This window comes from Bacillus sp. DNRA2, assembly GCF_012843265.1.
In the GTDB taxonomy this organism is placed as follows: Bacteria; Bacillota; Bacilli; order Bacillales; family Cytobacillaceae; genus Bacillus_BU.
Genome location: NZ_JABAIT010000016.1, coordinates 57,672 through 110,378, shown reverse-complemented (window position 1 = coordinate 110,378; position 52,707 = coordinate 57,672). Strand labels below are relative to the sequence as shown.

The 52,707-nt window shown below is 38.2% G+C and carries 57 protein-coding genes and 1 tRNA gene (1 of these 58 cut by a window edge); 39 read left to right on the top strand and 19 right to left on the bottom strand.

The features are described from left to right. The first annotated feature begins 232 nt into the window (after positions 1-232). Positions 233-1,420 carry a competence protein CoiA gene (locus HHO41_RS14515; RefSeq protein ID WP_169099867.1) on the top strand — a complete coding sequence of 396 codons (1,188 nt, stop codon included), beginning with the start codon at positions 233-235 and terminating at the stop codon, positions 1,418-1,420. Positions 1,421-1,546: 126 nt separating this feature from the next. Continuing rightward, positions 1,547-3,370, top strand: a complete 1,824-nt coding sequence (gene pepF, locus HHO41_RS14510) for an oligoendopeptidase F (RefSeq protein ID WP_169099865.1) — start codon at positions 1,547-1,549, stop codon at positions 3,368-3,370. Between the two features lie 73 nt (positions 3,371-3,443). Here pepF and HHO41_RS14505 read toward each other — a convergent pair whose 3' ends face one another. The 5 genes from HHO41_RS14505 to HHO41_RS14485 form a co-directional block, all read right to left on the bottom strand. Next, positions 3,444-3,626: a hypothetical protein gene (locus HHO41_RS14505; RefSeq protein WP_169099663.1), complete on the bottom strand. Its 183-nt coding sequence runs from the start codon at positions 3,624-3,626 to the stop codon at positions 3,444-3,446. A 322-nt stretch (positions 3,627-3,948) separates the two neighbouring features. Then, on the bottom strand, positions 3,949-4,845 hold the full coding sequence (locus tag HHO41_RS14500; RefSeq protein ID WP_348981284.1) for a ClpXP adapter SpxH family protein: 897 nt from the start codon (positions 4,843-4,845) through the stop codon (positions 3,949-3,951). Beyond that, a complete protein-coding gene (locus HHO41_RS14495) occupies positions 4,842-5,249 on the bottom strand; it encodes a globin domain-containing protein (protein WP_169099863.1) in 408 nt (135 codons plus the stop codon). Before HHO41_RS14495 ends, HHO41_RS14500 begins: the two co-directional genes overlap by 4 nt. Before the next feature lie 188 nt (positions 5,250-5,437). After that, positions 5,438-5,581: a hypothetical protein gene (locus tag HHO41_RS14490; RefSeq protein ID WP_169099661.1), complete on the bottom strand. Its 144-nt coding sequence runs from the start codon at positions 5,579-5,581 to the stop codon at positions 5,438-5,440. Positions 5,582-5,644: 63 nt separating this feature from the next. Continuing rightward, positions 5,645-6,223: a CYTH domain-containing protein gene (locus tag HHO41_RS14485; protein ID WP_211171172.1), complete on the bottom strand. Its 579-nt coding sequence runs from the start codon at positions 6,221-6,223 to the stop codon at positions 5,645-5,647. Between the two features lie 146 nt (positions 6,224-6,369). Here HHO41_RS14485 and yjbM point away from each other — a divergent pair, with 146 nt between their 5' ends. From yjbM to HHO41_RS14470, 3 genes are read left to right on the top strand one after another with little or no spacing between them, the layout of a single operon-like run. Then, positions 6,370-7,011: a GTP diphosphokinase gene (yjbM, locus tag HHO41_RS14480; protein WP_169099861.1), complete on the top strand. Its 642-nt coding sequence runs from the start codon at positions 6,370-6,372 to the stop codon at positions 7,009-7,011. Positions 7,012-7,058: 47 nt separating this feature from the next. Further along, entirely contained in the window at positions 7,059-7,856 is a 798-nt protein-coding gene (locus HHO41_RS14475; RefSeq protein WP_169099859.1) for an NAD kinase, read from the top strand. A gap of 29 nt (positions 7,857-7,885) precedes the next feature. Then, the gene (locus HHO41_RS14470) at positions 7,886-8,782 is read left to right on the top strand and encodes an RluA family pseudouridine synthase (protein ID WP_169099857.1); all 897 of its coding nucleotides are present in this window, start codon (positions 7,886-7,888) and stop codon (positions 8,780-8,782) included. A gap of 64 nt (positions 8,783-8,846) precedes the next feature. Here HHO41_RS14470 and prpE read toward each other — a convergent pair whose 3' ends face one another. Beyond that, complete coding sequence (prpE, locus tag HHO41_RS14465; protein ID WP_169099855.1) at positions 8,847-9,587, bottom strand: bis(5'-nucleosyl)-tetraphosphatase PrpE; 741 nt, start codon at positions 9,585-9,587, stop codon at positions 8,847-8,849. Positions 9,588-9,664: 77 nt separating this feature from the next. Here prpE and HHO41_RS14460 point away from each other — a divergent pair, with 77 nt between their 5' ends. The 8 genes from HHO41_RS14460 to spoVIF all read left to right on the top strand — a co-directional run bounded on the left by HHO41_RS14460 (position 9,665) and on the right by spoVIF (position 15,775). Next, entirely contained in the window at positions 9,665-11,536 is a 1,872-nt protein-coding gene (locus tag HHO41_RS14460; protein WP_169099853.1) for a monovalent cation:proton antiporter family protein, read from the top strand. 110 nt (positions 11,537-11,646) lie between these two features. Further along, positions 11,647-12,423, top strand: coding sequence for an enoyl-ACP reductase FabI (gene fabI / locus HHO41_RS14455; protein ID WP_169099851.1), 777 nt, complete (start codon positions 11,647-11,649; stop codon positions 12,421-12,423). 167 nt (positions 12,424-12,590) lie between these two features. After that, positions 12,591-13,079, top strand: a complete 489-nt coding sequence (locus tag HHO41_RS14450; protein WP_169099849.1) for a sporulation protein — start codon at positions 12,591-12,593, stop codon at positions 13,077-13,079. Between the two features lie 16 nt (positions 13,080-13,095). Further along, on the top strand, positions 13,096-13,578 hold the full coding sequence (gene spoVAC, locus HHO41_RS14445; protein WP_169099847.1) for a stage V sporulation protein AC: 483 nt from the start codon (positions 13,096-13,098) through the stop codon (positions 13,576-13,578). Then, entirely contained in the window at positions 13,579-14,592 is a 1,014-nt protein-coding gene (gene spoVAD, locus HHO41_RS14440) for a stage V sporulation protein AD (RefSeq protein WP_169099845.1), read from the top strand. Positions 14,593-14,689: 97 nt separating this feature from the next. Next, on the top strand, positions 14,690-15,046 hold the full coding sequence (gene spoVAE, locus HHO41_RS14435) for a stage V sporulation protein AE (RefSeq protein WP_169099843.1): 357 nt from the start codon (positions 14,690-14,692) through the stop codon (positions 15,044-15,046). Positions 15,047-15,186: 140 nt separating this feature from the next. Next, complete coding sequence (locus HHO41_RS14430; RefSeq protein WP_169099841.1) at positions 15,187-15,321, top strand: YjcZ family sporulation protein; 135 nt, start codon at positions 15,187-15,189, stop codon at positions 15,319-15,321. A gap of 199 nt (positions 15,322-15,520) precedes the next feature. Beyond that, positions 15,521-15,775, top strand: coding sequence for a sporulation-specific transcription regulator SpoVIF (gene spoVIF / locus HHO41_RS14425; RefSeq protein WP_169099882.1), 255 nt, complete (start codon positions 15,521-15,523; stop codon positions 15,773-15,775). 79 nt (positions 15,776-15,854) lie between these two features. Here spoVIF and HHO41_RS14420 read toward each other — a convergent pair whose 3' ends face one another. The 4 genes from HHO41_RS14420 to HHO41_RS14405 all read right to left on the bottom strand — a co-directional run bounded on the left by HHO41_RS14420 (position 15,855) and on the right by HHO41_RS14405 (position 20,205). Further along, positions 15,855-18,179 (bottom strand): UvrD-helicase domain-containing protein, encoded by a 2,325-nt coding sequence (locus tag HHO41_RS14420; RefSeq protein ID WP_169099839.1) that lies wholly within the window; start codon positions 18,177-18,179, stop codon positions 15,855-15,857. 205 nt (positions 18,180-18,384) lie between these two features. After that, complete coding sequence (locus HHO41_RS14415; protein WP_169099837.1) at positions 18,385-18,813, bottom strand: GNAT family N-acetyltransferase; 429 nt, start codon at positions 18,811-18,813, stop codon at positions 18,385-18,387. Between the two features lie 5 nt (positions 18,814-18,818). Then, a complete protein-coding gene (locus tag HHO41_RS14410) occupies positions 18,819-19,331 on the bottom strand; it encodes a YjcG family protein (RefSeq protein WP_169099835.1) in 513 nt (170 codons plus the stop codon). Positions 19,332-19,470: 139 nt separating this feature from the next. Further along, complete coding sequence (locus HHO41_RS14405) at positions 19,471-20,205, bottom strand: alpha/beta hydrolase (protein ID WP_169099833.1); 735 nt, start codon at positions 20,203-20,205, stop codon at positions 19,471-19,473. 209 nt (positions 20,206-20,414) lie between these two features. On the opposite strand from HHO41_RS14405, the gene HHO41_RS14400 reads away from it, so the two are divergent. The 3 genes from HHO41_RS14400 (at position 20,415) to HHO41_RS14390 (ending at position 23,939) form a co-directional block, all read left to right on the top strand. After that, positions 20,415-20,486: transfer RNA gene (locus HHO41_RS14400), tRNA-Val, on the top strand. Positions 20,487-20,631: 145 nt separating this feature from the next. Continuing rightward, positions 20,632-22,149, top strand: coding sequence for a recombinase family protein (locus HHO41_RS14395; protein WP_169099831.1), 1,518 nt, complete (start codon positions 20,632-20,634; stop codon positions 22,147-22,149). Between the two features lie 200 nt (positions 22,150-22,349). Then, entirely contained in the window at positions 22,350-23,939 is a 1,590-nt protein-coding gene (locus HHO41_RS14390) for an NAD(P)/FAD-dependent oxidoreductase (RefSeq protein WP_169099829.1), read from the top strand. Positions 23,940-24,061: 122 nt separating this feature from the next. On the opposite strand, the gene HHO41_RS14385 is transcribed toward HHO41_RS14390, so the two are convergent. After that, complete coding sequence (locus tag HHO41_RS14385) at positions 24,062-24,682, bottom strand: DUF2238 domain-containing protein (RefSeq protein WP_169099827.1); 621 nt, start codon at positions 24,680-24,682, stop codon at positions 24,062-24,064. 119 nt (positions 24,683-24,801) lie between these two features. Here HHO41_RS14385 and vanR point away from each other — a divergent pair, with 119 nt between their 5' ends. The 7 genes from vanR (at position 24,802) to HHO41_RS14350 (ending at position 31,263) form a co-directional block, all read left to right on the top strand. Continuing rightward, positions 24,802-25,497 (top strand): vancomycin resistance response regulator transcription factor, VanR-F/VanR-M family, encoded by a 696-nt coding sequence (gene vanR / locus HHO41_RS14380; RefSeq protein ID WP_169099825.1) that lies wholly within the window; start codon positions 24,802-24,804, stop codon positions 25,495-25,497. Further along, the gene (locus tag HHO41_RS14375) at positions 25,490-26,602 is read left to right on the top strand and encodes a sensor histidine kinase (RefSeq protein ID WP_169099823.1); all 1,113 of its coding nucleotides are present in this window, start codon (positions 25,490-25,492) and stop codon (positions 26,600-26,602) included. Before vanR ends, HHO41_RS14375 begins: the two co-directional genes overlap by 8 nt. Before the next feature lie 105 nt (positions 26,603-26,707). Beyond that, entirely contained in the window at positions 26,708-27,625 is a 918-nt protein-coding gene (vanY, locus tag HHO41_RS14370; RefSeq protein WP_169099821.1) for a VanY-A/VanY-F/VanY-M family D-Ala-D-Ala carboxypeptidase, read from the top strand. Further along, positions 27,622-28,128, top strand: coding sequence for a VanZ family protein (locus HHO41_RS14365; RefSeq protein WP_248278473.1), 507 nt, complete (start codon positions 27,622-27,624; stop codon positions 28,126-28,128). Before vanY ends, HHO41_RS14365 begins: the two co-directional genes overlap by 4 nt. A gap of 131 nt (positions 28,129-28,259) precedes the next feature. Then, positions 28,260-29,531, top strand: a complete 1,272-nt coding sequence (locus tag HHO41_RS14360) for a cation:dicarboxylate symporter family transporter (RefSeq protein ID WP_169099819.1) — start codon at positions 28,260-28,262, stop codon at positions 29,529-29,531. 112 nt (positions 29,532-29,643) lie between these two features. Then, the gene (locus tag HHO41_RS14355) at positions 29,644-30,090 is read left to right on the top strand and encodes an SgcJ/EcaC family oxidoreductase (RefSeq protein WP_169099817.1); all 447 of its coding nucleotides are present in this window, start codon (positions 29,644-29,646) and stop codon (positions 30,088-30,090) included. A gap of 174 nt (positions 30,091-30,264) precedes the next feature. Further along, the gene (locus HHO41_RS14350) at positions 30,265-31,263 is read left to right on the top strand and encodes an inorganic phosphate transporter (protein ID WP_169099815.1); all 999 of its coding nucleotides are present in this window, start codon (positions 30,265-30,267) and stop codon (positions 31,261-31,263) included. 68 nt (positions 31,264-31,331) lie between these two features. Here HHO41_RS14350 and HHO41_RS14345 read toward each other — a convergent pair whose 3' ends face one another. Further along, positions 31,332-32,777 (bottom strand): L,D-transpeptidase family protein, encoded by a 1,446-nt coding sequence (locus tag HHO41_RS14345; RefSeq protein WP_169099813.1) that lies wholly within the window; start codon positions 32,775-32,777, stop codon positions 31,332-31,334. Between the two features lie 265 nt (positions 32,778-33,042). On the opposite strand from HHO41_RS14345, the gene brnQ reads away from it, so the two are divergent. The 5 genes from brnQ (at position 33,043) to HHO41_RS14320 (ending at position 38,620) form a co-directional block, all read left to right on the top strand. Then, positions 33,043-34,383, top strand: coding sequence for a branched-chain amino acid transport system II carrier protein (gene brnQ, locus HHO41_RS14340; RefSeq protein ID WP_169099811.1), 1,341 nt, complete (start codon positions 33,043-33,045; stop codon positions 34,381-34,383). Positions 34,384-34,461: 78 nt separating this feature from the next. Further along, on the top strand, positions 34,462-35,745 hold the full coding sequence (locus HHO41_RS14335; protein WP_169099809.1) for a hypothetical protein: 1,284 nt from the start codon (positions 34,462-34,464) through the stop codon (positions 35,743-35,745). After that, positions 35,742-36,041 carry an EscU/YscU/HrcU family type III secretion system export apparatus switch protein gene (locus HHO41_RS14330; RefSeq protein WP_169099807.1) on the top strand — a complete coding sequence of 100 codons (300 nt, stop codon included), beginning with the start codon at positions 35,742-35,744 and terminating at the stop codon, positions 36,039-36,041. Before HHO41_RS14335 ends, HHO41_RS14330 begins: the two co-directional genes overlap by 4 nt. A 165-nt stretch (positions 36,042-36,206) precedes the next feature. Beyond that, the gene (locus HHO41_RS14325) at positions 36,207-37,373 is read left to right on the top strand and encodes a sulfite reductase subunit alpha (protein WP_169099805.1); all 1,167 of its coding nucleotides are present in this window, start codon (positions 36,207-36,209) and stop codon (positions 37,371-37,373) included. A gap of 104 nt (positions 37,374-37,477) precedes the next feature. Continuing rightward, positions 37,478-38,620: a glycerate kinase gene (locus HHO41_RS14320; RefSeq protein ID WP_169099803.1), complete on the top strand. Its 1,143-nt coding sequence runs from the start codon at positions 37,478-37,480 to the stop codon at positions 38,618-38,620. A gap of 105 nt (positions 38,621-38,725) precedes the next feature. Here HHO41_RS14320 and HHO41_RS14315 read toward each other — a convergent pair whose 3' ends face one another. After that, positions 38,726-39,094, bottom strand: coding sequence for a recombinase zinc ribbon domain-containing protein (locus tag HHO41_RS14315; protein ID WP_169099800.1), 369 nt, complete (start codon positions 39,092-39,094; stop codon positions 38,726-38,728). A gap of 237 nt (positions 39,095-39,331) precedes the next feature. Here HHO41_RS14315 and HHO41_RS14310 point away from each other — a divergent pair, with 237 nt between their 5' ends. From HHO41_RS14310 to HHO41_RS14295, 4 genes are all read left to right on the top strand, one after another. Further along, positions 39,332-39,658 (top strand): helix-turn-helix transcriptional regulator, encoded by a 327-nt coding sequence (locus tag HHO41_RS14310; protein WP_169099798.1) that lies wholly within the window; start codon positions 39,332-39,334, stop codon positions 39,656-39,658. After that, a complete protein-coding gene (locus HHO41_RS14305) occupies positions 39,651-40,211 on the top strand; it encodes a DUF1700 domain-containing protein (protein ID WP_169099796.1) in 561 nt (186 codons plus the stop codon). Before HHO41_RS14310 ends, HHO41_RS14305 begins: the two co-directional genes overlap by 8 nt. After that, complete coding sequence (locus HHO41_RS14300; RefSeq protein ID WP_169099794.1) at positions 40,204-41,055, top strand: DUF4097 family beta strand repeat-containing protein; 852 nt, start codon at positions 40,204-40,206, stop codon at positions 41,053-41,055. The genes HHO41_RS14305 and HHO41_RS14300 overlap by 8 nt, the downstream gene beginning before the upstream one ends. Positions 41,056-41,136: 81 nt before the next feature. Further along, positions 41,137-41,922, top strand: coding sequence for an EcsC family protein (locus HHO41_RS14295; RefSeq protein ID WP_169099792.1), 786 nt, complete (start codon positions 41,137-41,139; stop codon positions 41,920-41,922). Between the two features lie 187 nt (positions 41,923-42,109). Here HHO41_RS14295 and HHO41_RS14290 read toward each other — a convergent pair whose 3' ends face one another. Further along, a complete protein-coding gene (locus HHO41_RS14290; RefSeq protein ID WP_169099790.1) occupies positions 42,110-42,406 on the bottom strand; it encodes a hypothetical protein in 297 nt (98 codons plus the stop codon). Between the two features lie 193 nt (positions 42,407-42,599). Between HHO41_RS14290 and HHO41_RS14285 the strand changes: the two genes are divergently transcribed. Then, complete coding sequence (locus HHO41_RS14285) at positions 42,600-43,145, top strand: DUF1697 domain-containing protein (RefSeq protein WP_169099788.1); 546 nt, start codon at positions 42,600-42,602, stop codon at positions 43,143-43,145. 115 nt (positions 43,146-43,260) lie between these two features. Here HHO41_RS14285 and HHO41_RS14280 read toward each other — a convergent pair whose 3' ends face one another. Beyond that, a complete protein-coding gene (locus HHO41_RS14280) occupies positions 43,261-43,563 on the bottom strand; it encodes a winged helix-turn-helix transcriptional regulator (protein ID WP_282434286.1) in 303 nt (100 codons plus the stop codon). Between the two features lie 184 nt (positions 43,564-43,747). On the opposite strand from HHO41_RS14280, the gene HHO41_RS14275 reads away from it, so the two are divergent. Then, on the top strand, positions 43,748-44,527 hold the full coding sequence (locus HHO41_RS14275) for a DODA-type extradiol aromatic ring-opening family dioxygenase (RefSeq protein ID WP_169099784.1): 780 nt from the start codon (positions 43,748-43,750) through the stop codon (positions 44,525-44,527). A gap of 154 nt (positions 44,528-44,681) precedes the next feature. Continuing rightward, complete coding sequence (locus HHO41_RS14270) at positions 44,682-45,284, top strand: NADPH-dependent FMN reductase (protein ID WP_169099782.1); 603 nt, start codon at positions 44,682-44,684, stop codon at positions 45,282-45,284. A gap of 82 nt (positions 45,285-45,366) precedes the next feature. Here HHO41_RS14270 and HHO41_RS14265 read toward each other — a convergent pair whose 3' ends face one another. Next, positions 45,367-46,122 (bottom strand): tRNA lysidine(34) synthetase, encoded by a 756-nt coding sequence (locus tag HHO41_RS14265; RefSeq protein WP_169099780.1) that lies wholly within the window; start codon positions 46,120-46,122, stop codon positions 45,367-45,369. A 267-nt stretch (positions 46,123-46,389) separates the two neighbouring features. Here HHO41_RS14265 and HHO41_RS14260 point away from each other — a divergent pair, with 267 nt between their 5' ends. Beyond that, complete coding sequence (locus HHO41_RS14260; protein ID WP_169099778.1) at positions 46,390-46,821, top strand: VOC family protein; 432 nt, start codon at positions 46,390-46,392, stop codon at positions 46,819-46,821. A 143-nt stretch (positions 46,822-46,964) separates the two neighbouring features. On the opposite strand, the gene HHO41_RS14255 is transcribed toward HHO41_RS14260, so the two are convergent. Further along, a complete protein-coding gene (locus HHO41_RS14255) occupies positions 46,965-47,483 on the bottom strand; it encodes a hypothetical protein (protein ID WP_481747099.1) in 519 nt (172 codons plus the stop codon). Positions 47,484-47,988: 505 nt separating this feature from the next. Here HHO41_RS14255 and HHO41_RS14250 point away from each other — a divergent pair. Continuing rightward, positions 47,989-48,777 (top strand): sulfite exporter TauE/SafE family protein, encoded by a 789-nt coding sequence (locus tag HHO41_RS14250; protein ID WP_169099774.1) that lies wholly within the window; start codon positions 47,989-47,991, stop codon positions 48,775-48,777. A gap of 37 nt (positions 48,778-48,814) precedes the next feature. On the opposite strand, the gene HHO41_RS14245 is transcribed toward HHO41_RS14250, so the two are convergent. Next, positions 48,815-49,510, bottom strand: a complete 696-nt coding sequence (locus tag HHO41_RS14245) for a YczE/YyaS/YitT family protein (protein ID WP_169099772.1) — start codon at positions 49,508-49,510, stop codon at positions 48,815-48,817. A gap of 364 nt (positions 49,511-49,874) precedes the next feature. Between HHO41_RS14245 and bioD the strand changes: the two genes are divergently transcribed. After that, complete coding sequence (gene bioD / locus HHO41_RS14240; RefSeq protein ID WP_169099878.1) at positions 49,875-50,564, top strand: dethiobiotin synthase; 690 nt, start codon at positions 49,875-49,877, stop codon at positions 50,562-50,564. Continuing rightward, positions 50,561-51,922: an adenosylmethionine--8-amino-7-oxononanoate transaminase gene (gene bioA / locus HHO41_RS14235; protein WP_169099770.1), complete on the top strand. Its 1,362-nt coding sequence runs from the start codon at positions 50,561-50,563 to the stop codon at positions 51,920-51,922. Before bioD ends, bioA begins: the two co-directional genes overlap by 4 nt. A 66-nt stretch (positions 51,923-51,988) precedes the next feature. On the opposite strand, the gene modA is transcribed toward bioA, so the two are convergent. Continuing rightward, positions 51,989-52,707, bottom strand: the 3' portion of a protein-coding gene (modA, locus tag HHO41_RS14230) for a molybdate ABC transporter substrate-binding protein (protein ID WP_169099768.1). It continues 82 nt past the right edge of the window; the window shows 719 of its 801 coding nt (coding positions 83-801); its start codon lies beyond the right edge, outside the window — the gene reads right to left on this strand; its stop codon occupies positions 51,989-51,991.

Genomic DNA, 52,707 nt, shown 5'->3' with positions numbered 1-52,707 from the left:
CCTTTTTGTAATGGAACAATGCGCCAGGCGAGAAAAGACCCAAGTGAATAACCTTCACTTGGGTCGTGGGTATTAAGTCGCGTTAGCGATTTTGTTCTTAAGTGCCTGCAGCGGAAATCAACATTCATGTTAACACAGACTTTGGCTAAAAAATGAATCAAAATTGTTATCTTAATAAAGGAATATGTTAGTTGGTGTCGAACTAGTTAGTGTAAGAAAGGAGGACGATTCATTGTTAACCGCGATAACTGAAGATGGCAGACGTATTTGCTTAGCCGATTTTGCCAAAGATTCACAATCCTTACGAGCCCTTAAGCAAACGATGACGTTTTTTTGCCCGGGCTGCAAGGAGAAAATGATTTTAAAAATTGGAACAAAAAAAATTACCCATTTTGCACATTTCAGGGTCAGCAGCTGTAGTGAGCACTTTGAAAAGGAATCAGCCTATCATCTTGCAGGAAAACAAAAGCTCTATTTATGGCTGAGGGACCAGGGGCTTAAACCCGAACTTGAAGTTTTTGACCACAACATAAGGCAACGGCCCGACATACGTTTCACCTATCAAAATGTTTGCTTTGCTCTGGAGTTCCAATGCTCTGTCATTCCAGATGAACTATTTAAGAAAAGAACCCGCAGCTATTTAGAGAATGGTTACGTACCGCTCTGGATTTTGGGAGGAAACTTTGTTTCGCGAAAAGGTAATTCCGTATCATCTCTTTCAGATTTTCAATATCTCTGCATGACAGCACATCACCAACAAGCTTCAATCACCTACTTCTGCCCGAATTCCAATCAATTTATTTTCATTCAAAAAATCTTCCCAATCTCAACCCGAAATGCTTTGACCACGCTAGCCTGTGAGCCGCTTACCACAATAACCATTGATAGGTTCCTTCATCCTTTATTAAATAAACCACCAAATCTACAAACATGGCAAAAGGAAATAGGGTCTTTTAAACAATTATTTTCGCAAAATCCTCAAAGCTATCGTGATCCATTCCTAAAAATGCTCTATAGCCATCATCTCCATCTAATCTATTTACCGCCGGAGGTTGGCCTGCCGGTGGCCAATAGCATCTTTATTAGAACACCACCGGCAGTTTGGCAGGGATTCCTTTATCTTGATTGCTTTTTAAAACGAAATCCAGGAGAAACCATTTCGATTTCATCTATATATCAAGCCTTCCAAAAACGTGTGAATCAAAAACAGATTTTGTTAAGAGAGCTCCCGTTGTTAACAGGGAATGCGACTAGGGCTATCAATGAATATTTATTTTTACTGGAGAGATGTGGGTATTTAACGGCCTGGGACGAAACTATCTATCAGATTAATCGGCAATTGAAGGTTGCACGGAATATGATGGAACAGGAACAAGCATTGCGAGATTTTTATCAAAGACATCAGACAATTTTTCAGTAAAATGATGACTTTTCCTAAAAATACATACAATAATGGGGAGTAATTTTGATTGTGGGAAGGAAATAAACAACGGAAATCGAATTAAACAAAAGATGGTATGGAGACGACAAGAATGGAGGTATTTGCATGGAACAAGAACCTAAACGTAAAGGATTGCCAGTACGAAGCGAAATTGCGATGGAGGATACATGGAGACTTGAGGATATTTTTGCAACCGATGAAGCATGGAATCAAGAATTTGAAGAGGTAAAACAACTCATTCCTGGCGTACGCGAATTTGCTGGAAAGCTTCATGAAAGTGCTGATACTTTATACAAAACGTTATCTTTACAGGATCAGTTATTGGAACGGATTAGTAAATTGTATACTTATGCGCATATGCGATATGACCAAGATACAACCAACTCATATTATCAAGGGCTGGATGATCGAATCAAGGCATTATATTCCCAGGTGGGTAGTGCATTGGCATACATCGTACCCGAAATATTATCGATTGAGGAAGCAAAGGTGGCAAGCTTTTTAACCGAAAAGCCTGAGCTAAAACTATATGAACATGCCTTAGCTGAAATTAATCTGCAGCGCCCACATGTGTTATCAGCAGAACAAGAGGCGTTATTAGCAGAAGCTGGTGAGGTCCTAAGTGCTTCGAGTACGACATTTGGCATTTTAAATAATGCTGATTTGCAATTTCCGCACATTAAGGATGAGAACGGTGAAGAGGTAGAAGTAACTCACGGTCGCTACATTCGCTTCCTTGAAAGCGAAAATCGTCAGGTTCGCGAGGACGCCTTTAAAGCGGTATACAGCACATACGGAAAATTTCAAAATACATTTGCGAGTACATTATCCGGACAAGTTAAAAATGATAATTTTAATGCTCGTGTCCGCAAGTATGAATCAGCTCGTCACGCTGCATTAGCAGACAACAATATTCCGGAATCGGTTTACGAGAATCTTGTTGCTACCATTAATGAGCATTTGCCAATTTTGCATCGCTACATTAAGCTTCGCAAAGAAGTGTTGGCCGTTGATGAATTGCATATGTATGACCTATTTGTGCCGTTAGTGAAAAATGTGAAAATGGAGATTCCTTATGGGGAAGCGAAGGAATTAATCCTGAAAGGTTTAGCACCGTTAGGCGAGGAATATTTGAATGTTTTAAAAGAAGGCTTTGATAACCGCTGGGTCGATGTTCATGAAAATAAAGGGAAGCGTAGCGGGGCATACTCATCAGGCACATATGGCACGAATCCATATATCCTGATGAACTGGCAGGATAATGTCAACAATCTATTTACATTGGTTCATGAGTTTGGGCATTCAGTGCATAGCTACTATACACGCAAAACTCAACCTTATCCATATGGAAGTTATTCTATTTTTGTAGCTGAAGTAGCGTCTACGTGTAATGAAGCGCTGTTAAATGATTACTTAATCAGAACAACTGAAGATGAAGATAAACGTTTATATTTGTTAAATCACTATTTAGAGGGTTTTAGAGGTACGGTATTTCGCCAAACGATGTTCGCAGAGTTCGAGCATCTCATTCATCAAAAGGCACAAAACAACGAGCCAATTACCGCTGAAATGTTAACGAAGGAATACTATGCTTTAAACAAGAAATATTTTGGTGATGATCACATCGTCATTGATGAGGAAATAGGTTTAGAGTGGGCGAGGATTCCACATTTCTATTATAATTATTATGTTTACCAATACGCGACAGGTTTTAGTGCGGCAACAGCACTCTCAAAGCAGATTCTCACGGAGGGTGAGCCAGCGGTAACACGCTATATTGATTTCTTAAAATCAGGAAGCTCTGATTACCCAATCGAGGTTCTGAAAAAAGCAGGAGTAGATATGACAAGTAAACAGCCAATTGCTGATGCTTGTAAAGTATTTGAAGAAAAGTTAAATGAAATGGAAAGCTTATTATTGAAACGTTAAATAATCTGCGAGTCTGGTGGAAGTTAGGCACAATAAAAAGAAGGGATGAGCAATGGTTAGCTGCTCATCCCTGTTAAAATCCTTTAAATTTTTTACGGTTATTCAGGTAGGTTACAATTAAAAATAATGTAATAAATAAGAGCGGCGATGTTACATATAGCGGCACGAGATTTAATAATGCAAGTAGATGATAACCAAACACTACTGCGAAGGCGATAACCATGCTTGGGAAAATGAACTTATGCTTGGTTGACAAAGGGATGCTCCTTTCTTGGTGATTCAATACGGATATAACCCTATCATTTTTGTGCACTCTTATTGAATCCTATGCAAATGTGTCGAAAATATGCATGGTATTTGACAATCCTGTGAATTGCGCTGGAGATTTATTGCGACTGCTATTTGATCCGTGATATATTTTAGACGTGAAGTTGATCACAAGCAAACATATACCCCTTTGTTTGACCGTGAAAAATTTCTCCCATCCCCTTTGTTCGTAAAATAACAGAAAAAACCTTGTAGCCCAAGACTACAAGGTTTTTTTCTATTCACTTTTAAATAGTGACTGAGAATAGCCACTATTTACATTCAGGCACATCAATTGCTCTCCAAAATACGCCATATTTTGCTGGAACCTGTTCTACTACTTGCTTTAGCTGAAGCTTTTTCATCTCGCGATTTACTTCACTCAAAGTCATATCGTATACAACAGCAATTTCTTTGTCAGCGACAAGTTTAAAATAATTTAAAAAGCTTTCTAGTGATGGTGGAGCTGCTGGAACAGGCTTATACTGCAACATTTCTTCAAGAATTTGAACGTAAATTTCATACGAATAATGACCAGTTATTTTGATGCCTTCCTCTTCAATATTTTCATTAAAAAATACGAGTGTCGGGATCTCATGAACTTCCATTTCATTCATAATTTTTAAATCACACTGAAACGCTTTTGAGGCCATATCAGAATGAATATCGTTCACAAACTCTTCCACATCAAGCTGGATACTTTTTGCACATTCAATTAACACATCAAAATTTGATACGTTCTGTTTTTCTAAAAATAATACTTCTTGGATTTTGCGTAAAAACCGAATCCCAAATTTTCTTCCCTGTAGTTCTGCAGCTTTAATTGCAATTGACGTTAAATAAGGGGAAGAAATAGGGTTTTCAAGCCAAAGGTTTCCGTCACAAGACATTCCGAACCGACTTGCGGTTTTTTCCCAAAGATCGGCTTTTGTTTGATAGTTACTCTTTTTTCCTAAATTTAAGGTGTTTAAGCGACCACTTAAAACATGCTTTATCGAAAAGTATCGTCCATATTCAATTTGCAGTTTTTTTGTAATAGGTTCTAATGCCCAGCACTCAGGATTAAGAGGATCAACAAACATATAAATCTCGATTGGCTTCTTTTCCCCGCTCTGAAAGCAGTGGTGAGAAGAACCGAATGGATTTTGGAATGGACCTTGTTTGTTCACATTTTCTCACCTTTCAAACTTTCAGAATCGGGTGTATTAACCATATGCTCTGCAGTTAATACGAGCCTAGCATAATATTCATCGCGGAGCGGACCATCTAGTCCAACTTCATCCATGGCATCACTCATACATGCTAACCATGCACGTGCACGAGTAGGCGTTATTTCAAATGGTAGATGACGGGCACGCATCATAGGGTGCCCGTGTTCATTCGTATATAAAGGTGGACCACCCAGATACTGGGTTTGGAACTGTTTTTGCTTTCGAGCAGTTTCGGTTAAGTCCTCAGGGAAAATTGGCGATAGGTCAGGATGTTTTCCAACCCGGCGATAGAAAGCGTCAATTAATCGGTGTAGCGTATTTTCACCGATTGCCTCAAAAGGTGTAGGCATTTTTTCGACCATAGTGCAGGGCTCCTTTACCTAGATAATTCTGTCTATATTGTAGCAACGCTTTTTTTATATCACAAATATATTGCTTTTGTGCGCTATTCCACATTTTAAACAGCCCTTATTAATTTACACAAAAACAAAACCAGTTTCCAGTAATCTACCTACAGAATTGAAATTAATGTTTATTTTTTTTTGAGCTGTTAATCAGGAATGTTGATTTCCGCTGCAGGCACTTCGCTTTCCGCAGGGCTAGTTGGGAGCCTCCTCGGCGCATTCGCGCTTGTGGGGTCTCCCATACCAGCTACTCCTGCAGGAGTCTTCGTGCCTTCCGCTCCAATCAACATGCAAAAATCAATCCTCAGCTTTATCATAATTTTTTTAAAAATATAAAATATAATTGCGCAATTTTATGCCTGGTATTTTTGGTTATAGAACCGTTGAATCTTATTGTCGGTTTTTCTGAGTGGGATATTCATGGTTTCTAACAATTGCCGAAAAACAGCTTTGCCTTCCCCAGGATCGGTTACTTCGTATTCGAGCTCAAAATCTTCCGCATTCAAATAGCGACTAGAATCAAATACAAGTAGGCCCCCCATATATTCTAGTTCAGCTCTTAAGGTCGTGAGTGTTCCGAAGAACTCGATAGATTCGATGTCTACACCTACAGTCTCCAATGCTACTTTCACAGCGCCTTCAGGGAAACGAGCATTATTAAACATATTCTCTGCATCATCCTTTGTTAACGACTGATTTGTTTCAAGCAATCCCACCTCAGCAGGCTGTTTTAAAGTTAATTCATAGCATCCTTCTTTTTCACGAATGCGTAATGCTGAACGTAGATTTTTTAAGGCAAACTCTGCGGTATCAAAATAATGATTGATTTGTTGTTTAATTTGGTGGGTCTCGATTTTAAAATGATTCAGAAGTGCCTCGTATTCAAGCTTGGTTAATAGATTTTTATATTCGATTTCGATTTGCTGTGCCAAAATGGTCATCCTTTCCTCGTTTCTTCTAGTTCATATTATCCCTTTCTTTCAAAGAGACATCAATTTTGGGAATCATCGCACAAATATGATAAAATATTTATTAAATCCCTAGATTTACTTTAGGGTATCGGATGAGGTGAGATTTGTTGGAACAATGGGAACATTTTTTAGCTCCATACAAACAAGCGGTTGAAGAATTAAAGGTAAAATTAAGAGGGATGCGCAGCCAGTTTGAACTAGATGGCTCCCCTTCACCAATAGAGTTTGTAACCGGTCGGGTCAAACCGATTGCCAGTATCTTGGACAAGGCGATCCAAAAGCAGATCCCTTTAAATAAATTAGAATTGGAAATGCAGGATATTGCTGGACTGCGGATGATGTGCCAATTTGTCGATGATATTAAGACTGTGGTCAAATTATTAAGAGAAAGAAAAGATTTCGAAATCGTCGAGGAAAGAAATTATATATCGAACAAGAAAGCAAGTGGATATCGGTCTTATCATGTTGTGATTCGTTATCCTGTCCAGACTATCAATGGTGAGAAAAAGATATTAGTAGAAATTCAAATTCGGACGCTAGCGATGAATTTCTGGGCTACGATTGAGCACTCTTTGAATTACAAATACAAAGGCCAATTTCCAAAGGATATCCAAACGCGCTTGCAACGCGCCGCCGAAGCAGCCTTTCGTCTTGATGAGGAAATGTCGCTAATCAGAGGTGAAATCCAGGAAGCGCAAGCATTTTTCACGTTAAAAAAAGAAACTAGTCAAGAGGGAAAAAGCAGTTAATAGGAGAATAACAAATAGTCTAAGTAAATATAAATGAGGGGTAAAAAATGAAATTTGCAATCACGTCAAAAGGGGATTCTAGGTCAGATACACTAAAGCATAAAATGAGAACCTATTTGTTGGACTTTGATTTGATTTATGATGAAGACCAACCAGATATTGTTGTCTCAATTGGTGGAGATGGTACGCTCTTATATGCCTTCCATCGCTACAGTAGTCGCCTTGATAAGACAGCCTTTGTCGGAATCCATACCGGCCACTTAGGATTTTATGCCGATTGGGTCCCAGAAGAAATAGAAAAGCTCGTGATTGCGATTGCGAGAACACCATATCAAGTCGTTGAATATCCCCTATTGGAAACAATTATTCGATATCAACATGGTGGCCGCGAAACGCGCTATTTAGCCCTAAACGAAGCAACGGTAAAAAGTGTAGAAGGTACACTGGTAATGGACGTCGAAATCCGTGGCCAACACTTTGAACGTTTCCGTGGTGACGGACTTTGTGTATCAACGCCTTCAGGCAGTACTGCTTATAATAAAGCGCTAGGTGGGGCAATTTTGCATCCTTCGATACCAGCTCTACAGTTGACTGAAATGGCATCTATCAATAATCGCGTGTTCAGAACCATAGGTTCACCACTGATTTTGCCGGATCACCACACCTGTCGATTAAAGCCAGTCAACGGTCCTGATTTTCAAATTACCATTGATCATTTAACCTTGTTACATAAGGACGTTAAATCGATTCAATATCGGGTTGCAGACGAGAAAATCCGCTTCGCGAGATTCCGGCCATTCCCGTTCTGGAAGCGAGTCCATGATTCATTCGTCTCCGAGGATTAATTTTATTTTTACATAAAGGAATGTGCACCATGGACGAAAGGTTTTTTATTACTTGGGAAATAAAAATGTCTGCTGCGGGTAAGCTCATTCGAGAGTTCCTCAAAGAGCAGGGTATTTCGAAAACCGCTTTAACTGATATTAAATTCAGAGGTGGAGACATCTTAATCAATGGCGAAACCGTCAATGTTCGTTACCGTTTGCAAGATAGTGATGTGTTAACGCTGATTTTTCCAAAGGAAGAGCCCAGTGAAGGGATTATTCCAGAGCATTTGCCACTATCAATTGTTTATGAAGATCCATATGTGTTAATTATAAATAAACCAAGCGGGATGAGTACGATACCATCCCGCGAGCATCCGTCGGGCAGTCTTGCGAATGGACTACTTGGCTATTATGAGCAAATTGGTTTGTCAGCAACTGCGCATATAGTTACGAGACTTGACCGAGACACTTCCGGTCTTGTGCTAGTTGCCAAGCATCGCCACGTTCATCATTTGTTAAGCGAATTGCAGAAACAGGGGCGTGTAAAAAGGATATATGAGGCACTTGCATCGGGTTTGTTTGAGGATGATTTTGGTAAAATTGTTCAGCCGATTGCCCGCAAACAGACTAGCATCATTGAGCGGGAAGTGCACCCATCTGGACAATACGCATGCACCAATTATTGGGTGTTGTCTCGGAAGGAGAGTAAAGGGTTTACACATGTAAAGCTACAGCTGGAAACGGGAAGAACCCATCAAATCAGAGTTCATCTTAGTTTTTTAGGTCATCCATTATTAGGTGATGATATGTACGGTGGGCCGCTTCAGTTGATAAGTAGGCAGGCGCTTCATTGTCGCGAGGTTTCATTTTATCATCCATTTTTGGAGGAGGAGTGTTTCTTTACTACTCCGTTACCTGAGGATATGCAGCAAGTGTTGTTGTAGTAATAATTGATTGTTAATTTTTGAAAAATGGTCACATGAATTTTCATGTGACCAAAACATCCGTTCACAGCTCACGAAACTTCTCGGCCACAAACGGCATAGTTGAATCAACTGAAACAATTTCCTTTTCTGGATAACGCAAGGCAGTCAACATGCCACCAAACACAGCACCCGTATCAATATTATAAGTATTATTTACAACTCTAACTTGCTTTACCGGAGTGTGACCATATACAATACATGCTTTTCCAGAATAATGCTTTGCCCAATCGAGCCTTACAGGAGAGCCATCAGGATGCGCTTCACCAGTAATATCACCATACAAGACAAATGTTTTCACCTTTGAACCTGATTTTCCGATATAATCCTGGCGAATTCCAGCATGTGCGATGACAAGCTTGCCCTTGTCTAATTGCCGGTACAGTGGTGCTTTTTCATAGAGCTCAATAAACATGTGCCGAACTTTTTGCTGTTCCTGGCTATTGAGCGCATCGTACTCCGCAACGGTTGTTTCTAAGCCATGAGTAATTTGGACTTTGTTGCCAAGCAAATAGCGATATAGCTTGTTGCAATGGTTTCCAGGAACGTAATAAGCACTACCGTTTGCAACAACTAGCTTCCACACAATTTCAACTATTTTCAAAGAAGCTGGCCCCCGATCAGTCAAATCACCGACAAAGGCTAGCCTTCGACCTTGCGGGTGAACTGGAACGCCTTCAACAGTCCATTCATAACCTAGCATCTCTGTTAATGCTTTAAACTCCTGATAACAGCCGTGAATATCTCCGATAATATCTATCTTCATTGTCCCTTCGCTCCCTTGGTATAAATGAATTCAAAAAAAACCATCTTACAAATATCTCAAAAAGGGGGTAATCAATAATGGAGCCACAAGCATCCGTCATGTCACTATTTATCGTGATTATTGTTGCATTTTTAACCCCAATCATGCAACATCGTTTAAAACTTACGATCATCCCAGTTGTAGTAGCCGAAATTTTAATGGGTCTTATCATTGGAAAAAGTGGGCTTAACCTTGTACATGAGGACGTTTGGCTTGAGACATTGTCGACGCTCGGTTTTATTTTCTTAATGTTCTTAAGTGGATTGGAGATTGATTTTACAGCTTTTTCACGTAAAAAATCAAGCAAGACCAATATCCTGCCTAGTGGGAAAGCAGAACCGAACAGCTTCATTGTCGCAATGGTTATTTTCATGGGGATTTTTATCGCTTCGTTTGTATTGTCATATTTATTTGTGTTAGCCGACTTAATCGAGAATGCCTTTTTAATGACTTTAATTATTTCAACAATCTCATTAGGAGTCGTGGTGCCAACCCTAAAAGAGGGGCACCTCATGAAAACCGTGATTGGCCAAATCATTCTTCTTGTTGCCGTAATTGCAGACCTGGTAACGATGATTTTGCTTGCTGTATTTGCCTCACTTTATGATGAGGGTGGAGGTAACACTTGGTTGTTACTTGTGTTATTCGCTGTGGGTGTCCTTTTATTCTTTATTGGTAAAAGGTTTAAAAATCGTGCTTTTCTAGAGGTGCTATCAAAAGGAACAACACAAATTGGCACACGGGCTGTTTTTGCGTTAATTATTTTTCTTGTTGCTTTATCAGAGTCGGTTGGTGCTGAAAATATTCTTGGGGCGTTTTTGGCCGGGGTGTTAGTATCGTTGCTCTCTCCAAACCAGGAGTTGATTCATAAACTCGACTCATTTGGCTACGGATTTTTAATTCCGATTTTCTTTGTTATGGTGGGAGTGAAGCTTGATATTGGTTCATTACTGAGCGATCCGAAATTGCTCTTGCTTGTGCCGTTGCTATTAATCGCATTACTAATCTCAAAGCTTCTCCCAGTTTATATGTTGAAAAAATGGTATGACAGAAAGACAGTTGTTGCCTCTGGGTTTCTGCTCACGTCAACGCTGTCCTTGGTCATTGCAGCGGCAACAATTGGTGAGCGTTTAGGTGCGATTACAACAGAAATGAGTGGAACGTTAATTTTCGTTGCCGTCATCACTTCGATTTTCACGCCGATAGTGTTTAAAAAGTTGTTCCCGAAAGAGCAGTTGGCCACCAAAAAAATCAAAATTGTCTTTATCGGCGCTAACCAACTATCGCTGCAGGTTTCACGAGAACTGGAACCAACACTTTACGAAACAGTAGTCTATACGACCAAACAAGAAAAATCAGAAAAACAGATTGCAGGGTCTGTTTTTGATATGGTTGAGATTCCTGACTATTCAATTGATACATTAAAAAATACCGAAAGCTTCGCTGCTGATACGGATACAGTCGTAATTTTAACTGGAAATCAGGATACAAATGCCAGTCTTGCTCGAAATATTAAAGAAAATGTCGCTTGTCGGGTAATCGCCAGAATTGAGGGCCAAGCTCTTCAGGAACAGTTAGGGGAAATGGGAATAGAATTCTTTTCTGGATTTTTGGCACAACATACGCTGCTACGGGCTTCGATTGTATCCCCGAGCATGATAAGCATTTTAACTAATCAGGAAACAGCCTTGTTTGAAATTACGATGCTTAATGAAGAATTTGCGGGAATGAAGCTGAGAGAGTTTCCGTTTACGGGTGATGTTATCTTTGTTCGGATTTTCAGGAAGCGTGATTCGATAATTCCACATGGGGATACTGAGCTTCACATCAATGATCGCCTGATTGTGACGGGATCAAAGGAATATGTTGAGCAACTGAAGCGGGAGCTGGAATTTTGTCAGTGGTGTTAATTTTTCGGTTTTTGGAAAAGATGGATATGAATTTTTGCTTTTCTTTTATAGATCAATATAGTAAGATTAGTACTAGGTACTAATATCATGTATTAATAGGAGGGTAATTGATGACTCTTTCTTTAGCTGGAAAAACTTATGTAGTTATGGGTGTAGCAAATAAACGTAGTATTGCCTGGGGTATCGCTCGTTCACTTCATACGGCGGGAGCCAGAATTGTATTTACATATGCAGGTGATAGATTAGAAAAGGGCGTAAGAGAATTAGCTGAAACATTAGAAGGTAATGATTCGCTAGTTTTACCATGTGATATTACAAATGATGAAGAAATCGCAAAATGCTTTGCTGATATTAAAGAAAAAATTGGTGTGATTCATGGTGTAGCACACTGTATTGCTTTTGCTAAAAAAGAAGAGCTTGAAGGCGACTATATGAACACAACTCGTGACGGTTTCCTTTTAGCGCATAATATCAGCGCTTATTCTTTAACTGCAGTTTGTAAGGAAGCGAAAGGCCTTATGACAGAAGGCGGCAGTATCGTTACGCTTACTTACCTTGGTGGAGAGCGCGTCTTACCAAACTACAATGTTATGGGTGTCGCAAAAGCATCACTTGAAGCAAGTGTTCGTTATTTAGCTAGTGATTTAGGTCCGCACGGAATCCGCATCAACTCTATCTCTGCTGGTCCGATTCGTACGCTTTCTGCTAAGGGTATCGGTGATTTTAACGAAATCTTAAAGCACATTGAAAAACGCGCTCCGCTTCGTCGTGGGACAGATACTGAAGAGGTTGGCGACACTGCAGTATTCCTATTCAGTAATATGTCTCGTGGTATTACAGGAGAGAACATTCATGTTGACTCTGGTTACCATACCATTGCTCTATAATATGATTAGACTAAAAAACCAAGCTTCGGCTTGGTTTTTTTTTTTATAATGGAATTTATTTTACAAAAAAAGAAAAAATTTTTCAGTACATTCATAAAATCCCTGCAGAAGTAGAAAATAAACAGGTATCTTCACCCCATCATTTAAAGAATTAGGAAGGGACTTTTATGAAAACAAACCTCATAACTCCACCCAAACTGAAATGGATCCTTGCTTTTATCATTGTAGTATTAGGAGGATGTACCAATTACTCAGGTTCTGAGACAAAAGTAGCTCTACTTAAAAAAGTTGACCCGCGCCCGACAGTATTTGGAACAAATGAATCAGAGGACATGGAAACACTTAAAAAAGTGCGCAAAGAGGTTATGGCGATTGAACCAGTATATGATGTTGCCATCGTAAAAGGGAAAAAGGATACGGTTGTAGCCTACAAGGTAAAACACATGCACCGTTTCCGAATGAAACAAATTGAAAAAGAAATCAATGAAAAGCTTGAAAAGAAATTCCCTAAGGAGGATTTCATCATTTCAAGTGACTATAAAATTTTTTTAGATGTAATTGAACTCATTAATGATGAAAATGACCCAAAACATTCCGATAAAGAGGCAGAGAAAAAGTTGAATGAAATCATTGAACTGAAAAAAGAGCTTACGTGAAAGGAAGGGAATTTTCTTGGGAAAAAAAGAACAACTGCAAAAACTAACCCCTGAACAATTGGAATACCAAGAATTGCAGAAAAAACATGAGACTCAACGACCTGTACTTAAAAATTGCCTGAAGGCATTTTTGGTTGGTGGCACAATATGTTTAATTGGCCAAGCAGTCAGTTATTTTTATATTTATTTTTTTCGGTTCACTGAACAAACTACCGGTAATCCAACCGTGGCAACGATGGTTTTCTTTGCCATGCTACTGACAGGATTTGGCGTTTATGATCACATTGGCCAGATTGGCGGTGCTGGAAGTGCTGTACCTGTAACCGGATTTGGCAATGCGGTAATTTCTGCGGCGATTGAACACCGTACAGAAGGTTATGTCCTTGGTGTCGGTGGTAACATGTTTAAGCTTGCTGGCTCAGTGATTTTGTTTGGTGTTTTTTCGGCATTTGTAGTTGCACTGATTAAAACGCTATTGACAATTTGGGGGGTCATTTAATTGCTAAAAGGCAAGCAAAGTTGGCTGTTTGAAAGCCAGCCCTCCATTATATCTACCGGTGTTTCAGGCGGTCCGTTTGAAGCTAACGGCAATCTCGCTAACGACTTTGATATTTTACATGAGGATTTATGGATGGGGCAGGATTCGTATGAAAAAGCCCATCGTGTCTTAATAGAAGAAGCAGCGCAGACTGCAATTCAAAAAGGAAATCTGCAAAAGGATCAATTTCAGTTTTTTATCGCTGGAGATTTAATTAACCAAATTACCCCGACCAGCTTTGCGGCTCGGACATTACAGTTACCTTATATGGGCTTATTTGGGGCTTGTTCAACCTCAATGGAGGGACTTGCACTGGCATCTTTTTTAATCAATTATCAAGGGGCAAATTATATTTTAACTGGAGCAGCCAGCCACAATGCTGCAGCGGAAAAGCAATTCCGCTATCCAACCGAATACGGTGGTCAAAAGCCACCCACTGCACAATGGACAGTAACAGGTGCTGGAGTGGCTGTCTTGGCGAAGAACTCAGGGAATGCAGCTGATCCAGTGACTACATCTGCGACTATCGGCAAAGTAATCGACATGGGTATCACCGATCCGTTCAATATGGGAGGAGCGATGGCCCCGGCAGCGGCTGATACGATTACCGCTCATTTTAACGATTTGGGGCGCAATGCCGATTATTATGACCTCATCGTGACCGGCGACTTAGGACGAATCGGGCATGAAACAGCAATGGAATTGTTGGGTAAGAGCAACATTAATCTGACTGAGGAAAAGTTTAAGGATTGCGGAATGTTGATTTATAAAAGTGATCAACCTGTCCAAGCTGGTGCAAGCGGAGCGGGCTGTTCAGCATCCGTAGTATACGGTCATTTACTGAACGAAATGAAAAAGGGGACCTACAAGAAAATACTTGTCGTAGCAACAGGTGCGCTATTATCACCTTTATCGTTCCAACAGGGTGAAAGTATTCCGTGCATCGCTCATGCTGTGTCAATAGAGATGCCGTAGAATCATTATGACGAATCAGAAATGAAAAGGTAATCTATAGTCAAATCAAACTCCTCAGTCAATTTTTAGCAAATCATGGGTAAAAGGAGGGATTGTTATGTTGCCGATGTTTTTCTGGGCTTTTGTCGTTGGGGGGCTGATATGCGTATTAGGCCAACTCCTCTTTGATGTAGCCAAATTAACACCAGGACATACGTTGAGTCTACTTGTTGTCATCGGAGCGGTTATGGATGGCTTTGGTCTATACGAGCCATTAGTGGATTTTGCTGGTGCGGGTGCGACCATTCCTATTACAAGCTTCGGGAATTCATTAGTTCACGGCGCGTTGCAGGAGGCTGACCAGCATGGCTTGGTGGGCGTATTAACCGGAATGTTCGAAGTAACGAGCTCGGGGATTTCTGCAGCTATTATTTTTGGTTTCATTGGAGCGTTAATGTTTAAACCAAAAGGCTGATTTTTCGCGGATAACCATTAGCAATCAAACCAACCAGTGGAAACGTTTATCGTATTTAGAATTTTTTGGACTGTGCCCATAACACTTTTTCCGCTTTTACATATCTTATATTGAGCAAAGGAAAAGTGAGGTGACAAATTATGGGCTTCTTTGGCGGCGGCTGCGGTTACGGATATGGATACGGCGGCGGTTACGGTTACGGCGGTTCAACATTCGTTCTTATCGTCGTATTGTTCATCTTGTTAATTATTGTTGGAGCTAGCTTCTATAACTAATACAGGATGCTTATCAGGGGATTGACTCCTTCCCTGTTGATTCCCAATACCCTTTTTCAAAACAAGCAAGTTGAGATTGATCCAACATCTAGGGTCAATCTCTTTCTTTTTGTGGACTCCAAACCTATCTAGACAATTCACCAAACCTGCCCTTTTTTCATAGGATACATAAGTTAAAGAAGGAGGCGTGGTGTTACACATGGATAACGGGTTCTTTAAAAACGTTGAAAAGAAAACTGGCGTGAACATGAATGATATCTTTGCGCTAGCTAACTCATTACAAAATGCGAATTTCAAGGACGAAAAAACAGTGCGAGGTGTAATCCGTCAAGTATCCCAAATAGCTGGTAAGCCAGTATCAAGGGAAATGGAAGACAAAATTGTCTCGTCAATCATCAAAGATGGCAAGTCATTAGACTTCAATTCGATTTCAAAAATGATTAATAAAAAATAACTTTAGGGTACGAAAAAACGCATGGACTATTTGAGGTCCATGCGTTTTTATTTATATGTCCACTTGAATCCATACCTAACTATTTTAATATTGATAAAAATCGCGATGGATTGGCCTTTTTGCCACGAATTCGCTCTGGAATTGATAAATACAATTCATCCTGAGCACGCGTTACTGCTACATATAGTAACCGTCGTTCTTCTTCAAGTGGAGCCTGATCTCCGCCACGCAGCGATTCCAACGAATAATCATGGGGGATCGTTCCGTCGACTGTCCCCAACACATAAACAGTATTATACTCAAGCCCTTTTGAACGATGAATCGTACTTAACGTAACCGCATCCTGAACATTTTTAGAAATGACCTTCATTTCTTTATTCATCGCCTTCATGTGGTCGGTATGCTCAAGAAACTCGGCCACATTCGTAAAGTTCTTCGCTGCAACCTTTAAATCACGCACATCGTCTGAGCCTTTATCAAGCATATTACCTTCATTGCCGCGTTTCTTGACAAAATCAGCAAATCCAAGCTCCTTTTCCACTGTTTCAATCGCAACAGCTGGGGACAATGTCCCTAAGCCCCGCAATATAGGAACCAGTTTTTTTAACTTCCGAGCTTGAAAAGCATACGACGTTTTCAGCCGTGACAGTGATTCAAGCATTGTGCAGTCTGATAAAATACTATCAGCTTTAATGTCTTGAAGTGCATTTTGCCGAATAAACATAGCAGGCAACACCGCCTGAATAGCATGTTGGTCATCCTCGTTCACACTCAAACGTAAAAAAGCGAGCATCCCTTTAACGATGAAGCGATCATAAAAGGACTCGATATCCTGATCAATTTTAAACGGAATGCTGGAATGAACAAGCCGTTCAAACACGGCTCGGCTCCCCGTATTGGTCCGAAACAATATCGCAAAATCGCTTGGACGCTTACCCTGTCCGATTTTTTCCAACAAGTCAGTTAAAATCATCGTTGCTTCTTCTTCTTCATCATAAGGATAGAAAGCAATCGGCGCCTGATGATAACTGGATTGGGCATTCATCGATTTAGTACGACGGCGCTTATTTTGGCTGATAATCTTATTGGCAACAGAGACGATTTCATGGCTTGAACGGTAGTTTTGATCGAGTACAACCGTTTGCGCATTTGGAAAATCATACTCAAAATCAAGCAAGTATGACGGATCACTTCCACGGAACGCGTAGATGGATTGATCATCATCGCCAACCCCGCATACATTTTTCGATCTCGCCGACAGCAATTTAATCAATTCATACTGCACCTTGTTAATATCCTGCAGCTCGTCGATTAAAAAATATTGAAAGCGATTTTGATAGGTTACAAGCAGAGCTGGGTCATCAAGGAACAGCTGATAACAGCCAATCAACATATCGTCAAAATCAAACAAATGGTTGTTGCGCAAGGATTCCTCGTAATGCTTGTACAAAATCGCAACCTTTTCCTCCCAAGCATCAGCCGGTTTAACGGTATCTGGCCATTCAAGGTTGTTTTTCCAGTAGCTGATTTTTTGTAAGGCTAGGTCATAGGAAAATTCCTTTTCGTCCAACTCCAGCCCTTTGCCAGCCTCTTTTAAAATTTGTTCCTTCTGCCAATCTTTTTTCAACAGATTGCGAGAATCCCATTTTTCACGGGCATGGAAAGCTAGTATCCGGTAGAAAATACTGTGAAATGTGCCTGTGACAAGTCCATTAATTAGGCTTGGCGAAAGCTTCGGGTATCGAGTTAGTCGCTCCTTCATTTCCGCTGCAGCTTTCGCAGTAAACGTCACAAGCATAATTGAATTTGGCGCGATTCGTTTTTCAACAAGCATGAATGCTGTCCGTGCCGTTAATACTCGCGTTTTTCCACTACCGGCTCCGGCGAGAACGAGAAGTGGACCTTCAGTGTTCGTTACAGCAGCAGCCTGGCTTGCATCAAGCATAAACCCTGCTTGGGCCAACTCCGCTAAATAAGGATGCGTTGCATCACTTTGATAGGCAGCTGCTTTCGCAAACGGTCGATCAACCTTTAACTGCTTTGGGCGTTTCTTGGCAGCTTGCCGAGTTGCCGTTGCAGAAGAAGATGTCGCTGTAGCTGAACCAACTGAGCGGGATACGGGGATGCGGAAGCCGTTTCGTTCAATATAGCCGTCATCACTCGTGGTAGCTATAACTTTTGGTTCCTCAAATAATTGCTCAGGAAGATCATCACAAACGTCACTAGACGCAACAACATGAAAGAAATGCGGTTCTTCCATAATCCCCAAATACAAGCGAACCGCAGCGCCACAGCTAGGGCAGGCTAGTTCACCTTTTTTACCAGCTTCATAGATTCGTTGATATTGCTCGCGATTAAGCTTTTCTAAATGGATTTTATCATCAAGGAAAATAGCAGTTTTCATAGGAGGGTACCTCTTTTTAATTATATTGGAGGCATTTTTGCAAAATCAATATACAAAAGCCTATGGTTTATCTGTGAAAAATAATACAAAAATAATCATATCAAAATTTTACCCCAAGCTAAAGACAGAAAAGTTACCAAACAAAAACATGCAGAGGTGTAATGTCCCCTGCATGTGCTATCATCTTCAACGTATATGTCCTTGTTTATCCTAAAGCTTTTTTCATAGTCCGATGCGGAATTCCAGCATCTAAAAATTCTTCAGAAACGATTTCATAGCCTAGTTTTGAATAAAAAGGGATGGCTTGTGTTTGCGCATTGAGCTTCAATTGGGAAATTCCTAGCTCATGTGCATACTCTTCGATTCGTTCCATTAGTACTTTACCAACACCTGTGCCACGCTGCTCCTTCACTACACAAATCCGCTCGACTTTGCCGATTCCTTCAAGTACCCGGAAGCGTCCAGCAGCAATGGCTGCACATGATGCATCATACAGGACAAAATGGGCAGCACTTGTTTCATGCTCATCGATTTCTTCTTCTGCCGGTACGTTTTGTTCTTCAATGAAAACCTTGCTGCGTATGCTATAGGCGTCTTGTAATTCTTGGTCGTTTGTTACGATTTTAACCTGCATTTTCACTATTCCTTTCCAAATCGAAATGTTTCATAAACAGTCCAAGCTCCGTTTTCAAGCTGATACAATAAATGGAAGCGGTCACAGAGTTCTTCATGCTCAATTTTCATCATGCGTAGTTGCCCGTAGACATCGGAATGTTCATCATTTGAAAGCTGCTGCCCGATGGTAATATGCGGTACAAAGCTATATTCCGGGGCATCACCGATTATATCCGTGTGTAGCGCCAGCTGTAGCTTTGCCAATGGTTCAATCGGATCGATTTTAAAATAAATCACATTGTTCACAGGTTTAAACGAACTGACCTTTAACACTCTCAAAGGGAACGGTCTTGTAGCGCTAGCGATTTGCGTAAGTCTTTGGCTAAGATCCTTAAATTGGTCCTCAGCGGCCTCAAATGGCCCCTTCAAGGTTATATGCGGTGATATCAAGGCGTAATGCGGGTCGTACCGTTTTCGGTAGGAATTCGCGAGATCCTGCAGCTTTTTTGAGGGGAAAATCGCAACACCAAATTTCATATCATTACCTCCCAGATCATTCCAATTGATATGTGGTCATTTATATTCATTTGAAAAATATGGTTATCATTTAAGTTTATGATGAGTATTATAGCAAAATTTCATTATCAAACCTATTATTTGGCATTACAGCTAATCTTTATGATTTTTGGAAAAATAAAGATTGTAATACGCTTCGTAAATCTGGTTGCCAGTAGGTCCAGGTGTGATCACCTTCGAATTCTTGATAGGTGTACGGGAAGCCTTTGGCACTGAGCAAAACCGAGAGGCGGCGATTTGGTTCGATAAAATTCTCAAGTTTGCCGCGGGTAGTTTTCACAGAAGTCTCCTCGGTGCCGACAACATGATAAATTTCGAGTAAAGCGGGATGATTAAATGCTTTAATAGTGGAAATCAAGCTTGAATGAGCATAAGGTGACTGCAAGGCGACTTTTCCAAATGTGTGTGGATAAGTGAGGGCAGCTTTGAAGGCGGTATAGCCAGCTAGAGAATCACCGATTAACGCGCGCCCCATTCCGATTTGGTAAGTGGGAAAGGCATGATCCAAATAAGGAACAAGCTCCTGAGCCAAAAATTGCAGAAATGCTTGCGACTGTTCGCCCTCTGGATGATATTTATCGTGGCGATCCTTACCACTCTTATAGGGAACTCCGACAATAATCAAGCGCTCGATTTCGTTTCGCTCGAGCAGTTCATCGGCTAGTTTAGCAATTCCACCGAGCTGAAAATAGTCCACTCCATCTAGTGCAATTAAAACATGGTATTTATAAAGGGGCGAGAATGTCGCTGGTAAATAAACCAGCAAATCCACCGTTTCACCTAGCTTGTGACTGTAGAGATTGTGATCCTGGATAGTTCCGCGAGGGAAAACCATCGGCGACTACTCCTTTCATTTTGGGGTGGTTACGGATTGTTTAGGAAAAATTTTAACATATAACCATGGTGAAATTGAAGAAACCAATGCACTATTTATATGAAGATTTAAGGATGCGGAATTGGTTGACATTTTTTTGATTATGAATATAATAATAAATATGCCTTTAAAACTGAATTTTACTTTGCTCTGATTGCTTAGTATATTACGATCCGATAGTTCAGTGGGAGAATACATCCTTGACAGGGATGGGGTCGGGGGTTCGAATCCCTCTCGGATCATCAAAAAAAGTCCTAACATTAATTAAAATGTTAGGACTTTTTTATGTTTTTGTTTAGTTTGTGAATTACATTCTTCAAAATAGATTTATGCGAACGTATGTGCTATGATTATTATAGAGCCAATCTAATAAAGGGGTTGATTTTAGTGAAAAGGGTATGGGCTTACTACCGTGTCTCAACTAAAAGTCAGGTCCTACAACATGATATTACTTTACAGAGAAAAGCCTGTTTAGAATATGTATCAAATTTACAAAATTGTATCATCGAGCGTGAAATAGAAGAGTTGGCTGTTTCTGGATATAGTAAAACAATAGAAAAACGTGAAGGTTTAAATAGAATTCTACTAGGTGCAAAGCAAAAAGAATTTGATGTTCTATTGGTTTTTATGCTGGATAGGATTGGAAGAAAAAAAGAGGAAATGGAATTTTTCTTTGATACTTTCAAGGCTGCTGAAGTTGAGATTTGGTCTGTAATTGATGGAAAGTTTTCAGGCTTTTCAAATGATGAAATGAAGTACTTTGACCAATCTTCAAAAGAAGTTGAAAAGACATCCCAGAGAGTAAAAAAACGTTTTGCTCAATTGAAAGAGGAAGGTTCATTTACTGGAGGGTCTGCACCCTACGGGTATAAATTAGTTAAGGTAAACGGCATATCAGAACTTGTAATTAATCCAACCGAAGCTGATGTTGTTAACAAAATATTTAATTTAGCGTGTATAAATCAATTTGGTTCATGCAAGATTACACAAGTGCTAAACAATCAAAAAATAAAAACACGCCATGGCAAGCAATGGATTTATACTACTATTACCAGAATATTGAGAAACCCAGTTTACATCGGTTTCCCAGCCTTTAATAAATATTCAAATTTGAACGGGAGACATAAGCGTTCTGAATGGAAACCGCAACCTAAAAATGAGAAGTTAATTATTGTTGATGAAAAAATATTTAGTGAAACTCAAAAATTAATGGATAAGAGGATACCACATAACAATTATTCGGGGGTGACACCAAAGGAAGAATTCTTACTAAATGATCTATGTTTCTGTGGTTATTGTGGAAAAAAGCTAAAATCCGAAATTAATAGGGGAAGACCAAAATCATTAAATAGAAATAATATTGATGCCAAAATATACCGGCGTTATGTATGTGATTATTCAAAAAATCACCATATTCTACATAATCAAAGAGATTTTGGAGCTGAAAAGCACGAGGAATTAGTTATTTCATCATTACAAAAATTAATTGAAAGCAATAATATCATAATAGATAATACAAATCTCATTAGAGACAAAGGATTCATTACGGAGAAAATAGATAAATTGAAAGAAGAATTAAAACTCATGTATTCCTTGTACTTTATGATGAAAAATGCAAAAGAGTTGTCTAAAATTAATAAGGTTGAAAATGACATACATGATTTGAACATAGAACTTTTTCACCTTGATAATCGTCTTTGTAACCTGTTAAGTAAAGAACAGTCTTTCAATTTTTTAAAATACGAATTAATTAATTGGAATAAAAGGTTTGAGGAATGCAATATTATTGAAAAATGGGTAATGATTGAAAGAATCGTTGAAAAGGTAATTTTAGAAAAAGAAGGATATACTATTATTACTAAAGATTACATAAAATCACCAGCAAACTTTCGAGTGGTTAAATAGACCTTTTTGGTATATCATTTTTAATAAATCACGAATTAGAACGAAATTAAAAAGCACATTTCATTGGATTTGGAATGTGCTTTTTTCTGTGCAGAATTCGTGTTAAAATGATTCGTATTTATCTATTATCATCTTCTATTACTTTTTTAGATTAGTGAAATAATATTATCAATAAAAATAAATCTAGGATGGAATAAATCATGCTAAGAATAAGTAATATTAAGCTTCGTGCTGACTTTGAACCAAGTAAGGAAAGTGAACTTTTGGCTCAGAAAATCCAGAAAAAACTAAGAGTCAAGCAGGACAGAATATTGTCTTTTAGTATTTCGAAAAAGTCAATTGATGCCAGGGAAAAAAATAATGTCCAGCTTGTTTATTCTGTGGATGTTGAAATGGAAAACGAGAAATTGTATTTGGGCATAAAAGATGTTTCGTCAATCAAACCTCTTGAATACATGATTAAGAAAACAAAAAAAACCACCCGTCCTGTTGTTGTAGGCAGTGGACCTGCTGGACTTTTCTGTGCCTTGGTATTAGCAGAACATGGTTTAAACCCGATTGTTGTCGAGCAAGGAATGGACGTCGATCGCCGAAAATTGGCTGTTGAAAAGTTTTGGAAGGAAGGAGTGCTTGATACAAATAGCAATGTCCAGTTTGGTGAGGGTGGAGCAGGGACCTTTTCCGATGGTAAATTAACAACTGGCATAAAAAATACAAGGATTCCGAAAATATTAAAGGAATTCGTAGACGCTGGTGCTCCTCGGGAGATAGCCTATTTGGCAAAACCCCATATTGGAACTGATATTTTAATAACGGTAGTTAGAAATATCCGTAAAAAAATTGAACATCTCGGTGGGGAAGTGTATTTCGAAACAAAAATGCAGGACCTTATTATTGAGAATGATCAAGTTAGAGGTGTGGTCCTAGAGCGGCAAGGGGAGACTGAGTCAATCGAAACCGATGCTGTTGTACTGGCAATCGGGCATAGTGCTCGCGATACTTTTTATAAGCTAAAGGATTTAGGGGTAGATATGATTCCGAAACCTTTTGCTGTTGGTGTCCGTATTGAACATCATCAAAAAGACATTGATGCACAGCAATTCGGCTGCTTTGCGAGTAGCCCATTATTAGGTGCGTCTGAATATAAGTTGAATGCCCACCTTCCTAGTGGACGGGGTGTTTACACGTTCTGCATGTGCCCAGGTGGTCATGTTGTCGCTTCCGCATCAGAAAAAAATACTGTCGTTACAAATGGGATGAGCTATAGCGCAAGAAGTGGTGAAAATGCTAACAGCGCATTGCTTGTTTCTGTAACACCAAATGATTTTAATGGAGAGGTTTTGGCAGCTATCGAGTTCCAAAGGAAGCTTGAGCGGAAAGCATTTGAACTTGGTGGGAGCAATTATTTTGCACCAGTTCAATTGGTCGGTGATTTCTTAGTCAATAAGGGCAGCAAACAACTCGGTGATATTATGCCAACATATTCCCCAGGAGTTACGCCGACAGATTTAAGAGAATGTCTGGATGATTTTATCATTGATAGTATAAAAGATGGATTGCAAGTAATGAATAAAAAACTCTCAGGCTTTATCAGACATGATGCAGTATTATCAGCTGTCGAAAGTCGGAGTTCATCACCGGTTACCATTAAGCGAAACCTGCTGACATTTGAGTCGAATATCAAGGGCTTATACCCTTGTGGTGAAGGGGCAGGTTATGCTGGTGGCATCACATCCAGTGCCGTTGACGGCATAAAATGTGCAGAAGCGTTAATGGAAATTGAAGCGTAAATTTGGAGTTTAATTGAGAAATTAGTAATTATAGATTAAAACAGAGGGTGTTCCAACTATGGTCACCCTCTGTGTTTTATTAAAGAGAAATTGTTCAAGAAGCAGTTTCTGATAGTTGCAGTTTATCTAGGTTTTTCCAATACTTTATAAAGAATTTTAGTGAAAAAAAGCGAAAGAATGGATCCTGCTAATAAAAATGCCATATCCAACTGGGCGTCCCATACGTCTCCTTGCATGCCTAAAAAATCTTTTGTGGCTTTCCCTTCTTTCCCTATTTTTGTACTTGTCCACTCGATGATTTCGTAGAATGCCCCGATTGCTAGTGTTATACATAGAGCAATAAAATTGGTTGTTTTACTTTTCAATAAAGTTGTTTTCTTCAATAATATCTCTAGTATAACTATGACCATAGAGCCCTTAAGGAAATGACCAAACCGATCATAGTGGTTTCTTTTTAAATCAAAATAATCTTTGATCCATGTAAAGAGGGGAACTTTGGAATAAGAATAATGTCCTCCAATAATCGTTAAGATGACAAGAAGGCTAATAATGACATAGGAAACAGTTGTTAGACGAAAATGATTGTAGCTTGAAATCAAGAATATTAAGACTAATAATGAAGGTGAAACCTCCATCAACCAGACCTTGTAACCTTCCTCAGGTTTAATCATGGACCAAATAAGAATAAGCATAACAACAAATAACAAGAAAAAATGTATCGAACTAGCTTTTTTACGTGACACTCAAATCACTCCATCAAAAGACAAGATGAATATAGTATTAGTTAAAATTTAAAAAATATAGAAAGAGGTATGGGGTGCTAGGTTCTGAAATAAGAAAACTTTACATAGGAGTGAAATAAATGAAACGCTTATCAATTTTAGTAGCTGATGATGAGGCGGAAATTGCTGTTCTGATTGCTATCCATTTAGAAAAAGAAGGATACCATGTGATTAAAGCATCAGATGGACAAGAGGCTGTAAATATAGTCGAGTCTCAGCCGGTTGATTTGCTGATATTAGATATCATGATGCCGAAAATGGATGGATATGAAGTCACTCGTCGCATTCGCGAACAATATAATATGCCCATCATTTTTTTGAGTGCTAAAACATCTGATTTCGATAAAGTACAGGGACTGGTAATTGGTGCAGATGATTATATGACTAAACCATTTACTCCGATAGAATTGGTTGCCCGTGTAAATGCACAGCTTCGACGTTTTCTGAAGCTAAACCAACCGAAAGCAGATAATAAAACCTGCTTGGAATATGGTGGATTAGTGATTACAGCTGAAAAGCGCACAGTAACTTTATACGGTGAGAATATCGAGCTTACGCCGAAAGAGTTTGACATTTTGTATTTACTTGCGAGTTATCCAAAGAAGGTATATAGTGTCGAAAATATTTTTCATCACGTCTGGGGAGAAACATACTTCGAAAGTGGCAATACGGTAATGGTACACATACGTACGTTGCGGAAAAAACTTGAAGAAGGTAAACATAACCACAAATGGATTAAAACGGTGTGGGGAGTGGGGTATTCCTTCAATGGCTAAAATGGTGCACAGCTTTCGGTCAAAGATGGCGCTATTATTTGGCTTAAGTATGTTGTTGTCAGGAATCATTACCTATTCCTTCTTTAAGGTGCTCCAATACTATTATCATACATATGTCCAATTCGGCGAAACGCTGTTTTTTTATCGTCAAATCCTGAAATATATTGGCGATATTAATTTCTTTTTATTGATATTTATTCCACTTTCTTTCTTGATCTTTTATTTACTTACTAAACGTTATTCAGTGTACTTCAAAGAGATTTCCACTGGTATTGGCCATCTAGCACATGGCGATTTCTCCTATCGTGTAAAAATAGAATCAAATGATGAATTTGAAAATATTGCACAAGATATTAATCTAGCAAATGAAAAATTGCAACTTGCCATTGAAAGGGGAGACTTCTCGGAAAGTAGTAAAGATCAGTTAGTTGTAAATTTAGCTCATGATCTCCGGACACCGCTCACCTCCGTTTTAGGATATTTAGATTTAATCCTTAAGGATGAGAACTTGACACAAGACCAAGTTAGACATTATTTGACGATTGCCTTTACCAAATCTCAGCGTTTAGAAAGTCTAATTGAAGAATTATTTGAAATAACTAGAATGAACTATGGTATGCTTCCAATTGAAAAAAAGAGAATCAATTTAACTGACCTGCTTTATCAATTAAATGAAGAATTGTATCCTGCATTCAAAAAGAATCATATAGTTGCTCGAATGGAGAGTAGTGCCCATTTACACATTTTGGGCGATGGAGAATTGTTAGCACGTGTGTTTGAAAATCTTCTGACCAATGCCATTCGTTATGGAAATGAAGGTCAGTATGTCGATATTAACGGCTTTATTGAAGCGGATGAAGTGGTTGTTCAAGTAGTGAATTATGGAGATAGCATTCCTCCAGCTGAAATCCCGCATCTCTTTGATATGTTTTATACTGGTGATAAAGCCCGAACGCATCAAGGCGGTGGCACGGGGATTGGCTTGTTCATTGCCAAGAATATTGTGGAACAGCATAATGGAACCATTACTGTGGAAAGTAGCATAATCCGGACCATTTTTGAAGTACGCTTACCTCAGGATAGTGGAAAAATAGAACATGTTTAACATCCATGTAAAGGATTTAAGAAAAATTTAAACTTTACCCCACACTTTATTTAAATAGTTTTCCCTAGACTTATAAGCAGATAAGCTTAAGGAGGAAACGAATGAATGAAGAGGTGGGGCTTTTTATTTTTATTATTGTGCCTAGGATTAACTTTTGTTAATTTAGAAACATTTTCTGAACCGAATGTAAAAATACAAAACGATAATCAATCTGAAAAGACAATAACAGAGGATGGAAGACTTTCTGAGAATATCAACAGAGTTGAAATAACAGAAGACCAAATCTATCAAGGCGATTTGCTTTTGGTTAACAATAACTATCCTGTTCATCAAGAGAGTATTAAATCGGATATAGTAAATTTATCGGCTAATTCTGACCTGGCTCAAAGTTATGCGTTGTTAGGCAGTGACATATATTTATCAGCGGATATTGCTCATAAATTCAAAGAGATGGTTGAGTCTGCAAAAAAAGAGGGCCTTCAATATTTCGCCATCACTAGTGGTTTTCGAGACTTTGATGAGCAAAGCGTCCTTTATCAAAATATGGGATCTGCTTATGCCTTGCCACCTGGCTATAGTGAACACAATTTAGGCTTGTCTCTTGATGTAGGTTCGACGCAAATGAAAATGGCTGTAGCGCCAGAAGGAAAGTGGATAGAAGAAAATGCTTGGAAATTCGGTTTCGTTTTACGGTATCCAAAGGACAAAGCTAAGATCACAGGCATTCAGTATGAGCCTTGGCATATTCGCTATGTTGGATTGCCTCACAGTGCAATTATGAAGGAAAAGAATTTTTCTTTAGAGGAATATATGGATTTCTTAACAGAACAAAAGTCCATTTCAACTACTATAGATGGTGATAAGTATGAAATCACATATTACCCTCTTTCCGAAGATACGACAATCCAGGTGCCTTCTAATCTGCCTTGGGAGATTTCAGGCAACAATATCGATGGTGTAATTGTGACAGTATATCCCAAAACAATAAACAATGATCGCAAAGAGGTAAGGATGGCGCAATGAAAAAAATGAAATTAATGAACAAAATAATTGTTCTTTTACTATTTGTTGCTTATTTGTGCGGATTGCTTAAAATCATCTTATTTAAATTCTATTGGAGAGATATGACCTTTCTCAAGGACCAACTTCAGAAGAATCTAGAGAATCCAACTCATCTTATGTCCCAATTGCAAAGCGGTAATGTGATCCCGTTTAAAACCATATTCATTAATATTCATAGCCTATCGGGGTGGCATGATTTTAGTAATTTGGTTGGGAATATCGTAGCGTTCATCCCGTTTGGAATCTTTCTTGTATTATTGTCTAAAAATAATAAGTTATCATTTATTGGCGGATTAACTTTATCTTTGAGTTTAAGTTTATGCTTGGAATGTCTTCAGGTTGTATTTTCTCTCGGAATTTTTGATGTAGATGATCTAATTTTAAATACCTCTGGAGGAGTGCTTGGCTATGGTGCTATCAAGCTTTATGGGAAGGAAGTTGAACCGAACTATAAATTAAATTAAAAATGCACATTTATCGCACATTTTTAAATTGCCTCTGTAGGTTTTAGTAGTTTTTTGTAGGTCTCGTTATATGCTTTGAATATTCACATAATAGCGATGACATAAGACTACTAATTTAGGAGGATTTTTAAATGAGGAAGTTTGGGCTAGCTTCGCAAATTTTTGTTGCACTTGTTCTCGGGATAGTTGTTGGTGCTTTATTTCATGGAAATGAAACAGTCATGGCCATTATCGCTCCAATTGGCGATATTTTTATTCGTTTAATAAAAATGATTGTTGTCCCTATAGTTATCGCTGCATTAGTAGTCTCAATCGCGGGAGTTGGCGATATTAAAAAACTGGGGAAACTGGGGGGAAAAACCCTTCTATATTTTGAGATTGTCACAACCATTGCAATTGCGATAGGCTTACTATCGGCAAATTTATTCCATCCTGGTGCTGGTTTAGATACTAGTAACCTTGAAAAAAGTGATATATCCAAATACGAGGCAACGACGAAAACAGCTGAAACGCAAAGCTTTTCAGACACGATAGTTCATATTGTTCCGAAAAATATATTTGAATCTATTGCTCAAGGCGATTTATTGCCGATTATTTTCTTCTCTGTGTTTTTTGGTTTAGGAATAGCGGCAGTAGGAGAAAAAGGAAAACCTGTTCTTAGTTTTTTTGAAGGTGTATTAGATGCAATGTTTTGGATAACCAATCAAGTGATGAAGTTCGCTCCGTTTGGTGTATTTGCGCTGATAGGAATAACAGTTGCCAAATTTGGGATCACTTCATTAATTCCATTAGGGAAATTAGTGATTGCTGTTTATGCTACAATGGTATTTTTTGTGATTGTCGTTCTGGGGATGATTGCGAAAATGTCAGGAACAAATATTTTTCTTTTAATGAAAGTTTTAAAAGACGAACTCATTTTGGCATTTACTACTGCAAGTTCAGAGGCAGTATTGCCAAGACTTATGGATAAAATGGAGAAGTTTGGTTGCCCGAAATCCATTACTTCTTTTGTTATTCCTACAGGCTATACATTTAATTTAGATGGTTCATCCATTTATCAAGCATTGGCATCACTTTTCGTCGCACAAATGTATGGAATTCATTTATCATTGACCCAACAAATTACATTGTTGTTAGTATTAATGTTAACCTCCAAAGGAATGGCCGGTGTTCCTGGTGCCTCCTTCGTTGTCGTATTAACAACACTTGGGTCTATGGGACTGCCGCTTGAGGGAGTCGCATTTATTGCGGGTATTGATCGGTTGTTGGATATGGCACGAACTTCGGTGAATGTCTTGGGAAATTCTTTAGCGACCATTGTTATGTCAAAATGGGAAGGTCAATTTGATCAAGAAAAAGCAAATGATTACTTAAATACAGCTAAGCAAGCCGAAGTTGCTTAAAACATTTAAACATTACCAACTGCATTACGGTTAAGAGGTTAATTACGACAGGTTGTGTTAAACTTAGATAACATATTGTAGGGATTACTCACATTTTGAGGAGGAATAGAGCGTGAAGGATTCATTACAGAATGAAGTTCAAGCACTATATCATAATCTCATTGATGCTTGGAATAGACGTGATGCACTGGGAATGTCAGTACAATTCGCAGAACACGGAGTTCAAATTGGATTTGATGGGAGTATGGTCATTGGTCAGGAGGAAATACTAACTCATCTTAAGCCCATCTTTGAAAGCCATCCGACTGCTCCTTTTGTAACTAAAATTAAAAATATTCGGCGTCTTGGAACTGATGCTGCTATTTTACACGCAATTGCTGGAATGATCCCACCTGGGAAATCGGATATAGAGCCAGCAGTGAATGCTCAGCAAACTTTAGTTGCTGTGAAACAAGACAAAGGCTGGTGTATCGAGCTTTTTCAAAATACCCCTGCTCAGTTTCATGGCAGACCAGAGTTAGTCGAGGAAATGACTGAGGAGTTAAAGCAATTGCTTTAAGTCTAAACACAAAAATCATATTAAATATAAAACATCTACATGAAATTGTAGGTGTTTTTTTATATGTTTAGCAAGTTCATGTGTTAAATTTTAGTAGTTTTTAGAAATAGTTGTATAATGTAATTAAATGTTCTTCGCTAACTTGATAGATTTACAGATAAGGGGATTTGACATATGGATGGTGCTTTTATATTAACGATTATTATTATCCTTTTTGCGTTACTATTTGATGTTATTAATGGATTCCATGATACAGCCAATGCGATAGCAACGGCAATCTCTACTAAAGCGATCAAACTCCGACATGCAGTTCCGATGGCAGCATTGATGAACTTTTTAGGGGCATTAACATTTACCGGTGTTGCTAAAACGATTACTAAAGATATTGTTGATCCTTTTGCTTTACCTAATGGCTCCGAGGTGATATTGGCTGCTCTGTTAGCTGCGATTGCGTGGAATTTAATTACTTGGTATTTTGGCATACCTAGCAGTTCCTCCCATGCAATTATTGGAGCAATAGCGGGAGCAGCTATTGCAGCGGCGGGGGTTACCTCAATAAATTATGGTGGTTTTGTTAGTATTTTAGAAGGACTTATTCTCTCGCCGTTTATTGCCTTTGTATTAGGTTACATCATATATAGTATCTTAAAAGGTGTCTTCAAAAATAATAATTTAGCTAAAACGAACAAAAGGTTTCGGATTTATCAAATTTTCACCGCAGCAATCCAATCCTATTCACATGGAACAAATGATGCTCAAAAAACAATGGGAATTATTACAATGGCTTTGATCTCCAGCGGTCAATTAGCTTCGAATGATATTCCTTTTTGGGTACAATTTGCTTGCGCAGCTGCTATGGGGATTGGTACATCGATAGGTGGTTGGAGAATTATTAAAACGGTTGGTGGAAAGATTATGAAAATCCGTCCAGATAATGGTGTCGCTGCAGATGTTACGAGCGGATTGATTATCTTGGGAGCTACATATATGCATTTACCAGTAAGTACAACTCATGTTATCTCATCTTCTATTATGGGTGTTGGTGCTTCTCATCGTTTAAAAGGTGTTAAATGGAATACTGCCAAGCAGATTGTCATAACATGGGTTATTACCCTTCCAATTTCTGCTACACTATCGGGTTTAATTTATTTATTATTAGATCTTGTCATTTAATGATGTTTCTTTTGTAATAGTGAAAAAAGCAGGAAATCGTGATTGAACGATTTCCTGCTTTTTTAAATTTAATAGACCACCACCGGCTGATTAACACTTAAGTTATCATACACCGTTTTCATCACATTCGGAGGGGTGTTGACACAACCCGCCGATCCTTGGGAAAGATAGGCATCGCTTGCCCAGTTCGTCCGCCAACTAGCATCGTGGAAGCCTTGTCCAGTGTTTGTAAAGGGTGCCCAATAACTAACTTCTGCTGAATAACTACCTTTACCAACCGCAGTTCCCTTCAAAGTGTATGGAGTTTTTTTATAAAGGATGTACCATACACCTGGTGATGTATCTTCCCCCGTACTATGTTTTCCGGTAACAACATGAGTCGTAAAGACTAACTGTCCTCCTCTGTATAACCAAATGCGTTGTTCAGCAATCGATACCTCAGCGTAGGTGTCACCAATACCGTTATTAGTTGTGACATCATAGCCAATGCTCTTACTGCCCCAGGCATTGCCGTAAATATTCGAAGCTTGAGCCGATTTTTCGCCTTTTTCAAATGCTGTTTTAATCATGGCTGCTTCCTTTTCTACATTAAGGGCCCAGCCGTAACCTTGACCTTTAACTGATATAACAGAACCAGAATGGGTCGTAAACGAGAAGTCTTTACCTAATGTTGATTTGGCATTATTAATTTCGGCAATTTTGTTTGTAATATTACCAGGGTCTATTGTAACGCTTAATTCTTTTGAAACAGAAGCATTTTGAATTAGCTCTCCAGCATTTAAAGAATAAATCTGGTCTTGAACCTGATAGTCAACAGTTTGGGTTAAAAGTTGTTGCAGCTTTTCTTTTTCGTCCTTGATAATTGTGCTGTCTTCTTTAATTGGCTTGAGATAGACAGGTTTCAATTTGATTTCACTGGAATTGAGTTGGTTATCGTAGTCTTTTAATAGATTGGCAACATCATATTGTTCCCCTTTAACACTTTCTGTGACCACTATTTTACCTTGCTCTAAAATGGCTTGTGCATCTGTTGGTGCCTTTAAATTTTGATTCATTGAGATGAGCTTTTGTTCAAATTCCTTTTTCAGAACGTCGCTACGATATTTATCCTGATTGCCTGGCATTAATGGATAATTCTTTGCCATTGCTGTAGGGAAAAATGTCCATTGGTTTTTTAATAGTTTTTTCACATCTGGCAGATCCTTTTCGGTAAAGCCGAACTTAGTATCTTTTCCATCCACAATTTGCTGCTCTCCAACATATACTTCATTTTTTAAGACAGATGATTTTAATTCTTTAAGCGCCTGATTTGCTGTCATCCCGCCGACTCGTGTGCCGTTAATACTGGTATTCTTATTAAAATGGTTGGCCTGATAATAGCTTATTCCGCTTAAGATGATGGCTATTAGGATGATGACTAACGCAGTAAAAGATTTCCAATTTGAAAATCTTTTAGTAGATTTCTCCCGTATTCTATCATTTGCTTCGATTGAATCTTTAATAGCATGACCCAAAAAAACCCCCCCTTTCCTGAACAATCCATTTATCAATATCCTACAAATGTAGGCAGGGATTGTACCAAAATATTACATTATTCTATCTATTCAAAATAATACCACTATTCGTGTGGATTTTGAACCGCGAACTTTGTCGTGAACTGTCTATTGCAAAATTGTTCAGTGAAAAAATTATGTAAATATTAAAATCTTATAAAAAAGAGCTCAGATATCTGATAAAATAGTAAAGTTATTTTTATATAATTTTATCGAGGTGGAATCATTGCATAAATTATCCAACAGAGACATCATGTTTATGAGCTTCATGTTATTTTCTATGTTATTCGGTGCGGGGAATTTAATTTTTCCTGCCTTTTTGGGACAGTCTGCTGGAGAAAATGTATGGCAAGCGGTAATTGGTTTTATCATTTCTGATGCGGGCCTTTCTGTTTTGGCATTTATCGCAATTGCCAAATCTGGAACTTTCGGGTCTTTAATTAATCGAGTTCATCCTACGTTTGCTTTGCTCTTCCCGATGGCGATTTATTTATCGATTGGACCTGGGCTTGCGATTCCACGAGCTGGAAGTTTGGCTTTTGAAATGGGGGTAAAGCCATTTTTACCCACCTCAATAGAAGCTTTGCCAATCGGACTTTTACTGTATACGATTCTGTTTTTTGGTATCGTATTTTGGTTTGCCAAGTCGCCAAGTAAATTAGTAGACCGGTTTGGAAAAATTTTAACACCTGCATTACTGGTATTAATTTTAATTGTTTTTATCAAAGCCTTATTTTCCGATTTACCAAGTTTTACAGACCCATCTTTAACGTATCGAGGTAACCCCATTTCACAAGGATTTTTAGATGGATATCAAACTATGGATGCGATATGTGCATTAATTTACGGAATCGTATTTATTAATATTTTTAAAAGTAAAAACGTAAATCAGCAATCACTACAAGTTAGATATTTGGTGTTATGTGGATTTATTTGTGGTCTATTATTAGCTGCTTGCTATTTAATCATAGCGTATTTAGGTGCATCTACGAATTTATCTGGACAAGTTGAAAATGGGGCGATTGTATTAAGTACAGTCTTAAATCAATTGTTTGGTACTAGTGGAACGATTGTGTTAGGGTTAATTTTCACCTTGGCATGTTTAAGCGTTTGTATCGGTCTCATCACGTCTTGTGCACAATACTTTACAAGCGTCTTTCCGAAATTATCCTATTTACAATGGGCAGTCCTTCTATGTTTAGTCAGTGGCTTAGTTGCCAATCTAGGTTTATCGCAAATATTAAAAGTGTCTGTACCGGTGTTGGGATTACTGTATCCAATGGCAATTTCATTGATCTTTTTAGGGCTTCTCCACAACAAATTACCGTTTAAAGGGCGCCCGGTTTATGCTATGTCAATTGGTCTTGTCGGATTATTTAGCCTAATTGAAATCAGTAATTCCACTTTCCTAAATGGTTCAATTTCGCCATTATTAGCGAATGTTCCGTTGCAAACTCAAGGCTTTGGTTGGGTTATACCAGGGCTTGTTGGGGTGGTTCTCGGTAGTATTTTTGAAAAATTAAACTATGATACTGTAGAGAAAAAAACGGTTAAGAAGGCAGCATAATTTAACAAGTTCATTCATCCTGATATAATAAAATCGGATAAAATAGAGTAAGAGAAATGGATGTTAGGAGCTTTGCAAATGAATCCGGTACAAATGATCCAATCTCTTTTTCAAAATGAAAATTTACAAAAGGACTCGTTGCTTTCTTTAAAGCAAGGGCAATTACTTAATGGCAGAATTGAAAAATTTCTGCCCAATGACATGGCGCTTATCCGAATGGGAGACAAGCGGTTGGTAGCAACGTTAAAAGCTGACTTGTCAGCTGACGAAAGTTATTGGTTCGAAGTTCGTTCCGTTGGCAAGGATGGGTTGGAGCTTAAGGTCATAGCGGGAATCCAACAAACTGGTTCTGAGGAACTCTTCTTAAATAGCCAACAACTTCCTGATACAAAACAGAACGTACAATTAATCCAATTTCTATTATCGAAAAATCTTCCTGTATCGAAGGAACAGCTTCAGTTAGCGGCATCATGGATCAACAGCCGGTCGGATGCTACAAAAGAACTAACGGCATTGGAGTGGATGATTACAAAGGGGCTTCCCTTTACAAAAACAACCTTCCAATCGTTAGTAGCTGTTCAAGAAACGCAACCCCTTTATCAACAATTAGAGGAATTAAGGAGTCAGTTAGATAATCCGGCATTTGCATCTTTAAAATCAATTCAGCCATTAAAAGATATGATCAGTTCGATTTTACAAAATCATTCAATTGATGATGTCAAATCAACTCAAGAAGTGAAGCAGCTGCTAAAGCAACTGATTCAATCTTTAGGTCTTCATTATGAAAATGAAGTTGGGTCGAAAACAGGTGATAAAGAAGCGTCGGCAGAAACACTTCGCTCACTAAAACAATTGGTTTTGACTTCTTTGACGGAACTTGGCAGTAATGGAAAGCTATTAGAGCCCCTGTTAAATCGTTTGACGGGATTGCAGTTAGTGTCGCAGGATTTAAGTGGTCCTATGCAACAGATTGTCATGCAGCTGCCTTTCGTTTTTGCAGAAAAGAAATCTGATGTAACATTGCAATGGAGCGGTCGGAAAATCAGTAACGGCCAAATTGACCCTAATTACTGCCGGGTTTTATTTTATTTAGATTTAAAGAGTTTGAATCATACTGTTGTCGATATGCAAGTTCAAAATAAAGTGATTCATTTATCGATTACCAATGATTCACCTGAAATAGAGCAGGTTGTTAAGTCGTTAACACCAACGTTAAAACAGAAACTGGTTAGCATTGGTTATACCCTTTCATTTATTCAAGTAAGTCATCCTACTTTGGAGAAAAGGAAGATGAAACCACAACAAATAAATCCAGTCGATCTTTCATTAGGACAAAACGTAAGGGTGGACACGAAAATATGAGTGACTATAATAAGAGTAAACAACTGAAAGCTGTTGCCCTTTCGTATGAGTCTAGTAAAAATGCAGCTCCAAAAGTTGTCGCTACAGGTAAAGGTGAAGTGGCTGCAAGTATTATTGAGAAGGCGAAAGAACATGATGTTCCAATTCAAGAAGACCCATCCTTAGTTGAATTGTTAAGTCAGCTCGAAATGAACGAGGTCATCCCTGAACAGTTATACAATGCAGTGGCAGAGGTACTTGCCTTTGTTTACCGAGCAGACCATGAGCATTTTACATTAAAGGGAAATAGAGGATAAATTTCCAAAATATATCATTTTTGTGATGTTTTCACAAAAAAAAATAAAAAATATTATATATTTGCCTAATGCATTATTAGCATGACCAATATAAAATAGAATGTATGCGATTACTAAACAAAAAATTTTGTAATTTTAATAGATTACTTATTCGAGGTGAAGATGATGCAACAAACTATAACAAATGAAAAAACGACTCCAGCACCATATTCAAGAACAAATCCCTTTCATGCAAAAGTCCTGAAAAATGTTAACTTAAATAAAGATGGCTCAAGTAAAGAAACAAGACATATTGAGTTTTCATTAGAAGGGTCAGGTCTATCCTATGTCGCAGGTGATGCACTAGGTATTATTCCGGCAAACGATCCTGAACTTGTAGCTGCTATTCTAGCAGAAATGAATTGGAATCCTGAAGAAGAAGTGATCATTAATAAACAAGGTGAGACACTATCTTTAAAGGAAGCGTTAACATCTTATTTTGAAATTACATTACTATCTAAAAAAATATTGCAGCAAGCAGCAGAATTAACAGAAAATGAAGAGCTACAGACACTTTTATTAATTGAAAATGCAAATCAATTAAAAGAATATTGTTATGGACGAGATTTATTGGATTTGTTACAAGATTTTGGCCCATGGAAGGGATCAGCGCAAGAATTTGTTTCTATTTTAAGAAAAATGACAGCACGTTTGTATTCAATTGCAAGCAGTATGAATGCTCACCCTGGTGAAGTTCATTTAACAATCGGTGCGGTAAGATATCAGGCGCACGGCCGTGAGCGAAAAGGAGTATGCTCTGTTTTAGTTGCAGAACGGACTGAAGAGGGCGATACTATTCCAGTATTTGTTCAGCCGAATAAGCACTTCCACCTTCCAGAATCTGTCGATAAAGATATCATTATGGTTGGACCTGGAACAGGTATTGCACCATTCCGTTCATTTATCGAGGAGCGCGCTGTAACGAAAGCGACCGGTAGAACTTGGTTATTTTTCGGAGACCAGCATGCTGCATCTGATTTCTTATACGAAGAAGAATTAACACAATATCTTCAAGACGGTGTTATCACTAAACTAGACACAGCATGGTCACGTGATACAGACAAAAAGGTTTATGTGCAAAACAAAATTCTTGAAAACAGCAAAGAACTATTTAATTGGCTAGATAATGGCGGCTACTTCTACATTTGTGGAGATAAAGACCGCATGGCCAAAGATGTTCACAATACGCTAATCGAGGTTATTGCCAAAGAAGGTTCAATGTCACAGGAAGACGCTGAAAGCTATTTAAATGACTTGAAAAAAGAAGGACGTTACCAACGCGACGTATATTAAAATAAAGAATGATAAAAATTTATGGGGTGACTGTATTTATAGTCACCCTCCTTTTTTCGATTGTGTGATGAACTCTACTAATTTACCGTAAAGGACAGATTAAGATGAAGTTTGTGTTAGCTCCTGATTCTTTTAAAGAGAGTATGTCGGCGAAGGCTGCTGCCCTTGCTATGGAGAAAGGGATTAAGACAGTTTTTCCTGATGCTGAATGTATCATTGTACCGATGGCGGATGGTGGTGAAGGAACAGTTGAATCACTGGTCAGTATGTCTGATGGAGAATTAATCAAGCTAGAGGTAGTTGGACCCACAGGTAAAAAGGTTATGGCAGAATATGGACTCCTGAGTCAAGAGAAAACAGCAGTGATCGAAATGGCTAGCGCTAGCGGTCTGGAATTAATCAAGCCAGAAGAACGAAATCCATTGTTAACAACCACATACGGCACAGGTCAATTAATAAAACATGCGCTTGATAACGGAGTAAATCGTATTTTAATCGGAATAGGCGGTAGCGCCACCAATGATGGAGGAGCAGGCATGCTCCAGGCCCTCGGTGTTTCTTTCAAAGATGTGAACGGTGAGGAATTACCATTTGGCGGAGGGGCATTGAATCATTTGCATACAATTGATATGAGCGGCTTGGACGAAAGAATCAAAACAGTTAAAGTTGATGTTGCTTGTGATGTGAACAATCCATTAATTGGTGAAAATGGAGCATCTGCTATCTTCGGCCCACAAAAAGGGGCAACTCCACATATGGTCAAAGTTTTGGATCAAAATTTAACACACTATGCCAAGCTGATTAAGGAACATTTGGACATTGACGTAGCTCAAATGCCAGGAGCAGGGGCTGCCGGTGGACTTGGCGCAGGATTAATGGCATTTCTAAATGCTCATCTAAATAAAGGGATTGATCTTGTCATTAGCTATACCGGATTAGAGGAACTTGTGAAGGGAGCGGATTATGTTTTCACAGGTGAAGGTAGCATAGATGGTCAAACCTTATTTGGAAAAACGCCTTATGGGGTCGCGACTGTGGCTCGGAAATACTCTGTTCCTGTGATAGCTTTTGCTGGAAAAATCGGAAGCGGAGTGGAACCACTTTACGAGCAGGGATTTCATGCCATTGTTGGAATCTTAAGAGGCGTTACCACTCTTGAGGAAGCGCTAGAGTCAGGTGAAGCTAACCTAGTTTTTGCCGCGGAAAATGTTTGTCGCATGTTAAGATTGTCGTCTTCAAAATTGTGAATAGTATAGCAGTGTTTTTTTCAAAAATGGAGACGGTGTAGCTGTCTCCATTTTTACTAGTTTCCGTAGTCTGAAGCGTTCCTTCGAAAGGGCTAATCCTTCATGTTAAGAAACCTCCTCAAGTTCCCAGCCTAACTGACTAACCCTGAAATTCGATCCGAAATTGAGGCTGCCATCAAAAAAGATGATGTCATCTATAATTGGATGTTTAAACTTTATCTTCAAACGGTTTTTATTTTCAAACACAATATGCTCCAATTGTTCGTTAATGAGTCGAGCTGAATAGCTTTTCTCATCCCAAAATAATCGCATTGAAATCAATGAGGTAAGCCACTTTTCCTCAATGGCACTTGGATTACAAGTGGTGTGTCGATCGTTTCTTTGGCACGTCCATATGGTAGAACCTTTGATAGATTTTGGTCTAAAGGGCTTCATGCAGATATTACAAAAAATTTTCCCTGTGAACACCGACATCACTTTCACACCTTTACTAGTTTTTATCAATATATGACTAAGTAGTCTATTAAATACGTGAAAAAGAATAATTTTGATAGATTTCCCTAAAAAAATGATGAATTGGATTAAAATTACTCGTAGAAATGAGATGTAAATGACTACCTTGTATTGTTTAGTACTGTATGATATAGTTAACTTTAGTTAGGTACTATATAATATACAGTAGTAAACGATGTATAGGTGAGGTGTGATGTGGTGAACGTACAATTTAAAAAGGGTGTTTTAGAGCTTTGCGTTCTTGTGCTTTTAGATAAACAGGACCGCTATGGCTACGAACTAGTTCAAAAAATTTCTGAGCAAATTGATATTTCGGAGGGCACTGTGTACCCCCTATTAAGACGATTGACGAAGGAAGGCTATTTTACGACCTATTTAATGGAATCTTCAGAAGGTCCACCGCGGAAGTACTACCAATTAACGGAGAGCGGAAGAAGCTTTCTCAATAATCTCCTAGCAGAATGGAAGGAATTCACGGACGGGGTCAATCAAATCATTAAAGAGGGGGTAGTGCAAGATGAATAAACAGCAATTTTTAGCGAAATTAAGTTCGGGCTTAAAACACCTACCAGCAGCAGAACGGCAAGATATTCTCCAAGATTTTGAGGAGCATTTTTCGATTGGAAAAGAGAGTGGCAAGAGTGAAGAACAAATCTTGGCAACTCTTGGTTCACCACAGCAAATTGCCAAAGACATGCTAGCAACCTATCACCTTGAAAAGGTAGAAAATACAGCAACTACAGGTAATATTTTTCGAGCAGTTTGGGCTGTGATTGGATTAGGATTTTTCAATCTTGTGATTGTCCTTGCACCGTTTATCGCCCTTGTTGCCCTGGTTTTTGCAGGCTGGGTTGCTGGCCTTGCCATGGTTGTTTCACCGATATTGTTCATTATAAGTGTCATCCAGTCTCCTGAGACATTTGCCTTGTTTACTTTATTTCTTTCACTTGCATTATGTGGTATAGGCTTGTTTATTGTGATGGGAATGTTACTTGCCACACGTTCTTTAACAAATGGCTTTATTCGCTACTTAAGATTTAATGTAAAGCTTGTCCAAGGGGGACTGAAGCATGATTAATATGAAGAATATCTCTGTTGTTGCCTTAGTTCTATTATTAATAGGGATAGTTGGTAGTTTGCTTACGTATAAGCCGGTGATGAAAGAAAGGTTGATTTCAGAGGAAAAAGTCGTCAATCAAAAGTTTAATAAAATTGAAATTAAGTCTGATGCTGTTGGCGTTGAGTTATTACCAACAACTGATTCAAAAGCAAAAGTGAAGCTTTCGGGGAATGCTGGTAATGCAGAAAATCATTTAGCAACAAAAGTAAAAAATGATGCTCTCACGATCGAAGTGGATTACAAACAGACAAGCTTCATCAATTTCCTCCCAACCTCTTTATCGTTAAAAGTTTATGTGCCGGAAAATATATACGAATCCCTAAAAATAGAGAATAAAGATGGAGGTATCAAGGTCGGCCGTTTGCAAGCAAATGAGATAGACATAAGAACCATCAATGGTGGAATTGAATTAAGTCATACGAACGGAACCAATGTCGTAACAGAAACCATGGATGGATCAATCAAACTAAACAAGGTGGGAGCTTCTTTTATCAGAACGAATACTGTTAACGGGAGTATCGTTTTAGAGGGTGTTTTGGGGCAGCTCTCTGGAAAAAACAAGGATGGAAGTATTAAGCTTGTGACTAATGATTTAGATCGCTCGATTGATTTTGAAACAGTCAATGGAAACATCCATATTCAATCAGGAACCGAACCAACCAATGCAACAATTAATGCTAGTTCAGTTGATGGTAATGTTAGTATTTTTGATTCAACAAAAACAAATGAGGTATTTGGAAAAGGACAGAATATCATCAACCTATCAACAATGGATGGCGGTATTACCGTAGAGAAAAAATAAATTCGAATGAAACAATATTTAATGATGGTGAAACCATTCTCAATCTCTATCGTAATTATTTAGGCAAAGGAGAGATGGGAAATGCAAGAAACAAAGGAATGGTTGCAACAGGAATTGACGCAAATTGAAAAATGGGAGAAAGATCAAGGTGATTTATGGTTTTGGGAGAAGTTAGGCAGACTTCCGTTTAAGCTGCTTGATAAGTGGACCCCTGCTTTTATTCAGGAAAAGATAGGGGCAATCTTGGATGAAACAGGTCAATATATTCAAACTGGAGGCAGATACTTAAGTTCAGTTTCGAAAATTGGCGGCTTTTATCCTGGAAAAGATATTCATTTGCTCGAAGATGTGGTAAATCTATCAGTGTTAGAGATGGACCAAGCGGCTCTAGTTCTTTCAAACAAAAGTAAGAAGGTAGCAACTGTCCAAGGGGCGAGTACAGGAATTGGTGGTATTTTTACGTTATCAATCGATATTCCGTTATTACTAGGATTACAGATAAAAACCCTCCAGGATATTGCGATTTGCTATGGCTATGATCCGCATGATGAAAATGAGAGATTATATATAGTGAAAATTCTACAATTTGTTTCCTCGGATATTGTTGGGAAACAAGCGATTTTGGCTCAGCTTGATCGGTTTGACAGAAATGAAGAGGACACAAAAAGGATGGTTGCTTCTGAGCTCCAAGGCTGGAGAGAGGTATTCATGACCTATCGCGACCAGTTCGGCTGGAAAAAACTATTTCAAATGATTCCAATTGCCGGCCTGTTGTTTGGCGCCTTTATAAATCGCTCTGCCATAAACGATATTGCTGAAGCCGGCCAGCTCCTGTATAAAAAACGCCGTATCAAACAAAGACTCTAAAAGCAGCTTTGGCGCAAATTCGGTGCCAAATTCGGTGCCTGTCACCACCCGAATTTTGTCGAAAGGAATTTTTTGATATAAAAATGCATGGACCTTTTTGAAGGGGTCCATGCGTTTTTTTTTTCGGACATTGAGTTCGTTATTTTGATAAAACGTTTGATAAATTTCGCATAATATCCACTGTACTTTATAAATACGAATAATTTATTCTTGCTTCAGATTGGACAATCATTTTTCCATCCATTATTTCCATATCAACTCTAAATGTATTAGGATTTCCAGGGATGATGATATCGACAAAGGACTGTCCGTCATTATTTGTATGTATTTTGAACTGCACATAAGTGTATTTTCCGGTATGATAGCGACGCAATATTTTTTGATGCTTTACTTCACAAAATATCGCTTCATGTAAACGATCGCTAGTTAGCTCCTGGCCAATCAATGAGTTTAACCTTTCAATTACATCAGTTTTTCTAATCATGGATTTCTTTCCTTTCGCCAAACACCATAAATTTGGTTCGCATTTTTATTCATATAAATCCATTGTAAACAAATTTACTATAAAATAAAGATAGTTTTTTCTACAACCCATAAAGAACCGATTAGTTAGTATACCAAGTTTAATCATGTAGATATAATGGTTTGTAAAGTAGAGAATCGATTGGAGGATGGTTATGGTTTATATCGCTCTTCTTCGGGGGATTAATGTTGGTGGAAATAATAAAATTGACATGAAGTTGCTTAAACAAACATTTGAACGAGTCGGGATGAATGACGTGGTAACATACATCAATACGGGTAATATTATTTTCTCAAAAAATGGTCTTTCAAAAATTGAATTATCAGCTATTTTGGAAGAAGCTATTCATGTTGATTTTGGATTACAAATTAAAGTAGTCGTTCGTAGTCTCGATGATGTCAGAGGAATTATTAATGCGATTCCTGATACATGGAAAAATGATAAAGACATGAAAAGTGATGTGATGTTTTTATGGGATGAAATAGATGATGAATCTGTGCTCGAAGAACTTGTCATAAAGCCTGATGTTGACACTGTAAAGTATTTTCCTGGCGCAATCCTTTGGTCGGTTGACAAGGAAAATGTAACCAAAAGTGGTATGTCCAAAATCATTGGATCAAAAATATACAAACAGGTCACGGTAAGAAACGTTAACACCGCTCGTAAGATATATGAACTCATGCAAGCCCAAAAAGGATAAGGTGCCTGTCACCGCCCGAATTTTGTCGAATTGTATAACTTGCAAACAGGCACATTTCGCTGGGAAATATGCCTGTTATTATTTTATGGGCCTAATAAATGAAGGACATTTTTATTTAAAGCCAGTTTTGCGACCAATTTTCAATCTCTTTCATTATCGGTTGTAAAGCTATACCTTTATCTGTAAGTGAATACTCTATTCGAACTGGAGTTTCTGGAAATACCTCACGTTTAACGACCCCTTCGTTCTCCAAATCCTTTAACCTTTCTGAAAGCACTCTGCCACTCACACCTACTGAAGATTCAATAGTACAAAAACGCTGAGGACCAGATAAAAGCTGATATAAAATCAACCCTGTCCATCTTTGGCTTAATAATCCCATGGCTTTATCAAATCTAGGACATATCGATTTATCCAATAACATCAACTCCTTACCTAATATTATAAACGTAAATAAAAATAATTAAATATAATTAAATATCTTTTTATTAATAACATACTTGATTTTATTAACTAATCATTATATACTTACTTACATAAAGTAACTAACTAATAAATTGATTGCTAGTTGGTTGATTGTAAGAAATAAGGAGGAAATTGAGATGATGCCATCATTATTTGTTGCCCATGGTTCACCACTACTTGCAATTGAAAATAACGATTACACGAAATTTTTAAATCAATTAGGTCATAACTTACCTCGCCCAAAAGCTATTGTTTTGTTTTCTGCACATTGGGAATCCGAAGTTCAGCAAGTAAGTGGAGTCGATCAGTATAGTACGATTCATGATTTCGGAGGATTTGATCCTGCTTTATACACAATCAAATATCCTGCTCATGGGAATGTTGATATAGCAAAAGAAATAGGGGACCTATTCAATAAAAATGGTATTGCTTTTGAAAATGATATAACTCGTGGTCTGGATCATGGTGCATGGGTAGTTCTTCGCTTACTTTATCCTAATGCTGAGATTCCAGTAATCGCAATGTCAGTCAACCGGAATCTTACTCCTGATGAGCAATATAAAATAGGAAAAGCTTTATCTGCATTAAGAACTAAGGATATTTTAATTATCGCCAGTGGGGGCACTGTTCATAATTTAAGAGCTTTAAAATGGGCTGACAATGGTGAGGTTGATGCTTGGGCGCTTGAGTTTGAGGATTGGTTAGCAGAAAAGCTTAATAATTGGGATTTACCAGCTTTATTTAGCTATGATTCCCTTGCCCCCAATGCAGAATTTGCGGTACCTTCATATGGAAGTGAACATTTTATTCCAATTTTCTATGCAATGGGTGCAGCACATAATCATCCAAAAGCGACCTTGCTTCATCGAGAATTTAGATATGGGAATCTATCCCATAGTGTTTGGCAATTTGGTTAATGTCAATTGACGAGTAGAACAAAGGTCAAAATAATTAAGTAATGATTATTTTTTGCTTTTTATCTCGAATTAAAAATAATCAAATTCGAGATTTGGATTCGAGGAAAGAATATTGACTTCAAATTGAAGTAATAATAGTAGGCGGTGTATTTATATGGGTTTTTTATCCAAATTATTTGGTGAAACATTAGAAAAGGGGACAGAAAAAATGACAAATGAAAAGCTAAGTATTGGTATTATTTTAGGAAGTACTCGTCAAGGTCGTGTGAGCCCACAAGTTGGAGAATGGGTAAAAGGGATTGCTGACAAACGAGGAGATGCAAATTATGAAATTGTTGACATTGCAGATTTTAGCCTTCCGTTTTTAGGAACAACTGATGGAACAGAACCGGGAATTGCGGCATGGAATGAAAAACTTGCGAGCCTCGATGGATTCGTATTTATCGTTCAAGAGTACAATCACAGTATCACGGGTGCATTAAAGAACGCAATCGATTTTGCCCGAGAAGCGTGGTATAACAAGGCAGCGGGTATCGTAAGTTACGGTTCAACTGGAGGAGCTCGGGCTGCTGAACATTTACGGGGAATTCTTGCAGAACAAAAAGTGGCGGATGTTCGTACGCATCCAACGTTATCATTATTTACTGATTTTGAAAATATGAGTGAATTCAAACCAGCTGAACTCCATCTAAACAATGTTAACACGATGCTTGAAGAAGTTGTTGCATGGAGTGGGGCATTAAAAACCTTAAGATAAAACAAAACAAAAAATCAGAGTGGGAAACCATTCTGGATTGTTTTAACAAGTAAATAGACCTTTGAACAAAAGACGAGACTTATCATCTCGTCTTTTGTTCAATCTTCCAAAATTCCTCTTCCTTGATGTTCATAGCTGCGTTCATAAATTTTTGACGCAAATCAGGGTAGGTAGTACTCAATTGCTTTACAAGGTCTTTCATTTCTTCGCGTTTTGTCTGCTTATCAGCAGGACATGGGTTATCGATAATCGGGATGCTTTTGGCTTTGACAAAATTGATAATTGTTTTTTCTTCGATAGCTAGCATTGGACGGATTAAGGTAATATTAGCGCGATCCAAATGGGTTATCGGTTTAAAGACACCTAATTTTCCACCGTAAAAAAGGTTCATAAAAAATGTCTCGATACCATCATCCAAATGGTGACCATAAGCTAATTTGTTACAATTCAATGAGGCAGCATATTCAAAAAGCGTGCCTCTTCTTAAATTAGCACATAAAGAACATGGGTTTTTTTCTTTTTTAAAATCAAAAACAATTTGGCTAATGTTTGTTTCTTTTATGTAGAGGTCATGTCCAAGCCCATTAACGAACTTTTTTAATGGCGTCATGTCTAAATCCTCAAACCCTAGTGAGAGTGAAATCGGAATGAGTTCAAAATGAAATGGAAGCTGTTTTTGTAAAATAGATAAAATAATCAATAAAGTTGAGCTATCTTTTCCGCCTGATAGGCCTACAGCTACCCGATCACCCTCTTCTATCATTTTGTAATCTAAAATAGTTTTCTTAATGGGAATTAATAGACGTTTTCTTTCAGAATTTGATAATGTTAAAATCATTTCTTCTACTCCTTGGGATCATTGAATGGCTATGTAACAGTTTAGTAGCATTATAATTGATATTCAAAGAAAAAAGAACCAATAGTCTGGCATACTATCTGAAAAAATGTAGGAATAAAATAATAAATTTTTTGTTCCGTATATTTATATTTACGAACTTATGTTCTGTATGATAAATTGTATTTAGGGTAATAATAAGAGGTGGTAACTATCCCTTAGAAATTATCATAAGCATCGTAAAAAAATAGAACCAAGGAGCTGTTGAGGATGTCAATTAGTTTGAACCCGTATCTGGTTTTTAACGGTAACACGAGAGAAGCGGTCCATTTTTACGAGAAAGCGCTTGGTGGAAAAGTGTTAGGTATCACAACTTTCGGAGATATGCCAGAGGACCCGAATTATCCATTGACAGATGACATGAAGAATCGCGTTATGCATGCACATTTGAAAGTCGGTGATGCAGATCTCATGTTCAGCGATACATACGAGGGCATGCCATATCAGCCTGGAAATTCAATCCAGATGGCCGTCCATCCAAGTGATGAAGCTACAGCTAGAGAAATCTTCGCTGCTTTGGAAGATGGTGGACAGGTCATTATGCCGCTTCAGAAGACGGATTGGAGCCCCTTGTATGGTCAAGTAAAGGACAAGTTTGGCGTTACTTTCCAAGTGAATGTCCCAGGAGAGCAACCGCAGTAAAACATATTAATTAAATACAACACTCGTGTTTTTTGAAAAAAGTAAAATAAAAAGTCTAAAACCTCTGTAAATATACAAAGGTATTAGACTTTTTTTATATAAAAAACCTTTCAGTTGAATCGGTTTGCTTAAATGATTTTATGTTAAACACAAGTAAACGATTCGATTTGTCTTAAGCTTACGCCAAAGAACACCCATCTATGGCCGGTCCAGCGGTATCCAGAGATAGAAGTTCGACCGACGAATACGGGGTAGAACCAGAATTGCTGAAAATTTCTTAACCAGACATAAGTAAATCTGAATAAACAGCGTCTGATACTGCCGGGGTCAACGGCAAAGGTACCTGCTGAGAGAGGTTTTGCCGGAACAAATGTGGGTGGCGGAGCAGTTGGTGCTCCTGCATCTGGTCCTTGGCCAGGAAATTGGCCAGGAAATTGACCAGGTCCTTGGCCAGGAAATGGACCGCTTGGTGGAAATCCAGGTTGTGAGCCTGGTGGTGGTCCCATCGGTGGTAACATTTGACCGATTTGACCTAAAATTCTTTCATCATATTGATGGGGATGGACATGCGCCTCAGTGACTGGAGTTGGATACGAATAAAAATCATATTGGTTTGGACCCGCATAGTAATGGTCAAAGTAATTTGGATACAAAAACAGCACTCCCTTATTGTTTATCTCAAATATCCTATTCAGTAAGCATGAAGCAATCAAATTGTCCAACTAAAAAACTTGAAAATGCAAACTGATTAGTCATATGAAGAAGTTATGAAGGAAGTGAAAAAAAGGAGTGTAGAGTATTTCCTACATGAGCGGAAAGCCACCATTATTGGTAACTTTCAATATACGTTTCTAGCGCTGGATGAAATTCTTTTAAGTAGTGATTGTCAGGGCAAGCTTTTATGATTATTGCGCTAAAGTTAATTGTGTCATTTGAATTTAATATCTTTTTACAAACCGGGCATTTTTCATTGAAAAGAAAATTTAAAAACGACATAAGCTCTTCCTCCATTTTAGGTTTAATCCAACTATTCTAATGAGAATTATAAGGTTATTTAGAAGAATATTCAATTATATTTTAATAGTTTTCTTCAGTGTTATAATTTATGTAGGAATCAAATATTAATGAATCATTAGAAGATATTAGTTAATAAAGAAGGATGAATAAATGGATATTAGTTTTATGTTAACTATCTTCCTCATCGGATTTGTGGGATCATTTATTTCTGGCATGATTGGAATTGGTGGGGCAATTATTAACTATCCGATGCTACTTTACATTCCAGCTGCATTAGGAGTTGGTATTTTTACGGCTCACGAAGTGTCAGGAATTACAGCAATACAAGTTTTGTTTACGACGTTAACAGGGGTGTTGGCTTACCGAAAAGGGGGCTATTTAAATAAAACCCTTGTTGCGTATATGGGAATAAGTGTGTTAATTGGTAGTTTCATAGGTGGATTGGGATCAACTCATTTGTCGGAAAGTGGAATAAATTTAGTATATGGAATTTTAGCTTTCATTGCACTAGCTCTGATGTTTGTTCCAAAACGGGGAATTGATGATGTATCGTTTGAACAGGTAAATTTTAAAAAATGGCTTGCGACCTTGCTTTCACTGATAGTCGGATTAGCGGCAGGGATTGTTGGGGCAGGGGGAGCGTTTCTTTTAGTACCCATCATGCTCGTTGTGCTAAAGATTCCAACCAGGATGACGATCGCTTCATCATTAGCTATTACCTTTATTTCCTCAATTGGTTCGGTTTCAGGCAAGATTATTACAGGTCAAGTGGAAGTCTTGCCTTCACTAATTTTGGTAATCGCTAGCTTGATAGCAACCCCATTGGGAGCTAATGCTGGAAAAAGATTAAATACAAGGGCACTGCAATACATTATGGGGGCCATCATCTTTGTAACTGCAATTAAAACGTGGATGAGTCTTTATAGCAGTAGTTTTTAAATAAAAAATGGAGACGATTAGTGTCTCCATTTTTATTTTAAAGAGAAGTCGTGTTATCTTTATGTTTTTCTAGTTGTTTTAGTTCGCTTTTATTGCTAAACAGAAAGTTAAATGTATGATCCATTGTTTCGTGTTCCACTTTTGTAGGATCAAATTTTAGCATTTTAAAGGTTGTTTGAACACAAAATCCAATCATAAATGCTGATATGATTGTTCCGAATCCAACCATACCTCCTAGTTTCCAACCGATAATGACTGCTAAAAACTCGATTGTCCCGCGACAAATCCCAACTGGTAAGCCTGTTTTTCGTGTTAATGCCACCATTAAACTATCCCTTGGACCAGCTCCGAACCCTGATCCTATGTAAAAGTACGATGCTAAAGCAATAATATACAACCCTACAAGGACCATGAGGATTCCAAACACGTAATTGCTTGCGACTGGGATAATATCAATACTAATTAGCATGTCTAAAAACAACCCAATCAACACCATATTCAAAATCGTGCCGACTCCGAGTTTTTCACCAAATAGTACAGTGACCACGCCAATCAACACTCCCGCTATTATGGAAACGTTTCCGATACTCATACCGATTGTTTTGGCCAACCCAACATGAAGTACATCCCATGGGGCATAACCAATATTGGCATTCATCGTAATGACGATGCCAAGTGAATATAAGAAAAGTCCGAATATTAGACGTAGTAACCGGGTAAGAAAATATTTCATATATACTCCACTTTCTATATAGACTTCAAAAAGGGGAACACCGAACTGTTAAAACCAATCTTGTATTATACCAATATATCATAAAGAAGAAGAATGTAACCATTCAAAAATTTCCTATTATTCTATTAATTGTATAATTGTTAACTATGTTTACAAATAGGTTAACGTATGAGAAAATAATCCCTAATAATTGTTAACTAAATATTAAAAATAGTTAACATTAAAAGAGGGGTAATAGGTTATTTCTAAACAAGGAACATCGTCTTATGCGGATTATTTGCCGCACTTATGTAATAACCGGGTTATCGGTGCTTAAATTTCATATTTTGAAAAAATAAATATTTGTAGAAGGGAATTATTGCAAATGACACAACATTTTTGGGTAGTCGGAACTGATACTGATGTAGGAAAAACATTGGTTACCGCTGCCATGATGGAGTTTTTTCAGAGAAAGGGTGAAAATGTCATCCCGTATAAGCCTGTTCAATCAGGTATTGTCATCGAAGGTTCTAAGTCTTATTATCCTGATACGGCGTTCTATCAAGCTCACAGTAATACTAGGTTAGTAGAAGAACACGTAAATAGTTATTCTTTTAAAGAGCCAGCATCCCCGCATTATGCAGCGTTTTTAGATGGGGCAATGATTAGTAAGGACGTCATTCTAAACCATATCAATCATTTGAAGATGCAATATGATTATGTGATTTGTGAAGGTGCAGGCGGGCTATTCGTTCCGTTGGATGAGCAACTGAATTATTGTTTTATTGACTTGATTCAAGAATCACAGCTGCCAGTTGTATTAGTGACACGGACGACGTTAGGGACAATCAACCACACTTTGCTATCACTTGAGGCTCTAAAAAATCGAGATATCGCAGTTGCCGGAATTGTCTTTAATGGATTTCACGGAACACATTTAGAGATTAATAATGTAAGGGCCATTCAACAGTTAACAAGTCTACCTTCACTTACGATTCCAAAGTTGAGTCATGTTGCTAGTTTAGGTGGAATTTTGTTAGATGGACCATTAATAGAAAGGCTGATGAAGCAGTGATTTCGACTATTTCTAATTTGCAAAAACGAGATTTGGATCATGTTTGGCATCCTTGCTCGCAGATGAAAGATTATGAAGAATTTCCGCCCATCGTTATTAAAAGTGGGAAGGGCATATATTTGTATGATGAAAATGGTAAGCAGTATCTTGATGCAGTTTCTTCGTGGTGGGTGAACTTATTTGGTCATAGTAATGAACGGATAAGCACAGCACTAGCGAAGCAAGCCTTTCAATTGGAGCATGCAATCTTTGCCAATTTTACACATGAACCAGCCATCTTTTTAGCAGAAAAATTAGTGCAAATGACGCCAGCTGGGCTAAACAAGGTTTTCTTTGCCGATAACGGCTCATCCGCAATTGAAGTAGCGTTAAAAATGAGCTTTCAATACCACATGCAGAACGATAAGCCGAAGAAAACAAGATTTTTGGCTTTGAGTGATGCATATCATGGAGAGACCCTTGGTGCGCTTTCGGTTGGTGGAGTGGGTCTTTATAATGAGGTTTTTCTACCATTATTATTAAATACGGTCCGGGCCGAGGGTCCAGATTGTTTTAGATGTCCATTTAATGAGCGACCTGATCGTTGCGGCACACAATGCCTTACTTTTATCGAAGAAAAGATGAAGTTGCATCATGAAGAAATATCAGCGGTTATCATTGAACCATTGATTCAAGCAGCGGCGGGCATGAAAATGTATCCTCCTGCTTATCTGAAGGGATTAAAGGAACTATGTATACAATACGATGTTCATCTGATTGCCGATGAAATTGCAGTTGGTTTTGGCAGGACGGGGACGATGTTTGCTTGCGAGCAAGCAGGGATTTCACCGGATTTTATGTGTCTTTCAAAAGGCTTAACAGGTGGCTATTTGCCTTTGTCTGCAGTGTTAACAACGGATGAAGTTTACAACGCATTTTATGATGACTATCAAACAATGAAGGCGTTTTTACATTCTCACAGTTACACTGGCAATACTTTGGCCTGTCGGGTCGCGCTTGAGGTGTTAAAGATTTTTGAAGAGGAAGAAATCATCGAACAGATACAAACAAAGAGTGTTTTCATGAAGCAACAGGCTTCTGCAGCATTTAGTGATTTGCCATATGTTGGAGAATATCGGCAAACTGGGATGGTTGGAGCGATTGAATTGGTGAAGGATAAGGTGACGAAGGAACCATTTCCAAGTAGCGATAGGATGGGTTATCAAATTTATAAAATCGCTCTAGAGAAGGGTTTGCTGCTTCGTCCGCTCGGCAACATTCTATATTTTATGCCGCCATATGTCATCACAAAAGAAGAAATCAGGATCATGATTGAAACAGCAAACGATGCAATAACGGAATTTTTTGCGACTTACTAGTTTCTAAATTGAAATAATCAAAAGTCGAGCCGTTTTCCCTGAAGGGTGGGCTCGTCTTTTGATATATTAAAGACTTTTGAAACCATATTTTTTAAGAATTTCCAATGATTCTTTCTTTTGAAGATAATCATAAAATAATTGAGCTTCTTCAATGTGTTTTGTCTTATTTATGATTCCCACTGGATAAATAATCGGTGTGTGAGTGTCCTCAGCTGCTGTCGCCACAATTTTTACTTTATCAGATGTTTTTGCATCCGTTTTATAAACGATTCCAGCATCGACGTTTCCTGTTTCAACATAAGTGAGAACTTGACGAACATCCTTTGCAAAAACAATTTTATCCACTACATTTTCCCAGACTTTGATATTTTCCATTGTCTCCTTTGCATATAGCCCAGCTGGAACCGTTTCAGGTGTCCCAATCGAAATTTTGTCTGCTTTTGTGAGGTCTTTAAAATCGTTCATTTCTTTAGTGGAATCTTTTGGTACAACTAGAACAATTTCATTGCCGACAAGATCGATTCCAGCATCTTTATCGATTAACCCCTTGTCCATTAATTGATCAAATTTATCCTCTGCTGCAGAGAAAAACAAATCAACTGGAGCGCCTTGAGAAATTTGAGTTTGTAGGGTCCCTGAAGCACCGTAGTTAAAGGTTAACATAATATTTGAATGATCTTTTTCAAACTTGGTTTTGATTTCATTTAATGCATCTTGTAAACTTGCCGCGGCGGAAATGGTTAATTCAACCTGTTCTTTCTGTGCATCATTTCCTTCATGTTTGC

Excerpts from the sequence above, each read along its gene's own strand:
- pepF (WP_169099865.1), top strand. The coding sequence starts at position 1,547 with ATGGAACAAGAACCTAAACGTAAAGGATTGCCAGTACGAAGCGAAATT.
- HHO41_RS14495 (WP_169099863.1), bottom strand. The coding sequence starts at position 5,249 with ATGGTCGAAAAAATGCCTACACCTTTTGAGGCAATCGGTGAAAATACG.
- HHO41_RS14490 (WP_169099661.1), bottom strand. The coding sequence starts at position 5,581 with ATGTTGATTGGAGCGGAAGGCACGAAGACTCCTGCAGGAGTAGCTGGT.
- HHO41_RS14475 (WP_169099859.1), top strand. The coding sequence starts at position 7,059 with ATGAAATTTGCAATCACGTCAAAAGGGGATTCTAGGTCAGATACACTA.
- HHO41_RS14470 (WP_169099857.1), top strand. The coding sequence starts at position 7,886 with ATGGACGAAAGGTTTTTTATTACTTGGGAAATAAAAATGTCTGCTGCG.
- prpE (WP_169099855.1), bottom strand. The coding sequence starts at position 9,587 with ATGAAGATAGATATTATCGGAGATATTCACGGCTGTTATCAGGAGTTT.
- HHO41_RS14460 (WP_169099853.1), top strand. The coding sequence starts at position 9,665 with ATGGAGCCACAAGCATCCGTCATGTCACTATTTATCGTGATTATTGTT.
- fabI (WP_169099851.1), top strand. The coding sequence starts at position 11,647 with ATGACTCTTTCTTTAGCTGGAAAAACTTATGTAGTTATGGGTGTAGCA.
- HHO41_RS14450 (WP_169099849.1), top strand. The coding sequence starts at position 12,591 with ATGAAAACAAACCTCATAACTCCACCCAAACTGAAATGGATCCTTGCT.
- spoVAE (WP_169099843.1), top strand. The coding sequence starts at position 14,690 with ATGTTGCCGATGTTTTTCTGGGCTTTTGTCGTTGGGGGGCTGATATGC.
- HHO41_RS14430 (WP_169099841.1), top strand. The coding sequence starts at position 15,187 with ATGGGCTTCTTTGGCGGCGGCTGCGGTTACGGATATGGATACGGCGGC.
- spoVIF (WP_169099882.1), top strand. The coding sequence starts at position 15,521 with ATGGATAACGGGTTCTTTAAAAACGTTGAAAAGAAAACTGGCGTGAAC.
- HHO41_RS14420 (WP_169099839.1), bottom strand. The coding sequence starts at position 18,179 with ATGAAAACTGCTATTTTCCTTGATGATAAAATCCATTTAGAAAAGCTT.
- HHO41_RS14415 (WP_169099837.1), bottom strand. The coding sequence starts at position 18,813 with ATGCAGGTTAAAATCGTAACAAACGACCAAGAATTACAAGACGCCTAT.
- HHO41_RS14410 (WP_169099835.1), bottom strand. The coding sequence starts at position 19,331 with ATGAAATTTGGTGTTGCGATTTTCCCCTCAAAAAAGCTGCAGGATCTC.
- HHO41_RS14405 (WP_169099833.1), bottom strand. The coding sequence starts at position 20,205 with ATGGTTTTCCCTCGCGGAACTATCCAGGATCACAATCTCTACAGTCAC.
- HHO41_RS14390 (WP_169099829.1), top strand. The coding sequence starts at position 22,350 with ATGCTAAGAATAAGTAATATTAAGCTTCGTGCTGACTTTGAACCAAGT.
- vanR (WP_169099825.1), top strand. The coding sequence starts at position 24,802 with ATGAAACGCTTATCAATTTTAGTAGCTGATGATGAGGCGGAAATTGCT.
- HHO41_RS14375 (WP_169099823.1), top strand. The coding sequence starts at position 25,490 with ATGGCTAAAATGGTGCACAGCTTTCGGTCAAAGATGGCGCTATTATTT.
- vanY (WP_169099821.1), top strand. The coding sequence starts at position 26,708 with ATGAAGAGGTGGGGCTTTTTATTTTTATTATTGTGCCTAGGATTAACT.
- HHO41_RS14365 (WP_248278473.1), top strand. The coding sequence starts at position 27,622 with ATGAAAAAAATGAAATTAATGAACAAAATAATTGTTCTTTTACTATTT.
- HHO41_RS14360 (WP_169099819.1), top strand. The coding sequence starts at position 28,260 with ATGAGGAAGTTTGGGCTAGCTTCGCAAATTTTTGTTGCACTTGTTCTC.
- HHO41_RS14350 (WP_169099815.1), top strand. The coding sequence starts at position 30,265 with ATGGATGGTGCTTTTATATTAACGATTATTATTATCCTTTTTGCGTTA.
- HHO41_RS14335 (WP_169099809.1), top strand. The coding sequence starts at position 34,462 with ATGAATCCGGTACAAATGATCCAATCTCTTTTTCAAAATGAAAATTTA.
- HHO41_RS14330 (WP_169099807.1), top strand. The coding sequence starts at position 35,742 with ATGAGTGACTATAATAAGAGTAAACAACTGAAAGCTGTTGCCCTTTCG.
- HHO41_RS14325 (WP_169099805.1), top strand. The coding sequence starts at position 36,207 with ATGCAACAAACTATAACAAATGAAAAAACGACTCCAGCACCATATTCA.
- HHO41_RS14320 (WP_169099803.1), top strand. The coding sequence starts at position 37,478 with ATGAAGTTTGTGTTAGCTCCTGATTCTTTTAAAGAGAGTATGTCGGCG.
- HHO41_RS14315 (WP_169099800.1), bottom strand. The coding sequence starts at position 39,094 with ATGTCGGTGTTCACAGGGAAAATTTTTTGTAATATCTGCATGAAGCCC.
- HHO41_RS14305 (WP_169099796.1), top strand. The coding sequence starts at position 39,651 with ATGAATAAACAGCAATTTTTAGCGAAATTAAGTTCGGGCTTAAAACAC.
- HHO41_RS14300 (WP_169099794.1), top strand. The coding sequence starts at position 40,204 with ATGATTAATATGAAGAATATCTCTGTTGTTGCCTTAGTTCTATTATTA.
- HHO41_RS14295 (WP_169099792.1), top strand. The coding sequence starts at position 41,137 with ATGCAAGAAACAAAGGAATGGTTGCAACAGGAATTGACGCAAATTGAA.
- HHO41_RS14290 (WP_169099790.1), bottom strand. The coding sequence starts at position 42,406 with ATGATTAGAAAAACTGATGTAATTGAAAGGTTAAACTCATTGATTGGC.
- HHO41_RS14285 (WP_169099788.1), top strand. The coding sequence starts at position 42,600 with ATGGTTTATATCGCTCTTCTTCGGGGGATTAATGTTGGTGGAAATAAT.
- HHO41_RS14275 (WP_169099784.1), top strand. The coding sequence starts at position 43,748 with ATGATGCCATCATTATTTGTTGCCCATGGTTCACCACTACTTGCAATT.
- HHO41_RS14270 (WP_169099782.1), top strand. The coding sequence starts at position 44,682 with ATGGGTTTTTTATCCAAATTATTTGGTGAAACATTAGAAAAGGGGACA.
- HHO41_RS14265 (WP_169099780.1), bottom strand. The coding sequence starts at position 46,122 with ATGATTTTAACATTATCAAATTCTGAAAGAAAACGTCTATTAATTCCC.
- HHO41_RS14260 (WP_169099778.1), top strand. The coding sequence starts at position 46,390 with ATGTCAATTAGTTTGAACCCGTATCTGGTTTTTAACGGTAACACGAGA.
- HHO41_RS14250 (WP_169099774.1), top strand. The coding sequence starts at position 47,989 with ATGGATATTAGTTTTATGTTAACTATCTTCCTCATCGGATTTGTGGGA.
- HHO41_RS14245 (WP_169099772.1), bottom strand. The coding sequence starts at position 49,510 with ATGAAATATTTTCTTACCCGGTTACTACGTCTAATATTCGGACTTTTC.
- bioD (WP_169099878.1), top strand. The coding sequence starts at position 49,875 with ATGACACAACATTTTTGGGTAGTCGGAACTGATACTGATGTAGGAAAA.